The sequence below is a fragment of the Alteromonas sp. ABM1_013 genome (assembly GCF_056160505.1).
In genome coordinates, this window is sequence record NZ_JBSWXH010000003.1 from 749,731 (window position 1) to 807,401 (window position 57,671).

General features: G+C 43.2%; 45 protein-coding genes (2 of these 45 only partly in view). 38 read left to right on the forward strand and 7 right to left on the reverse strand.

Features of this window, described 5'->3' with window-relative positions; translation table 11 throughout:
- From prc to rmf, 16 genes are all read left to right on the forward strand, one after another.
- Positions 1-1,745: the 3' portion of a carboxy terminal-processing peptidase gene (prc, locus tag ACXAGK_RS11595; RefSeq protein WP_474825645.1), read on the forward strand. Its footprint begins 298 nt before the window's first position; only the last 1,745 of its 2,043 coding nucleotides appear in the window; its start codon lies beyond the left edge, outside the window; the stop codon is at positions 1,743-1,745.
- 86 nt (positions 1,746-1,831) lie between these two features.
- Complete coding sequence (locus tag ACXAGK_RS11600) at positions 1,832-3,166, forward strand: sodium-dependent transporter (protein ID WP_474856354.1); 1,335 nt, start codon at positions 1,832-1,834, stop codon at positions 3,164-3,166.
- Between the two features lie 73 nt (positions 3,167-3,239).
- Entirely contained in the window at positions 3,240-4,715 is a 1,476-nt protein-coding gene (gene nhaC / locus ACXAGK_RS11605; protein ID WP_474856355.1) for a Na+/H+ antiporter NhaC, read from the forward strand.
- 47 nt (positions 4,716-4,762) lie between these two features.
- Entirely contained in the window at positions 4,763-7,372 is a 2,610-nt protein-coding gene (gene pepN, locus ACXAGK_RS11610; protein ID WP_474856356.1) for an aminopeptidase N, read from the forward strand.
- On the forward strand, positions 7,359-7,601 hold the full coding sequence (locus tag ACXAGK_RS11615) for a DUF2835 family protein (RefSeq protein ID WP_474856357.1): 243 nt from the start codon (positions 7,359-7,361) through the stop codon (positions 7,599-7,601). The genes pepN and ACXAGK_RS11615 overlap by 14 nt, the downstream gene beginning before the upstream one ends.
- 342 nt (positions 7,602-7,943) lie before the next feature.
- Positions 7,944-10,004, forward strand: a complete 2,061-nt coding sequence (locus ACXAGK_RS11620) for a DUF1302 domain-containing protein (RefSeq protein ID WP_474856358.1) — start codon at positions 7,944-7,946, stop codon at positions 10,002-10,004.
- Between the two features lie 11 nt (positions 10,005-10,015).
- Positions 10,016-11,383 carry a DUF1329 domain-containing protein gene (locus ACXAGK_RS11625; protein ID WP_474825657.1) on the forward strand — a complete coding sequence of 456 codons (1,368 nt, stop codon included), beginning with the start codon at positions 10,016-10,018 and terminating at the stop codon, positions 11,381-11,383.
- A gap of 79 nt (positions 11,384-11,462) precedes the next feature.
- A complete protein-coding gene (locus ACXAGK_RS11630; protein WP_474856359.1) occupies positions 11,463-12,509 on the forward strand; it encodes a WD40/YVTN/BNR-like repeat-containing protein in 1,047 nt (348 codons plus the stop codon).
- Positions 12,510-12,524: 15 nt separating this feature from the next.
- The gene (locus tag ACXAGK_RS11635; protein WP_474856360.1) at positions 12,525-14,843 is read left to right on the forward strand and encodes an efflux RND transporter permease subunit; all 2,319 of its coding nucleotides are present in this window, start codon (positions 12,525-12,527) and stop codon (positions 14,841-14,843) included.
- Positions 14,844-15,039: 196 nt separating this feature from the next.
- A complete protein-coding gene (locus tag ACXAGK_RS11640; protein WP_474856361.1) occupies positions 15,040-19,878 on the forward strand; it encodes an NAD-glutamate dehydrogenase in 4,839 nt (1,612 codons plus the stop codon).
- 164 nt (positions 19,879-20,042) lie between these two features.
- Positions 20,043-21,050, forward strand: a complete 1,008-nt coding sequence (gene pyrD, locus ACXAGK_RS11645) for a quinone-dependent dihydroorotate dehydrogenase (RefSeq protein ID WP_474856362.1) — start codon at positions 20,043-20,045, stop codon at positions 21,048-21,050.
- Between the two features lie 84 nt (positions 21,051-21,134).
- A complete protein-coding gene (rlmKL, locus tag ACXAGK_RS11650) occupies positions 21,135-23,231 on the forward strand; it encodes a bifunctional 23S rRNA (guanine(2069)-N(7))-methyltransferase RlmK/23S rRNA (guanine(2445)-N(2))-methyltransferase RlmL (protein WP_474856363.1) in 2,097 nt (698 codons plus the stop codon).
- Positions 23,228-23,461, forward strand: coding sequence for a glutaredoxin family protein (locus tag ACXAGK_RS11655; RefSeq protein WP_474856364.1), 234 nt, complete (start codon positions 23,228-23,230; stop codon positions 23,459-23,461). The genes rlmKL and ACXAGK_RS11655 overlap by 4 nt, the downstream gene beginning before the upstream one ends.
- Positions 23,458-25,398 carry an ATP-binding cassette ATPase Uup gene (gene uup / locus ACXAGK_RS11660; protein WP_474856365.1) on the forward strand — a complete coding sequence of 647 codons (1,941 nt, stop codon included), beginning with the start codon at positions 23,458-23,460 and terminating at the stop codon, positions 25,396-25,398. The genes ACXAGK_RS11655 and uup overlap by 4 nt, the downstream gene beginning before the upstream one ends.
- A gap of 12 nt (positions 25,399-25,410) precedes the next feature.
- The gene (locus tag ACXAGK_RS11665) at positions 25,411-27,168 is read left to right on the forward strand and encodes a DUF3466 family protein (protein WP_474856366.1); all 1,758 of its coding nucleotides are present in this window, start codon (positions 25,411-25,413) and stop codon (positions 27,166-27,168) included.
- 303 nt (positions 27,169-27,471) lie between these two features.
- Complete coding sequence (rmf, locus tag ACXAGK_RS11670; RefSeq protein WP_039220169.1) at positions 27,472-27,648, forward strand: ribosome modulation factor; 177 nt, start codon at positions 27,472-27,474, stop codon at positions 27,646-27,648.
- A 99-nt stretch (positions 27,649-27,747) separates the two neighbouring features.
- On the opposite strand, the gene fabA is transcribed toward rmf, so the two are convergent.
- Positions 27,748-28,266 carry a bifunctional 3-hydroxydecanoyl-ACP dehydratase/trans-2-decenoyl-ACP isomerase gene (gene fabA, locus ACXAGK_RS11675; protein WP_025255307.1) on the reverse strand — a complete coding sequence of 173 codons (519 nt, stop codon included), beginning with the start codon at positions 28,264-28,266 and terminating at the stop codon, positions 27,748-27,750.
- Between the two features lie 207 nt (positions 28,267-28,473).
- Between fabA and ACXAGK_RS11680 the strand changes: the two genes are divergently transcribed.
- On the forward strand, positions 28,474-28,761 hold the full coding sequence (locus tag ACXAGK_RS11680; RefSeq protein WP_474806703.1) for a hypothetical protein: 288 nt from the start codon (positions 28,474-28,476) through the stop codon (positions 28,759-28,761).
- On the opposite strand, the gene ACXAGK_RS11685 is transcribed toward ACXAGK_RS11680, so the two are convergent.
- Positions 28,758-30,431: a cryptochrome/deoxyribodipyrimidine photo-lyase family protein gene (locus ACXAGK_RS11685; RefSeq protein WP_474856367.1), complete on the reverse strand. Its 1,674-nt coding sequence runs from the start codon at positions 30,429-30,431 to the stop codon at positions 28,758-28,760. The genes ACXAGK_RS11680 and ACXAGK_RS11685 overlap by 4 nt on opposite strands.
- A 12-nt stretch (positions 30,432-30,443) precedes the next feature.
- Positions 30,444-31,751, reverse strand: a complete 1,308-nt coding sequence (locus tag ACXAGK_RS11690) for a DASH family cryptochrome (RefSeq protein ID WP_474856368.1) — start codon at positions 31,749-31,751, stop codon at positions 30,444-30,446.
- 112 nt (positions 31,752-31,863) lie between these two features.
- Here ACXAGK_RS11690 and ACXAGK_RS11695 point away from each other — a divergent pair, with 112 nt between their 5' ends.
- From ACXAGK_RS11695 to ACXAGK_RS11720, 6 genes are all read left to right on the forward strand, one after another.
- Complete coding sequence (locus tag ACXAGK_RS11695; RefSeq protein WP_474856369.1) at positions 31,864-33,288, forward strand: cryptochrome/photolyase family protein; 1,425 nt, start codon at positions 31,864-31,866, stop codon at positions 33,286-33,288.
- Between the two features lie 3 nt (positions 33,289-33,291).
- The gene (locus ACXAGK_RS11700; protein ID WP_474856370.1) at positions 33,292-34,830 is read left to right on the forward strand and encodes a cryptochrome/photolyase family protein; all 1,539 of its coding nucleotides are present in this window, start codon (positions 33,292-33,294) and stop codon (positions 34,828-34,830) included.
- Positions 34,817-34,969, forward strand: coding sequence for a DUF2256 domain-containing protein (locus ACXAGK_RS11705; protein WP_474806695.1), 153 nt, complete (start codon positions 34,817-34,819; stop codon positions 34,967-34,969). The genes ACXAGK_RS11700 and ACXAGK_RS11705 overlap by 14 nt, the downstream gene beginning before the upstream one ends.
- A 427-nt stretch (positions 34,970-35,396) precedes the next feature.
- Positions 35,397-36,752: a DUF2254 domain-containing protein gene (locus ACXAGK_RS11710; protein ID WP_474856371.1), complete on the forward strand. Its 1,356-nt coding sequence runs from the start codon at positions 35,397-35,399 to the stop codon at positions 36,750-36,752.
- 1,866 nt (positions 36,753-38,618) lie between these two features.
- The gene (locus ACXAGK_RS11715; RefSeq protein ID WP_474856372.1) at positions 38,619-39,833 is read left to right on the forward strand and encodes a tyrosine-type recombinase/integrase; all 1,215 of its coding nucleotides are present in this window, start codon (positions 38,619-38,621) and stop codon (positions 39,831-39,833) included.
- Between the two features lie 222 nt (positions 39,834-40,055).
- Positions 40,056-40,406, forward strand: coding sequence for a hypothetical protein (locus tag ACXAGK_RS11720; protein ID WP_474856373.1), 351 nt, complete (start codon positions 40,056-40,058; stop codon positions 40,404-40,406).
- Between the two features lie 37 nt (positions 40,407-40,443).
- Here ACXAGK_RS11720 and ACXAGK_RS11725 read toward each other — a convergent pair whose 3' ends face one another.
- Positions 40,444-40,800 carry a diacylglycerol kinase gene (locus tag ACXAGK_RS11725; protein WP_474856374.1) on the reverse strand — a complete coding sequence of 119 codons (357 nt, stop codon included), beginning with the start codon at positions 40,798-40,800 and terminating at the stop codon, positions 40,444-40,446.
- Positions 40,801-40,922: 122 nt separating this feature from the next.
- Positions 40,923-41,345 carry a universal stress protein gene (locus tag ACXAGK_RS11730; RefSeq protein WP_269917048.1) on the reverse strand — a complete coding sequence of 141 codons (423 nt, stop codon included), beginning with the start codon at positions 41,343-41,345 and terminating at the stop codon, positions 40,923-40,925.
- Between the two features lie 183 nt (positions 41,346-41,528).
- On the opposite strand from ACXAGK_RS11730, the gene ACXAGK_RS11735 reads away from it, so the two are divergent.
- Entirely contained in the window at positions 41,529-42,002 is a 474-nt protein-coding gene (locus tag ACXAGK_RS11735; protein ID WP_474856375.1) for a c-type cytochrome, read from the forward strand.
- A 221-nt stretch (positions 42,003-42,223) separates the two neighbouring features.
- On the opposite strand, the gene ACXAGK_RS11740 is transcribed toward ACXAGK_RS11735, so the two are convergent.
- A complete protein-coding gene (locus tag ACXAGK_RS11740) occupies positions 42,224-43,855 on the reverse strand; it encodes an FMN-binding glutamate synthase family protein (RefSeq protein ID WP_474856376.1) in 1,632 nt (543 codons plus the stop codon).
- A gap of 331 nt (positions 43,856-44,186) precedes the next feature.
- Here ACXAGK_RS11740 and ACXAGK_RS11745 point away from each other — a divergent pair, with 331 nt between their 5' ends.
- The 3 genes from ACXAGK_RS11745 (at position 44,187) to bfr (ACXAGK_RS11755) (ending at position 46,836) form a co-directional block, all read left to right on the forward strand.
- Positions 44,187-45,758: a cation:proton antiporter domain-containing protein gene (locus ACXAGK_RS11745; RefSeq protein ID WP_474856377.1), complete on the forward strand. Its 1,572-nt coding sequence runs from the start codon at positions 44,187-44,189 to the stop codon at positions 45,756-45,758.
- 134 nt (positions 45,759-45,892) lie between these two features.
- Positions 45,893-46,369, forward strand: coding sequence for a bacterioferritin (bfr, locus tag ACXAGK_RS11750; protein ID WP_014949586.1), 477 nt, complete (start codon positions 45,893-45,895; stop codon positions 46,367-46,369).
- Entirely contained in the window at positions 46,369-46,836 is a 468-nt protein-coding gene (bfr, locus tag ACXAGK_RS11755) for a bacterioferritin (RefSeq protein WP_014979359.1), read from the forward strand. Before bfr (ACXAGK_RS11750) ends, bfr (ACXAGK_RS11755) begins: the two co-directional genes overlap by 1 nt.
- Positions 46,837-46,993: 157 nt before the next feature.
- Here bfr (ACXAGK_RS11755) and ACXAGK_RS11760 read toward each other — a convergent pair whose 3' ends face one another.
- Positions 46,994-47,473 carry a hypothetical protein gene (locus tag ACXAGK_RS11760; protein ID WP_474806676.1) on the reverse strand — a complete coding sequence of 160 codons (480 nt, stop codon included), beginning with the start codon at positions 47,471-47,473 and terminating at the stop codon, positions 46,994-46,996.
- Positions 47,474-47,702: 229 nt separating this feature from the next.
- On the opposite strand from ACXAGK_RS11760, the gene ccoN reads away from it, so the two are divergent.
- The 11 genes from ccoN to ttcA all read left to right on the forward strand — a co-directional run.
- On the forward strand, positions 47,703-49,136 hold the full coding sequence (gene ccoN / locus ACXAGK_RS11765) for a cytochrome-c oxidase, cbb3-type subunit I (RefSeq protein WP_014949589.1): 1,434 nt from the start codon (positions 47,703-47,705) through the stop codon (positions 49,134-49,136).
- Between the two features lie 15 nt (positions 49,137-49,151).
- The gene (gene ccoO, locus ACXAGK_RS11770) at positions 49,152-49,757 is read left to right on the forward strand and encodes a cytochrome-c oxidase, cbb3-type subunit II (RefSeq protein WP_014949590.1); all 606 of its coding nucleotides are present in this window, start codon (positions 49,152-49,154) and stop codon (positions 49,755-49,757) included.
- Between the two features lies 1 nt (position 49,758).
- Positions 49,759-49,920: a cbb3-type cytochrome oxidase subunit 3 gene (locus ACXAGK_RS11775; RefSeq protein WP_014949591.1), complete on the forward strand. Its 162-nt coding sequence runs from the start codon at positions 49,759-49,761 to the stop codon at positions 49,918-49,920.
- A 16-nt stretch (positions 49,921-49,936) separates the two neighbouring features.
- Positions 49,937-50,890, forward strand: a complete 954-nt coding sequence (ccoP, locus tag ACXAGK_RS11780) for a cytochrome-c oxidase, cbb3-type subunit III (protein WP_156078388.1) — start codon at positions 49,937-49,939, stop codon at positions 50,888-50,890.
- A gap of 230 nt (positions 50,891-51,120) precedes the next feature.
- Complete coding sequence (locus ACXAGK_RS11785; protein WP_474856378.1) at positions 51,121-51,600, forward strand: FixH family protein; 480 nt, start codon at positions 51,121-51,123, stop codon at positions 51,598-51,600.
- Positions 51,600-54,050 (forward strand): heavy metal translocating P-type ATPase, encoded by a 2,451-nt coding sequence (locus ACXAGK_RS11790; RefSeq protein ID WP_474856379.1) that lies wholly within the window; start codon positions 51,600-51,602, stop codon positions 54,048-54,050. Before ACXAGK_RS11785 ends, ACXAGK_RS11790 begins: the two co-directional genes overlap by 1 nt.
- Position 54,051: 1 nt before the next feature.
- On the forward strand, positions 54,052-54,282 hold the full coding sequence (ccoS, locus tag ACXAGK_RS11795) for a cbb3-type cytochrome oxidase assembly protein CcoS (RefSeq protein ID WP_474806666.1): 231 nt from the start codon (positions 54,052-54,054) through the stop codon (positions 54,280-54,282).
- Complete coding sequence (locus ACXAGK_RS11800; RefSeq protein WP_474856380.1) at positions 54,269-54,928, forward strand: sulfite exporter TauE/SafE family protein; 660 nt, start codon at positions 54,269-54,271, stop codon at positions 54,926-54,928. The genes ccoS and ACXAGK_RS11800 overlap by 14 nt, the downstream gene beginning before the upstream one ends.
- 45 nt (positions 54,929-54,973) lie before the next feature.
- Positions 54,974-55,714 (forward strand): fumarate/nitrate reduction transcriptional regulator Fnr, encoded by a 741-nt coding sequence (gene fnr, locus ACXAGK_RS11805; protein ID WP_474856381.1) that lies wholly within the window; start codon positions 54,974-54,976, stop codon positions 55,712-55,714.
- A 290-nt stretch (positions 55,715-56,004) separates the two neighbouring features.
- On the forward strand, positions 56,005-56,928 hold the full coding sequence (gene uspE / locus ACXAGK_RS11810) for a universal stress protein UspE (protein WP_474806660.1): 924 nt from the start codon (positions 56,005-56,007) through the stop codon (positions 56,926-56,928).
- 235 nt (positions 56,929-57,163) lie between these two features.
- Positions 57,164-57,671, forward strand: partial view of a tRNA 2-thiocytidine(32) synthetase TtcA gene (gene ttcA, locus ACXAGK_RS11815; protein ID WP_474806658.1) — the 5' portion only. 446 nt of this gene lie beyond the right edge of the window; the window shows 508 of its 954 coding nt (coding positions 1-508); its start codon is at positions 57,164-57,166; its stop codon lies beyond the right edge, outside the window.

The following is a 57,671-nucleotide window of genomic DNA, read 5'->3' on the forward strand; positions in this document are numbered from 1 at the left end:
TCGATGATGCGCTGAGTAAAGGTAACCTTTCAGTTGCCTATGATATGTATAACGTAAGTGCGAAGCGTCGCATTGAACGTTATGAGTTTGCATTATCATTGTTAGAAAAAGGGCCATTTGATTTCGAAAAAGAAGGCGATAAATTCTTTTACGATAGAGAAGACGCGGACTGGCCTGCAAATAAAGCTGAGCTTGATGAAATCTGGCGTCAACGCGTTAAATATGATGCGTTGAATTTGATACTTGCAGATAAAACGTGGGAAGAAGCAAAAGAGCTGCTTACCAAACGTTACACGCGAGCAATTAAGCGTACTAAACAGGCGAAAAGCGAAGACGTGTTCCAAACTGCGATGAATGCCTTTGCTCGCACTATAGAAGCTCACACTAGTTATTTGTCTCCGCGAAACGCTGAACGTTTCCAAATGGACATGAACTTGTCGTTTGAAGGTATCGGTGCGGTATTACAAAGCGAAGACGACTACACAGTTATAAAAAGTGTAGTGCCAGGCGGGCCAGCAGACGAATCGGGCGCAATAAAGCCTGAAGATAAGATTGTTGGCGTAGCGCAAGACGATGAAGAATTTGTAGACGTAATTGGATGGCGACTAGACGAGGTCGTTGAGCTTATCAAAGGCCCGAAAGGAAGTACTGTCCGATTACAAGTTGAAAAAGGCGCCTCTGAGTCTAAAACAACCTCGGTGGTTAGTCTTACTCGCGATAAAATAAAACTTGAAGATCGCGCCGCAAAGTCTGAAGTATATGTACCTGAAACAGGTCCTCACGCAGGTGAACCATTAGGTGTAATCACCATTCCAAGCTTTTACAACAACCTAAGTATGGATGTTGCAAAAGAAATAGAAAGCTTGAAAGCACAAAACGTGAAAGGCGTGATTGTTGATTTACGCGGTAACGGAGGTGGCTCACTTACTGAGGCCACATTGTTAACCGGTTTATTTATAGAAAAAGGCCCAGTAGTTCAAATTCGCTATGGTCAAAGCAAAGTAAGCGTAAATCGTGATACTGATGGTGAGGTCGCCTACGATGGCCCACTGACAGTATTAGTTGATCGTTATAGCGCATCAGCATCAGAAATTTTTGCAGCGGCTATGCAAGACTATAACCGCGCACTTATTGTTGGCGAACAAACTTTTGGTAAAGGTACAGTTCAACAACACCGCGGTTTAGGCAAGATTTATGACCTTTACGATAATCCACTTGGCAGTGTTCAGTTCACTATCGCTAAGTTCTATCGTATCGACGGTGGAAGTACTCAGCATAAGGGGGTTATTCCTGACATCCTTTATCCATCTGCTGTAGAGCCATCAGAGTGGGGCGAAGCGCAGGCAGAAAACGCCCTGCCATGGGATAGTATAAATCGTGCTAACTACACGACGTTTGCAGATGGCACTGCCGCTCTGGACGTATTAACAGCGAAACACAACAAACGCATTCTGCAAAACCCAGAGTTTTCTTATATTTATGACGATATTGAAGAATACAAAGAAAACAAAGATAAGAACTTTATCTCACTGGTGAAGTCTGTACGCGAAGCAGACAAAAAAGAGGCGGAAGAGAAATCTCTCGCACGTGCTAACGAACGTTTACAGCGAATGGGAATGGAAACTGTCACATCATTGGACGACTTACCGGAAGATATGGAAGAATTAGACCCATTCTTGGATGAAGCCGCCAACATCACGTTCGATATGATTGAAACAGGCCGTTACGCTATCACAAGAAACTAAGTGATTAGAAAAAAGGGCTGGTCTAGGGCCAGCCCTTTTTTTGTGTCTATAAATAAACTAATAAAACAATAATAAAGGGAAATAACATGGCTATCAGAGGCGAATTTTCCTCTCGAATAGGGTTCGTGCTAGCAGCGGCAGGCTCAGCAGTTGGACTCGGCAATATTTGGGGTTTCCCCACAAAAGTAGCGAGTAACGGAGGGGCTGCGTTTGTTCTTGTATACTTACTCCTTGCCTTCGTTCTCGCTTACCCGGTTCTCATGGCTGAACTCATCATTGGACGTAGTTCACGTTCGAATATGGTTGACGCTTTAGGTAAAATTTCAGGTAATTTTGCCGGAAGGCTAACCGGAATTTGGGGCTGTGTTACCGTTTCACTCATTCTTGCCTTCTACGCTATTGTTGGTGGATGGATGCTAGTTTATTTTGCCGATGCTGCCGTCAGTATGGTTGGATTGACCAGCGCAAGCGATTGGCTGCTCACCTCATCAGTTACGCGTAACGTTATATTTTGCTTTTTATTCATGGGCTTAACCGCATTTATTGTTGTAGGCGGTGTAAAGTCAGGTATTGAGAAGTGGTCAGTACGGCTTATGCCTACTTTAGTTATTCTCATTCTTGCATTGATAGTCTACGTGAGCCTTCAGCCTGGTGCCGTAGAAGGATGGTCAGCGTATTTAGTGCCTGACTTCTCCCGTGTTCTAGACCCGGAATTACTAATTAATGCAATGGGGCAAGCGTTTTTCTCAATGTCTTTAGGTGTAGGTACTATGCTGGTCTACGGCTCATACCTTAGTAAAAATGAGAACCTACCAAGCATTGGCGCTTCCGTTGCGCTAGTCGATATAGGTGTAGCCGTGATAGCTGGTATGCTTATTATTCCAGCTATGTACGTTGCGCTGAACAACGGCGTCGAAATCTTCACGCCAGAAGGCGCGTTAATCCAAGGTGACACGCTGATTTTTAAAGTACTGCCAGCACTGTTTGATACCATTGGTACTGTAGGGCTTTTCGTTGCCTTTACCTTTTTCGCGCTAATGGCGATTGCGGCAGTCACGTCTTCAATTTCAATGTTAGAAGTTCCCGTTGCGTTTATGGTAGAAAGCAAAGGTCTTAAACGCAAAAAGGCCGTGCTATTGATGGCATCGATCATCTTTGTTTTAAGCTGCATCATTATTTTGAATTTCGAAATCTTGTTTGGCCTTGTTATTGCTCTAACTACAGAGTATAGCCAGCCACTCCTTGGGCTAGCATTGTGTATTTTCGCTGGTTGGGTATGGCGTAGAGACGCCATACTGGAAGAACTCAAGCAAGGTGATGAGTTTGCTGAACACAGTATTTTCTGGAAAATCTGGCCTTGGTACGTTCGCTTTGTATGTCCGGTTATCATTGCGCTGATGTTTTATCGCTCTGTGTTCTAAAGCGCCATAAGTTGCAGCAAAAAGCACGTTTAACGCGTTATAAATACAATAAAAAAGGTTTTTAAAAACGACAATGACGAATAAAGAGATAAAGACGCCGTCACTACTCGATGCAATACTTCCTATTCTTGCGCTAGTGGTCATGATGGGAAGTGCGGTTTACCTGTTTGCGGATAATTCTTCATATGGTCCAAACCAAATTGCGTTACTTTTGGCAATGGGCTTAGCTGCTATTATCGGCATGAAAAACGGGTACAGCTGGAAAACCATTGAAAAGGGGATCGTTGATGGTATTTCCATGTCTCTGGGTGCCTGCCTCATATTGTTAGCCGTAGGCTCACTCATAGGTACATGGATGCTTGCCGGCACCGTGCCTACACTTATTTATTTTGGATTAGAGCTACTTAACCCTTCGTTTTTCTACGCCGCTGCATGTCTAATCTGTGCAGTAGTTGCTATGAGTATTGGTAGTTCTTGGACTACCGCAGCGACGGTAGGTGTGGCATTAATGGGCGTATCAGCGGGTATGGAAATGTCTGCTGCTATCACAGCTGGCGCTGTGGTGTCTGGTGCGTACTTTGGCGACAAAATTTCGCCATTATCTGAGACCACTAACCTGGCTCCCGCTGTTGCAGGCACTGATTTATTTGAGCACATTCGCTACATGCTTTGGACGACCATCCCTAGCTTTGTGATTGCCCTTGTATTATTCACTGTTCTTGGCTTTAACGAAGTAGGTGAAGCTAAAGCAGAGCGTATTGAGCAAATGCAGCTATTGCTTAATGACTCTTTTGACTTGGGGTGGCATTTGCTAATTCCTCTTGTGGTTCTACTTACTTTAGCAATTAAGAAGATGCCGGCTTTCCCTGCGGTTTTTATTGGCGCTTTGTTAGGGGGCGTTTGGGCAGTTGTGTTTCAGTGGGATGTGGTTACATCCATGGCAAGTAGCGATGACTCAGCAAACATTGGGGCGCTAAAAGTTGTGTGGACAGCGCTATTTGATGGCGTGAGCTTTTCTACGCCAGACGAAAATTTAAATAGCTTGCTGTCTCGCGGCGGCATGTCTTCTATGCTAAATACCATTTGGCTTATTATTTGTGCTATGTCGTTCGGAGCCGTACTTGAGCGTGTGGGTTTGTTAAAACGTGCCGTGTCTGCCATATTAATTGGCGCAAAGTCAGCCGGAGATATGGTAAGTCGAACCATTCTTACGTGTTTTGGAACTAACCTTGTAACGGCCGATCAGTATATTTCTATCGTTATGCCAGGGCGCATGTACAAAGAAGAATTTAAAAAGCGAGGGTTAGACCAACTTAACCTTTCTCGTAGTCTTGAAGACGGCGGTACACTTACATCTCCGCTCATTCCTTGGAACACTTGTGGTGCCTACATGCACAGTGTTTTATTGGTAAACCCATTTGATTACGTATTCTATGCATTCTTTAACGTAATCAACCCGATCCTTGCTGTTGTGTACGCGTATTTAGGTATTAAGATTCTACGTATTACACCACCACACGTTGAAGTTAACAGTAAAGAAACGGTTTAACCAAACGTTCCAAATAAACCCACGTAGGCTTTCTTTTAGGAGGATCTATGTCAGTTCAAGCTAAACGCCGGGCGGATTATCAGCCGCCCGCTTTTTCAATAGCGACAGTTGACCTACATATTACGCTACATCCAACGCAGACTCAGGTTGTCAGTACATTATCTGTCTCACGCAATGGCAATCATGATAGCCCTTTAATCCTTGATGGCGATAACTTATCGCTTAACGCTATTGCAATTAACGGTAATGCTTTATCTGGTGACGAATATTCGGTTTCGGATACGTCGTTAAGCGTTGCCACTCATCTCGATGAATTTGTCTTAGAAATTACTAACACCATTGCCCCTGAACAAAATAAAGCCCTTGAAGGCTTGTATTTATCGGGCGGTGCCTATTGCACGCAGTGTGAAGCGGAAGGGTTTCGCCGAATTACTTATTTCATGGACCGCCCGGACGTTTTATCCGTTTACACGGTTACCGTCGTTGCCGATAAATCAGTACCTATGTTACTTGCGAACGGTAACCCTGTAGACAAAGGGGATATCGATGAAAACACCCATTTCGTGAAATGGCATGACCCGCACCCTAAACCTTGTTACCTTTTTGCATTGGTGGCCGGTGATTTCGATTTACTAACCGATAGCTACACAACGACAAGCGGTAAAGACGTTGCGCTAGAGTTGTATGTCGATAAAGGCAAAAAGTCCCAGGGCGTCTTCGCTTTAGAATCCCTTAAACGAGCGATGAAATGGGACGAAGATGTTTTCGGGCTAGAGTACGATTTAGATATTTACATGATTGTTGCCGTCGACTTCTTCAACATGGGAGCGATGGAAAACAAAGGCTTAAACGTCTTTAACAGCAAGTTTGTTTTAGCTGATCAAAAAAGCGCTACCGATGATGACTTTTTCAATGTCGAATCTGTTATTGCACACGAATATTTCCACAATTGGACGGGCAACCGGGTTACTTGTCGAGATTGGTTCCAACTAAGCCTCAAAGAAGGGCTTACAGTATTCAGAGACCAACAGTTTAGTGCTGATATGACTTCGGCGCTAAGTAACCGTATAAAGCATGTTCGCGTAATGCGCGAGCATCAGTTTGCTGAAGATGCCAGCGCAATGAGTCACCCAATTCGCCCTGAAGAAGTGATTGAAATGAATAACTTCTACACGGTGACGGTTTATGACAAAGGTGCAGAAGTCATTCGCATGTTCCACACCTTGCTTGGTCCTGATGGATTCAGACGAGGCATGGATGAGTACTTCAGAAGGCACGATGGTCAAGCGGTCACGTGTGATGACTTTATTTCAGCCATGCAGTCAGCGACTGATTTAGATTTAACTCAGTTTACGCGCTGGTACAGTCAATCTGGTACGCCTGTGATTTCTGTTAAACACAGTACAGAAGCTACCGACAACGACACCGTCAAGCATACCTTTACTTTGACGCAGCACACACCCGCCACCTCAGACCAAAGTGAAAAGCTTCCCCTTTATATCCCAGTGAATATTGAGATCATCGATAAAGAGGGCAATACCTATACTGACAACGAATCGCTCATTGATGATGGTATGGTTATCTTAAAAGATGCCTCTTTGCGTTTAACCGTAACTGCTAAAAGTACTGATTTAACACCGGTAGTATTAGGTAACTTTTCGGCACCAGCGAAAGTAGAAAATCCGCTAGATACGGAATCATTACTTACTATTTTCAAACACGCAAAAGATCCGTTCAATCGGTGGGACGCAATGCAAGCATTGTATGACCGCTGTATAAAGCAGTTGGAGGAATCTCCAGGCTCTGCCATCAGTAACACTATTTGGAACGGCGTTAAACAAGCAATAGCTCAAGAGCAGAATAATCTGGAATTGCTTGGCGAATGCATAGTTATTCCTTCTTTTGAAACCTTGTGTCAAAGTCGTAGCAATATCACTGTCTCCGCGCTATCAAAAGCACGAAAGGCATTTTGTGAGCAGTTTTCCCGCGCGCTAGAGCAAGAATTATTAGCGGTGTTTAACAACATTGAACACAGCGCCTATAGCTACTCGCAAGATGCAATCAATCAGCGCCGTTGTAAAAATGTCGTGCTTGCGCATTTAGCACGCTTATCTCAATACGAAGACCTTGTCGTGTCGCAATTTGAAAATGCAGATAACATGACCGATACACTAGGGGCACTGAGAAGTGCGCAACACTGCAGTTCAACTACGTTCGATAGCTTGATGGCTAGTTTTGAACAAACGTGGAACCACGACCCTCTGGTTCTAGACAAATGGTTTGCGCTTCATGCAACGCAAAATCGCGAAGATATCTTTGCTACTATAACTATGCTGTGTGAGCACCCGCAGTTTGCAATGAGCAATCCAAACCGTGTCCGCTCTGTTATCGGTAGTTTTGCGTTCTATAATAGCGAAAGGTTCCATGCCGCAGATGGTAGTGGTTATAAGTTTGTAACTGACTATTTGCTAGAGCTTGATGCAGTCAACCCGCAAGTTGCCGCTCGTATTGTAACACCGTTAACCCAATGGCAAGGTTTCGCTAGTGAACACCAAGTTCATATGAAGCAGCAGCTTGGACGCTTACTTAACCATAAGGGCCTAAGTAAAGACTTGTTTGAAAAAGTAAGTAAAAGTCTTGCTTATGAAAAGCATTAACGCATCAGACTCCGTCTTTTATTTTTCAATAAACGCACCTTACAAACAATGTGAGGTGCTTTATGTCCCGTCTATGCCTGATGTGGTCATGTTGAGTGAATCTGGTCTTAGTGTTCAGGTACCCACCAATCGGCTTCGCCAATTTGTCACATCGGACGGTATCAAAGGCCGTTTCAGAATGGTCATTGACGCTAATAAAAAAATTAAATCTTTTGAAAGGCTCGGATAGGGCCTTTTTTTGTTTTTTCAAAGCTATAATTTACACAATCCTTCAATTACCTCCGCGTCTTTAGTTCACGGTCTTCAGTAGTGCGCCACTCGCTTAAAAATGCTACTTAACGGTAAATAAGATAAATCCTCTTAAAACTTGTACAATTTTCCTGCAAGTTTATAAATGCCTTTTATACTCACAATAAAGCAATAACTATTTGATACGACTAATGTTGTAAATTTTGTTAACTGGTAGGATTAGTTCTTGCGGTTATGGCAAAATGATGTAATGATTTTGTTAATCGTTATGGTTGGTCATGATGTCACGCATTAAGTCACATCGACTTGGGAGTATAAAAATATGAAAAATGGGCCTAGCGCTTTTAAGATATCACCGGTAGCAGCGGGAGTTCTCTCTCTGCTAGGTGCTGCTGCAGTACCAGCACATGCTGCAAACTGGCAAGTAGGTGATGTAAATATTTCTTTAGATTCAACATTTACATTAGCTACAAGTATTCGAACAGAGGCAAGAGATTACGACCTTATTGGTAACAGTAACCATCCTCAGTTTGACTGGAGCGGTTATCACGCAGCTTTTAATCCTTTATACCCAAGCGGCGATGTGTGGGGTTTAGCTGATGGTGCGTATTCAACGAATGGTGACCTCGGTAACCTAGCGCACGATCCGGGCGATGCATTCGCAACGCAAGTTTCAGGCTCACATGAATTAGATATTAACTTCGGCGACTATGGTTTCTTCGCTCGGGGATTCTGGTTCTATGATTTCGAGCAAATGGATGGTGACCGTCCTTACTCTAACCCAATAACCGGCAACCAATACGATCTTTGTCAAGACCCAGAGGCGGAAGACCTTCTATGTACAGATGTTCGTTTGTATGATGCTTTCTTCTATGGCGACTGGTGGATTGGAGACAAGCCACTAACTCTTCGTGTTGGCCGCCAAGTAATCAGTTGGGGTGAAAGTACGTTCATCCAGCATGGTATTAACACGACCAACCCTGTCGATGTAACGCGTGCTCGTGCACCAGGTGCCGAGCTAAAAGAAGTATTCCTACCGGTAGGTATGGTTTACGCGTCTTTAGGCTTAACCGATACGGTGAGCATTTCAGGTTACTATCAGTATGAGTGGCAACGCAGCTGGCTTCCTGTGTCAGGCAGCTACTTCGCCGGTAACGACTTTGCAGGTGAGGGCGGTCAACGTCAGAATATTCAGTTAGGCTTTAGTGGTAACCCTGATATTGACTTAGATCACTTATTAACTGCTTTAAATGGTTACGGTGATTTATTACGCTCAGGTGCTGATGCTGCAGATATCTCTCAAGCCTACCTTGCTTACCCGACAAAAGTTGCCATTCGTGGTTTCTCTGATGAGGCGCATAACGATGCAGACGACCAAGGCCAGTATGGCTTGCGCTTAACGTGGTTTGCTGAGAATTTGAATGAAACAGAATTTAGTTTCTATCACATTAACTATCACAGCCAGCGTCCGCTTATTTCTGGTAAAACATCAGACTTTACTGCCGAAGGTATTGGCGCAGACCTAGCGTTCCTAGCCACTAACACGGTTACTCGAGATAACATTACAGAGTTGGGTGCGTTCACGCAGTCTGAATTCTACTATCCAGAAGACATCAAACTTTACGGTATGAGCTTTAACACCAACATTGGTACTACGGCTCTTGCGGGTGAATTTGCTTATCGTGTAGATGAACCTCTTCAAATAGATGATGTTGAGTTGCTTTATATGGGTATGCCTGAGCAGTTAGCTAACGCAGGCTTACGTCCAGATCTTGAAGGAATCTCTCAGCTAAATAACATTGGCCGTGCTGTAGGTCCAGGTGAAACCGCAGAAGGTTTCCTTTTCTCTGATACATGGCAAATGCAATTTACCGCGTCACATGTATTCGGACCTAAATTTGGCTCTGATAACTTCGTACTTTTAGGTGAAGTAGGCTATGTAAACGTTGTTGATATGCCAGACCCAGACGTAATTCGTCTAAATGCACCAGGCACTGCTCGTACTCCGTCGCTTGAACCTCTTAACGGCAACACTCGTGAAGGTTTACATCAAGGCCTTTCAGACGGTCCAGAGACTAACCCGTTTGCTACTGACGATGCGTGGGGCTATCGCTTATTGGCGGTTGCTGACTACAACTCAATATTCGCTGGCATGAACCTTCGAGTTCGCGGTACTTTCTCGCATGACGTTGAGGGTACTACGCCAGATCCATTATTCCTTTTCACAGAAGATGTTAAGTCTGCTGCACTTTCTTTCACGTTCGACTATTTAAGTAAATGGTCTGCAACGGCGTCTTACAGTGCATTCTGGGGCGGCATTGGTACAACTAATGCGCTATCAGACAGAGACTTCATTTCATTTAACATCAAATACGCAATCTAAGAGTGGTTTTTATGATTAGAAAAGTAGGAATTATTGCAGCCGCCTTGTCACTGGCTTTATCTGGTGCAAGCGCTATGGCTAAAGTGTCTGATGCAGACGCAAACAAATTGGGTAATGAACTTACGCCACTTGGCGCAGAAAAAGCGGGTAACGCTGATGGCAGTATCCCTGCCTGGACTGGCGGTATTACGTCTGCACCAGCTGGGTACAGTGTGGGTGACCACCACCCAGACCCTTACCCAGAAGACAAGGTGTTGTTCGAGATAACAGCACAGAACTATAAAGAATACGCGGAATTCTTATCTGAAGGCCAGAAGAAGCTTTTCGAGGCTTACCCAGAAACTTTTCGTATGCCGGTTTATCCAACGCGACGTTCTGCGTCAAACCCACAGGCTGTTTACGATGCGACTAAGGTAAACGCTACCAGCGCTGAGCTTCTCGACGATGGTAATGGTCTTAAAGGTGCTGTTTTGGGTATCCCATTTCCAATACCTCAAAACGGGCTTGAAGCAATCTGGAACCACATTCTTCGCTACCGCGGAGCAGCGGTTCAGCGTAACGGTGGACAAGCAGCGGTTACTACCGGTGGTGATTACAACGTAATCGGCTTTGATGAGCAGTTGCTAATTAAATATGCTGAAGAAGGTGCTACTCCTGAAAAGCTAACAGATGAAAACATTCTGTTTATGTTTAAGCAAAAAGTAACTAAGCCAGCTCGTCTGGCAGGTACGGCGTTACTTGTTCACGAGACCGTAGATCAGGTTAAAGAACCGCGTAAAGCGTGGACGTATAACACCGGTCAGCGTCGTGTTCGCTTAGCACCTAACATTGCTTACGATACGCCGGGAACTGCTGCTGACGGCCTACGTACGACTGATGACTTCGATATGTTTAACGGTTCTCCAAACCGTTACGACTGGAAGCTTGTTGGTAAGCAGGAAATGTTTGTCGCATACAACAACTATGCACTTCATTCAGACAGTGCTTCGTATGATGATATCTTGAAGCCAAATCACGTTAATCCAGACCTAACACGTTGGGAAAAGCACCGTGTTTGGGTAGTTGAAGCTACGTTGAAAGAAGGCTTCCGTCATATTTATCAAAAACGCGTATTCTTCATTGATGAAGATAGCTGGCAAATTCAAGTCGCTGATATGTATGATAATCGTGGCGAACTGTACCGCGTTGGTGTAGCTTATGGTGTTAATTACTATGAAGTTCCTACGCAATGGTCGACGCTCGATGCGTACTACGACTTAAACTCTCGTCGTTATTTGGCCATTGGTCTAGATAACGAAGAGCAAATGTACGACTTCACCGTACGCCCTCGAGATGTGGAATTCACGCCTCAGGCGTTACGACGAGAAGGTAAGCGCTAATCACCTTACACAACAAACGGTTGGCAATTGCCAGCCGTTTTTGTATACAGACAATTATAAATAGGGGGAATGGTTAATTATGAAAAAAACCATTGCAGCGTGCATTGCCGCCACATTCGCAGCTAGTTACTCTCCAGCTGCACTTGCCGAAGAAGCATTCATGGCACCTTTGGTTGAGCAATCAGTTCTTTTGGACATAGACGCTGATTCATTTGTCGTTATTGTCGGTGAACGCGGTCACGTATTAGTGTCAGAAGATGGCAAAACTTTCAATCAAAAATCGGTTCCAACTCAATCAACGCTTACCGCAACCACGGTTGTAGGCGAAAAAATATGGGCAGTTGGTCACGACGCTGTCATTCTTCATTCTTCAGATAGGGGCGAAACATGGGAGATACAAAATTATCAACCCGAACTTCAACGCCCGTTCTTAGATGTATTATTTTTTGACGAACAACAAGGTATAGCCACCGGTGCCTATGGCCTGTTTTATCGAACGCTTGACGGTGGAAAGACGTGGTCTGCAGAACGCCACGCCAGTCTTCTTGACCCAATGGACCAAGAATACCTCGAAGAAATTCGCAAGGAAGACGAAGATTTTTATCAACAAGAGTTAGAGTCTATTTTACCTCACTTAAATCGTGTAACTCTTGACGGTGATACGCTGTACATGGCTGGTGAGGCAGGTTTGCTAGCAAAAAGTACTAACATGGGTGAATCTTGGGAACGTTATTACGTCGACTACACAGGGTCTTTCTTCGACATCAAGCCGCTGGATGAAAACACGGTACTTGCAGTAGGTCTTCGTGGGAATATTTTCGTAAACAGGGATCAAGGGGAATGGGAATACGTGCAAACTTGTTCAACTAGTACCCTTAATTCAATCCTAGTTGGATCAGAGTCAAAGGTTTACGCTTTAGGCAACAACGGCATGATGGTAAGTGCACAACGTCCGCTTCCTACCAGTATGCGTGACCCTTATGCTAACCCATCCAATTGTCAGAGTGATGACGGCATTGCCGTGTCACAAATAAAAGATAAAGCGGCGATTTTAAACGCCACCGAGTTTAACGGTACCAGCATTGCTGTTACTGCAAATGGCATAAAAACGTTGAATTTAAAATAGGGCAGTATAAAAACAATGACCCATTTTCTTGAAAAATTAGTGTTTGGTAACCGCAAAGTTGTGGTGGCACTGTTTGCCATTGCAACCGTTTTTCTTGGTTACCAAGCCTCACAAATGCGTCTAGACGCAGGTTTCGAAAAAAATATTCCGCTTAATCACGAGTACATGAAAACGTATATTGAGCACCGCCAAGATTTTGGTGGGGCCAACAACATCTTAGTTTCAGTATGTGATAAAAACGATAATATTTATAATCAAAATTTCTTCGATACGTTAAAGAACGTTCACGACCAGCTTTTCTTCATCAATGGCGTAAACCGTTCGTTAGTAATTTCACTTTTCTCTCCGTCTACACGCTTTACTGAAATCGTAGAAGGTGGTTTCGCAGGCGGACCGGTCATACCAGCAGACTTCGACTCATCAAGGCCAGAGGCTCTGGAGCTTGTGGCTGCGAACGTGGAAAAAGCGAACATCGTTGGTAGACAGGTTTCAAGTGACTACAGTTGCGCAATGGTAACTGCACAGTTGCTAGATATTGACCCACAAACAGGCGAGCCGCTTAATACACTCGCCCTGGCTGCAGAGTTAGAAGAGCAGCTTCGCGGTCAGTATGAAAACGAAAATACGTCTATCCATATTATCGGTTTTGCGAAGATGATTGGCGATGTAGCCGACGGAGCTAAAGATGTACTACTGTTTTTCGCTATTGCTATCGCCATTACTGCCGTTATGGTGTACTTCTTTTCACGAAGCCTTATGCTTACCGTATTGCCATTGGTTTGTTCAATTATTGCCGTTATTTGGCAGCTTGGGCTTTTGACCTCCATTGGTTTTGGCATGGATCCAATGTCAATTCTTGTACCTTTCCTAGTATTTGCTATCGGTGTAAGCCACGGCGTTCAAATGATTAACGCGGTAGAAAAGCAAGCAGTGACAGGTATTGGTGCGAAACGGGCTTCAATGGCGGCATTTAGAAACCTTTTAGTTCCAGGCGGAATCGCCTTGCTGTCTGATACTGTAGGTTTCATGACCTTACTGGTTATTGATATTGGTATTATTCGCGAGCTAGCAATAACAGCAAGTATGGGTGTTGCGGTTATTATACTTACCAATCTATTGTTACTTCCTGTTCTAATGAGCTTTTTAAAACTAGACCAGAAGTATGTAGAGAAATTTGCTGGTAAGGAAAACGCAAATTCTAAATTCTGGGAAGTAATTGCAGCGTGTTCACGTAAGAAGCCAGCCGCGTTTATTTTAATTGTCACCGCGATTTTGTTCGTGCTCGGTCATTTCCAAGCGCAGAACATGAAAATAGGGGACTTACACGCCGGTGCACCAGCGCTACATGAAACTTCTCGCTACAATGAAGACACCTTTTTGATCACTGACAAGTACGAAGTAACGGTGGATTATATCTCTATACTTGTAGAGACTACGCCAGAAGCTTGTACCTCGCATAGTGTGATGAAAGCCATGGATGACTTCCAGTGGAAAATGGAAAACGTACAAGGCGTGCAGTCTGCAGTGTCACTTGCGTCAGTAGCCAAAATCGTTAATGCCGGTTACAACGAAGGGAACGTAAAATGGCAAGTTCTTCCGCGTAATCAACAGACGCTAGTTCAGGCTATCTCTCGCGTACCTACCTCGTCTGGGCTGCTTAATGGCGATTGCTCAGTTATGCCTATTATCCTGTTTATGGAAGATCACAAGGCAGAAACCATCTCTCGTGTTGTTGATGCAGTAAAGTCGTATCGCGATGCGTACCAAACTGACGATATGAAGTTCAGCCTTGCTTCTGGCCCTGTCGGTGTGATGGCTGCAACTAATGAAGCAGTAAGCGCGGCGCAAGATCCAATGATGCTTTATGTATTTGGTGCTGTTATCGCGCTTTGCTTAATTAGCTTCCGATCAATTCGTGCTACGTTAGTCGTTGTAATACCGCTATATGTGGTGTCTGTATTGGCTCAAGCACTAATGACATACCTTCAAATTGGCCTCACCGTTTCTACATTACCAGTTATCGCACTTGGCGTGGGAATCGGAGTGGACTATGGTATTTATATTCTTTCTACCAAAAGCTTAATGCTGAAGAAAGGTGCTACCGTTCAAGAAGCTTATTTCGCTGCTTTAAAAGAACGCGGAAGTGCTGTGCTATTTACCGGTATAACGCTAGCTATAGGCGTAAGCACTTGGGTATTCTCTTCACTTAAGTTCCAAATGGATATGGGCATTTTGCTAACATTTATGTTCGTTGTGAACATGCTTGGGGCAATAATTGTACTGCCCGCCTTGGCTAGGTTCCTGTGGTGGAATAAGAACGACCCTGATGCATAAATTATTTTTGCATAGCTACGCATAAAAAAGGGCCTTTAGGCCCTTTTTTTTGGGTGTTTTCTGCATAGTTATCTATGCTGTTAATATAAGGTTAAAAATGGGCTTTCATTAGCGTCATTTATTAGAGAAAATAGTTAGGTACTCGGCACTTATACCAAGTTCAATTGGTATTTCGACATTCAAAAAAGGTTAACAAATGACAGTCACCTCACAGCGACACTCAGTACTGCTAGACAATGTATTTGCACTCATTGATAAAAAAGTAGATACCAAGCAGAAGTCTCTTGTGCAGCAATTCGGACGTCTGTTGTATAAAAACATATCAAGCGACGACCTAGAAAATCGCAACGACAGCGACCTGTATGGCGCAACACTTAGTTTATGGAATGGTTTGGCAAAATTTGAATACGCTTCACCTTACGTTCGTGTTTTCAACCCAGAAATAGCTAAACACGGTTGGCACTCAAGCCACACGATAGTAGAGATTATTGTGTCAGACATGCCGTTCTTAGTTGACTCTGTGCGTATGCTACTGAACCGGTTGAACATTACCGCGCATTTATTTCTTCATAGCCCTATCGGCGTTAAACGCGACAAATCGAACAAAGTCGAAACCTTTGCAGAACCAGGCCAAACTCTAGAAGGTGCTAAAAAAGAGACGGTCATTTTCATTGAAATCGACAGGCAGACGTCGAAAAAAGATATCGATGCTTTAACTAAAGAGCTTTACTCGGTAGTTGATGAAGTCTCTTTAGCTGTTGAAGACTGGCAGGGCATGACCAGTACTTTACAGGACGTTATCAAGAATAACGCGAAATACAATTGGCCTGTTTCCGCAGATGCAAAAAAACAGACTAAGGCATACCTTGAGTGGTTAGGTGACCATAACTTTACCATGATGGGATATCGCTATTATGAAGTTAAAGCAATTGAAGGCGATCATAGATGGATACCGAAAAACGACACCAGCTTAGGCCTTCTTAAAAACTCGATAAATGACCGCGAACGTCTGTTATCAAGACTGCCTGCATCAGCAAGAGCTGAAGCGTTAAGCAAAAACCCGTTGATACTGACCAAAACAAACTCTCGTGCTCGCGTGCATCGCCCAGCCTATATGGACTATGTAGGCGTGAAGGTATTTAACAAAGACGGGCAGGTAGTAGGTGAGCATCGCTTTCTAGGGCTTTATTCAGCATCGTTTTATAACAACAGCGTAACTCAGCTACCCATTTTACGGGAGAAGATTAAGCGTATTTGTGAATTATCTGGCTTTGAGCCAGGCACACACGCATACAAAGCTTTTGCGAACATTATAGAAACCTATCCTCGTGATGAATTACTGCAAACACCAGCAGAAGAACTCGCACAAATTGTGATGGGCATTTTTCAAATGCAAGAGCGCGGTATATCTCGCTTGTTTATTCGCAAAGATACATTTGGCCGCTTCTTCTCTTGCATGGTATTCGTACCAAGAGAGCGCTACAACACACAGTTGCGTAAAGAGACTCAAGAGCTACTTAAAGCGTCATTAGGCGCTACTGAAGAAGTTGAATTTACCACCTTCTTTTCAGAGTCTGTATATGCCCGTACGCATTACATTGCTAGAGTCAACGACAACAACGCGGAATTCGATGTGAAGGAAATAGAGCAAAACATTATTGAGTTGACCAAAACCTGGAACGACAGACTAGCGTCAGCAATTTCAGCGGCGCACGGCGAAGCGTCTGGCAAGGCGCTTGAGCGCAAATACAACAATGCGTTTTCTCGTAGTTACATGGAGCACAACCTGCCATCAGCAGCGCTGGTAGATATTGGCAAGCTAGAGATGCTTGACGATAATCACACCTTAGATATGTTGTTCTACCGCCCACAAGAAGAAGACGCTGAAAGCCAAGTCGTTAAGCTTAAGCTTTTCCACCGTGCAGAGCCCATTCACCTGTCTGACGTACTCCCCATGCTGGAGAATTTTGGGTTACGCGTAATTGACGAAAGCCCATATAAAATCACGTGTTCCCAAGGTGAGCGAAATTGGGTAATGGACTTCACTATGCTGCACAAAAGCGGCCAGCACTTTGATATGGAAACGGCGCAAACCCTTTTCCAGGACGCTTTTGCGAAGGTGTGGTATAAAACACTTGAAGATGACGCGTTTAATCGCCTTATTTTGGGCGCCAATATGACGGGTCGAAAGGTGACGGTTCTGCGTGCCTACGCTAAATATATGCGCCAAACTGGCAGCTCATTTAGCCGTGACTATATCGCCAATACCCTTTCTAACTACCCAGATATTGCCCGTTTATTGGTAGACTTCTTTGACCAACGTTTTGACCCCAAGAAAAAGCGTAATCAGAAGAAAGAAGACGCGATACTAGAGACCATCAAGGCACAGCTAGATAACGTAAGTAACCTTGATGACGACCGTATTATCCGCCGTTATTTGGATATGATGTCGGCAACGCTACGAACCAACTTCTATCAGCCAGACGATGCAGGCAACGAAAAGTCCTACGTGTCATTTAAGATGATGCCTGAGCTTATTCCAGAAATGCCACTTCCGCTGCCTAAGTATGAAATTTTTGTTTACAGCCCACGTGTGGAAGGTGTACACCTTCGCGGCGGTAAAGTTGCCCGTGGGGGCCTGCGCTGGTCTGACCGTCAAGAAGACTTCAGAACCGAAGTTTTAGGTCTGGTTAAAGCGCAGCAGGTTAAGAATACAGTTATTGTCCCTGTTGGTGCAAAAGGTGGCTTTGTTTGTAAAAACTTGCCAGTAGGTGAAGGCCGTGCGGCTATTCAAGCAGAAGGGCAAGCCTGTTACCGCACTTTCATTACAAGCTTGCTGGATATTACCGACAACATTGTTAATGGCGAAATAGTACCACCGAAAGATGTAGTACGCCTTGATGATGACGACCCGTATTTGGTTGTCGCTGCAGATAAAGGGACCGCAACTTTCTCTGATATAGCGAATGGTATAGCAGAAGAGTTTGGTTTCTGGCTAGGTGATGCATTCGCATCTGGCGGAAGCATTGGCTACGACCATAAGAAAATGGGAATTACTGCGCGCGGCGGCTGGGAGTCTGTGAAGCGTCATTTCAGAGAAATTGGTATCGATTGCCAGACTACCGATTTTACCGCTGTGGGTGTAGGCGATATGGCTGGCGACGTATTTGGTAACGGTATGTTGCTATCAAAGCACACGCGCTTAATTGCGGCATTCAACCACTTGCATATTTTCTTTGACCCAAGCCCAGATGCGGCTGCGAGCTACAAAGAGCGTCAACGTTTATTTGAAAACCCAAGCCTCAGCTGGGAAGACTACGACAGTAAGTTAATTTCTAAAGGTGGTGGTGTATTCAGCCGTGCATCTAAGTCAATCAAGCTGACACCTGAAATGAAAAAGTGGTTGGGTACGCGTCAATTAACGATGACGCCTAACGAGCTTATTCACAACATTCTTAAAATGCCAGTTGATTTACTTTGGAACGGCGGCATTGGTACCTATATCAAGAGTAAGAAGGAATCTCACTCAGAAGTGGGCGATCGTGCGAACGATGACTTGCGCGTTAACGGACGCGACGTTCAGGCTAAAATTGTGGGCGAGGGCGGCAACCTAGGTTTGACCCAATTAGGCCGTATCGAGTATGCCTCTAATGGCGGACGCGTTAACACCGACTTTATCGATAACGTCGGTGGCGTGGATTGTTCTGATAACGAAGTTAACATTAAGATTTTGCTTAACAGCCTGGTCAACGATGGTGAGCTAACGCTTAAGCAGCGTAATAAGCTTCTTTACGATATGACTGACGATGTCAGCACGATTGTATTGAAAGACTGTTACCGTCAAACCCAGTCAATCTCTATTACTGAGTTAGCGGGTGTGAAACAACTTAAGGAGCAACTTCGCTTTATTCACGGCCTAGAACGAGAAGGGCAATTAAATCGTGAGTTAGAGTTCATACCGAGCGATGACGAGATCTCCGATCGCGTAGCAACTGACCAAGGCCTAACTCGCCCTGAACTTAGCGTGTTAATTGCCTACGGTAAAATGGTGCTTAAAGATGCGCTTAATATTCCAGAAATCACTGACAATCCTTACCATGGTAAGCTGTTAGTTGAAGCTTTCCCGAAGGTACTTCGCGAAAAGTTTGCAGCACACATGCAGCAGCATCCGCTTAGAAGCGAAATTATCGCCACTAAATTAACCAATAATATGGTTAACGATATGGGCCTTAACTTCGTATTCAGAATGCAGGAAGAAACTGGTGCAAGCGTAGACGAAATTGCAGATGCTTACGCGATTGTGCACGGCATTTTCAACATGGATACGCTGTGGGAGCGCATTGAAGAACTAGACAACGTTATCCCAGCTAAGCTTCAACTTAAAATGTTGGATGAAGCACGCAGAATTATGCGTCGTGCCGCCCGTTGGTACATTCGCCATGGCAATAAAGCGCAGTCTATTGAAGAGGCCATTGCGAGCTATCGCGGCACGTTTGATATATTGTCGAAAAACTTACAGCATTATTTGGTTGAAAGTGAATATGCCCAGTTAGAAGCTGCAACGCAGAAATATATTGATGAGGGCGTGCCTCAGGATATTGCTTATCAGGTAGCGAGCTTCTCAAACATGTTCTCAAGCTTTGACTTGGCACAAATTGTAGAAGCCGATAAGCACGATACTGATGTTGTCGCCAAGCTTTACTACCAATTGGGATCACGTCTAGAACTTCACTGGTTCTTAGACCAAATTAACAATCAGGCGGTAAGCAACCACTGGCAGGCATTGGCTCGCGCTTCATATCGTGAAGAACTTGATTGGCAGCAGCGCTCAATCGCAGCAAACCTGCTAGCCTCTCGCGAAGATGTGAGCAACGCTGACCAAATTCTAGATGAGTGGATTGAGAGTAATCAGGCGCTTCTTAAACGTTGGTATCACATGATGTCAGAGTTTAAGACCAGCACAACGCACGAATTTGCGAAATTTTCTGTCGCTTTACGCGAATTGATGCTTTTAAGCGTGAAGTCTAACCATTAGAATACACGCACCTTAATGATTTAAGCCCTGTTTATCAGGGCTTTTTATTGGCCGATTGGTTATTATTAACTAGCTTTACAGCGTTTTTTGTTAGCAGATAATCTGTAAACGTGAGGCGTAGTAACGACCAACAGACCCTTAATAAGCGAGCGTTAAATACAACCATGCAATCTCTAGTGCAAAAACTCTTACTTCAGTGTGAACCTGAAAAAAGTCACGATTTCACCATTAACTGGTTAAACAAGACACAACATACACCGCTGAAATGGATGTACAGCACACCAACGCTTAAAAAGCCCGTCACTGTTGCCGGCATGACGTTTGATAATCCGGTAGGGTTAGCGGCAGGTCTCGATAAGAACGGTGATTGTATTGATGCGTTTTCAAGCATGGGCTTTGGCTTTGTAGAAATTGGTACAGTTACGCCGCGTCCGCAGCCGGGAAATCCTAAGCCTCGCTTGTTTAGAATCCCTGAAAAGCAAGCCATTATTAATCGCATGGGGTTCAATAACAAAGGTGTTGATCATCTTGTCGAGCAAGTAAAAAAAGCCCAGTTTAAAGGGCCCATAGGCATTAACATTGGCAAAAACAAAGACACCGAAGAAGCGAATGCACTCGACGATTATCTGATTTGCTTAAATAAGGTTTATCCTTACGCAAGCTATGTCACTATCAATATCTCATCACCTAACACACCAGGGCTTAGAAACCTGCAGTACGGTGAAGCGCTTGATAAATTGTTAGTAGGCTTAAAAGCCGCACAAGAAACACTCACGCAAACCCACGGAAAGTACGTGCCATTGTTCATTAAAATAGCGCCTGATTTAAGTGATGTTGAAATTGAAAGTATTGCTGCTTCGTTAATCAATAGCAAAATGGATGGCGTGATTGCTACCAATACCACGCTTTCACGAGATTCGGTTACTGGACTAGAGCACGCTGATGAAATGGGTGGCCTAAGCGGTTCTGTTATGACCGATATGAGTTTGGAAGTAACCCGTAAATTAAATAAGGCACTTGACCGCGCTATACCTATTATCGGCGTAGGGGGCATCGACTCTCCTGAAGCGGCGCAAGCGCGCTTAGATGCAGGCGCATCATTAGTGCAAGTCTACTCGGCCTTTATTTATCAAGGCCCATCTCTCGTTAAACGCATCGTAAACGCGTTATAATACAGTCGATATAAAGTACACCCGAAACCAATCTCTCGTGTACGCGCTTTACATTAAGCGCGTACATCAAAAACAGGTACATGAATGAATACTATCCTGGTTACGACCAGTCGCGGTCTTGACGAACTATTGAAACAAGAAGTACTAAGCCTTTGCCCTGATGCACAAATTAAACAGGGGCCTGGTACCATTCAGTTTGAAGGGTCAAAAGAAGACGCTTATAAACTTTGCCTATGGTCACGCTTGGCTAATCGCGTAATTTGGGTGCTAGCGTCCGGTAAAGCAGGCGATGCAGATGCGCTTTACAACACGGCGATGGGCATTGACTGGCAAATGCAGATGGATTCACGTCATACATTATCTGTACAGTTTATTGGAACTAACTTTGCTATCAAGAACACCCAGTTTGGCGCCGTTCGTGTTAAGGACGCCATAGTAGACTCATTCGTAGAACAAGGTTTACCTCGCCCGTCAGTAGAGCGAAAAAGCCCTGATATCTCTGTGTATGCCAGATTGCACCGCGACAATGTAATTTTGGGTATAGACCTAGCTGGAGCAAGTTTACACCAACGCGCATATCGGCAAGAAACCGGTGACGCACCGCTAAAAGAGCATATCGCCAGCGCAATGCTTATGCGCAGTGGTTGGGCAGAGAATACCGAAGCGCCTTTAGTAGATTTAATGTGTGGCTCAGGCACTATTGCAATAGAAGCTGCCTACATTGCTCGAAATATTGCGCCTGGTATAAAGCGTTCATACTGGGGCTTTACTAAATGGCTTGGCCATGAAGCTAAGGTTTGGGACGATTTGGTAGAGCATGCCATTTCTGTTCAAAAGCCAAGCTGTGGCGGTATTTATGCGGGCGACTTCAGTCGTAAAATGGTGGCGATTGCAAAAGCTAACGCTGATTTTGCTGGCGTGTTTAACGATATTTCGTTTTCTCAGCAAGATGCTACCAAGTCCTCGCCGCCAGTTAGTACTCCTGGCTACGTGGTTTCCAACCCGCCGTACGGAGAGCGTTTGGGTGAACTTACTTCGTTAATACCGCTATTTAGCGATTGGGGTAAGCGCTTTAAAGAAGCCTGGAAAGGCTGGCACGTGTCGCTTTTAAGTAGTAACCGTGACTTGCTACGTGTATTAAAGCTTCGCGCCACTAAAGACTACGCCATGAACAATGGTAAATTAGAGTGCCGTTTAGCTAACTACGTGCTTGATGAACAAAACACGGTTCAATTTAGTGAAGACGCCGGCAATCATGAGTTTGCTAATCGTTTGAAGAAAAACCTCAAGCGTATGAAAGGCTGGATCAAAAGTGCAAACACGAACTGCTACCGTATTTACGACGCTGATTTACCCGATTACAACGTAGCGGTAGATAGGTATGGCGATTGGCTGGTCGTTCAAGAGTACGCGCCACCAAAAACCGTGTCAGAAGATAAAGCCCGTAAACGCCTGCAAGAGGTATTGTTACACTTACCAGCAGTTACCGGAGTCTCACCTAAGCACATTGCGCTTAAAGTGCGTAGCCAGCAAAAAGGGACTAAGCAATACGAGAAAATTAATCAGTCTGGCGAAATGATGGAAGTGTTCGAAAACGACGCTCGCTTTTTGGTAAACCTGACAGATTACTTGGACACCGGTCTTTTCTTAGACCACCGTAATACCCGTCAAAAAGTAAAAACCTTGTCAAAAGACAAAGACGTGTTGAATTTGTTTTCTTACACGGGCAGCGTATCGGTATTTGCTGCTATGGGCGGCGCCAAGTCAGTTACCACGGTAGACATGTCGAATACCTATTTGGAATGGGCAAAGAAAAATATAGCGCTTAATAAATTAAGTGGTCCCCATGCCTTTATTCAAGCCGATTGCACCACATGGCTAGGTACGCACAAAGGTAAATATGACCTGATTTTTATCGACCCGCCGTCATTTTCAAATTCAAAGCGAATGCAGAACACGTGGGACGTTCAGCGCGATCATGTAAAAATGCTTACCGACGCCAAAGCCTGCTTAAAAGAGCAGGGGACCATCATTTTTTCTAACAATAAACGTGGTTTTAAGTTAGACGAGTCTGCCATCAGTGACCTTGGCTTGAACATTGAAAATATCACCCACGAAACCATACCCGAAGATTTTGCCCGTAAGGGCAAGATACACCAGTGCTGGATTCTACGTTCATGAAAATAATCTTCTACACGGGCCCGCAATGCAGCCTCTGTGATTTAGCCGATGTTGAACTGCAGCAAACGTCTATGTTTTCATCGCTTATTATTGAAAAAGTTAACATTCGTACAAGTAGCGAGCTTTATCACTTGTATGGCGCTCGTATTCCAGTGTTGAAGCGGGCCGATAATGAAAAAGAAATTGGATGGCCCTTTAGTGCCGCCGATTTAGAGGAGTTTCTTCAGTGAGCATTTTGCAGTTAAAAAACATCACTGTTATTTATGGAAATCCGCCGCTTTTAGACGGCGTTGAGCTGGTAGTTCAGCCTAAAGAACGCGTATGTTTAGTTGGGCGCAACGGAAGCGGTAAATCCACCCTTATGAAAGTTATCGCGGGCGATATTATTGCCGACGATGGCCAGCGTATCATTGAAAATAATACCGTAATTGCACGTTTAGAGCAGGACCCACCTCAAACGACAGACGTAACACTGTTCGATTACGTTGCCGAAGGCTTATCTGATGTGGGCGAAACGCTGAAAGCGTATTTTCATCAAACCCGTATTGTGGGTGAAGACCCTAGTGAAGCTAATTTAAATAAACTTCAACGACTACAAGAACAATTAGAGGCCAGAGACGCGTGGCAGTTCGAACAGCAGATTGAGCAAACGCTTACCATGCTTAAGCTTGACCCTGAGATATCGTTATCAACATTATCAGGGGGCTGGCGCAGAAAGGCCGCTTTAGCACGTGCGCTAGTGCGCCAACCAGATTTATTACTGTTAGACGAACCTACTAACCACCTTGATATTGAAATGATCCGCTGGCTTGAATCGAGCTTGAGCAATTATCAAGGCGCGATTGTGTTCGTAAGCCACGACCGTGCTTTCATTCGCGCCATGGCCACACGTATTATTGACCTAGATCGCGGTTCTGTTACCAGCTATCCCGGCAATTACGAAACCTATCTTGAGAAAAAACAGCACGATTTAGACGTTGAAGCGTCGCAAAACGCTGAATTCGATAAAAAGCTAGCGCAAGAAGAAGTGTGGATTCGACAGGGCATTAAAGCGCGTCGTACCCGTAATGAGGGCCGAGTAAGAGCACTCAAAAAGCTCCGCGAAGAGCGCAAAGCGCGCCGAGCGGTGCAGGGCAATGCCGTGGTTAACCGACACCAGGGCGCGCGCTCTGGAAAAATGGTGTTTGAGGTAAAAGACTTAAGCTATAGCATTGAAGGTAAGCCAATCGTGAAAGGCTTGAACCTAAATGTACTGCGCGGCGATAAACTAGCACTAATTGGGGCTAATGGGTGCGGTAAAAGTACACTTATTAAGTTGCTGTTAGGGCAATTACAGCCGGATACCGGTTATTGTAAGCAAGGTACGAATTTAGAAGTCGCCTATTTCGACCAGCATCGCCACGGTTTAGATTTAGAGCAAACTGTAATTGATGCCGTAGGCGATGGTAAGCGCGACCTTATGGTAAACGGACACCCGCGCCACGTGATAAGTTATTTGCAAGACTACTTATTTACGCCAGAGCGTGTAAATGCGCCGGTGAAGTCACTGTCAGGTGGTGAGAAAAACCGCCTGATGCTTGCCAAGCTCATGCTAAAACCAAGCAACGTTTTGGTTCTCGATGAGCCAACCAACGACTTAGACGTTGAAACCTTAGAAATGCTTGAAACCTTACTTAACGAGTATACTGGCACCGTGCTTTTAGTGAGCCACGACAGGGAATTCGTTGATAACGTTGCCAACAGTAGCGTAGTTTTTGAAGGTAACGGTCTGCTTCGCGAATTTATTGGGGGTTTCACTGACGTAGAAAACTGGTATAAAGAGCAACAGGAAAAACGTCAGCAAATCGAAAAGGAAGAGAAAGCCAAGGTAAAGAATGAAACTAATTCAGCTTCAGACAGTCCTAGTGCTAAGTCTTCTCCCCGTAAGACGAAAAAGCTATCATACAAAGACCAGCGTGAACTTGAGTCCTTACCGAAAGAACTAGAAACACTTGAGGAAGAACTTGAGGCTATGCAAGAAAAAGTCAACGACCCAGACTTTTTCAAACAAGACAGTGACGTTACTGCCAAGGCGTTAGCCGAACTGGCAGATAAAGAAGAATTACTTTCCCAGAAATATGCGCGCTGGGATGAACTAGAAAGTATGCTGGAAGATAATCAGCAGTAAATAGGATTTTAAATGAAACGAACTCAGCTTGCCGCCGCCGTTCTGTTGGCAACAGGAAGTGTTTCGGCATTTGCCGCGACCTATTCAGTGACGCCTCTTCCTTTACAGGATACCGCTAGAAACAATTTTGCTCGTTCAATTGATAATTCAGGCAAAATGCTGTCTGTAGTGCAACTTGAATATAACCCACCTGTAGATGTGGAGCAGTTAGAAGAAGATACCACTTTCTTCGATGTTAACGGTGAAGATTTAGAAAACGAAGATGATGCACGTCAAGGTGTATTCACTGATTCAGATTACACGACAATCGTTAACTATCTACTCTCGTCTAGTACTGCGACCACAGGTCAGAAATTAGCGCCTTACAGAACCTTCTTAACTGACACCCAAGATATTTCTTTGGTGCCAGGCTTAGACGAAGTCACTGAAAAATTTGATGATTACACCCGTTCGGTTGAAGCGATAGGCAGAGACAGCTTAAACGGCAACTTTGTAGTAGGTGATTCGTCAGGTTTAGTCGTTTTAGATCCATACGAAAATGAAGATGGCGATACCATCAACTACACTTATGCAGAATCGGCGCAGCAAGGTTTTATACAGGCGTCAGGTGAGTCTAAAGCACTACCAGCTGTAGACACCACAGCCGGCGGCTTCTCTTCGGCCCGTGCAATTAATGCAAATTTACAAGTAGCAGGCTTCAGTACGGTCAGTTTTCAAGACGAAGTAGATGAAGCTATTGAAACTTGTACTGACGACGAACTGCGTGGCGATCAGTCTGAAGGGCGTTGTCTTTTTACCATTTACAATGGTGACTTTGCAGTACCACGCATCTCTAGTTATTTCTTGAATACTTCTACGAACTATTTGCCTGGCTTCGTTTTATTGTCAGAAGTTAACGCCACCATATGGCAAGTTGACGTTAATGGAGACGTGATTAGCACTGACACTTACCCATTACTGTTCGAGCCGGATGAAGACGATACAGCACACTACTTTACCTACGCTTATGATATTAATGATCAAGGTATTGCGGTGGGTGAAGGCCTAACTGGCGATCGCGTTACGATCACCCGACCTAACCAATCTGGCTTAACTGAAAGTGAGCGCGTAGCAACTGTATTCAGAGATGGCGAGACTATTGAACTTCTTCCTCGCGAAGAAAACCTTATCAGCCAAGCAATTGCTATAAACGACGAAAACTGGGTAACTGGTGCTGTGCTTCGCTCACAAAGCGATATCGCTCGTTCTCGCCTTTTTGTTTACAACTTAGATACGCAAGAACAAAAATACCCTGATGGCTTTTTCGTAAGTGCCGGTGTTACTGCGAACGCGATTAACAATAACAATATCGTGGTGGGTAAGGCAGATGTCGATGCGACAAGCGACACGCTACGTGAAACCGCTGCATTTATGTATAACATTGATACTGAAGAGTTTTTGGATCTTAATGATTTGGTGTCGTGTGACAACACTTACGAATTAATCGAAGCGGTTGATATCAACGACGACAACGAAATTATTGCTAATGCGCGTATTAAAATAAACAGTAAATACGTAACCGGCGTCGACATCATAAACTCAAGCGGTGAAACAGACCTGGTTGATTCTGTCGTTGCGGTTAAGCTATCTCCGATAGCTAATGGTTCCATTGACGATTGTGAAGTACCAGAAGACGAACAACCGTTTGAGCGCAGTGGCGCATCTACTGGCTGGCTCGCGTTTTTTGGTTTGTTTGCCGCTGCTTTTGTGCGCAGACGTTTTAAAAAATAAATAACCTCGTCATGTAAATTTATAATGAGATTGAGAAAGCCACATTCATGTGGCTTTTTTTATGCCTAAAAAACGCAAAAATAGACATATTTATGCATAAAAAATGTAATATAAATTTCATCGAAACTTCATTTATTTAACGATTGTCAAGCGTTTTAATTTTATATTTTTCTTGAACCATTTTGTTAATTGCACTATCACAGTAATGTACGCAATCACTTTTCCGGCACTATCAACCGATATGATGTAGAGCGCTCGAGAAAATGATTTGTTGTACGTCCAACAAACAAAAGAGGCTAATCAATGAAAAGACAAAAAAGAGATAAAATGACTCGCGCTCATTCTAAAGGCTATCAAGCTGGTATTAGCGGTCGTTCAAAGGAAAATTGTCCATTTCAGCAAAACGATGCACGTTCACAGTGGTTAGGTGGATGGCGTGAGGCAGTAGAGGATAGACATTTAGGTTTAAGCGTTAAATAACACTTCTCTTTTATGAACTGATTATGCAAAAAGGAAAGCCCCTAGAAAGGGGCTTTTTTGTGTTTATCGATTTAGTATTTAGCGTCGATTAAACAGCGATTAAAAATTCGAAGTATCTTGGAACAAGCCCACTTTTAAATCTTTCGCGACATAAATTTCTCGCCCGTCCACTTCAACCGAACCATCAGCCATACCCATGAAAAGTTTACGTTTAATTACGCGCTTCATCGTAATTTTATAGGTAACTTTTTTTGCTGTTGGTAGAATTTGACCGGTAAACTTCACTTCACCAACACCTAGCGCACGCCCTTTACCAGGCCCGCCGCTCCAGCCAAGGAAAAAGCCAACAAGTTGCCACATTGCGTCAAGGCCAAGGCAGCCTGGCATGACTGGGTCACCTGGAAAGTGGCAGTCAAAAAACCATAAATCTGGGTTAATATCTAACTCAGCGATAATCTCGCCTTTGCCATGTTCACCGCCGTCTTCAGTAATAGAGACAACGCGGTCCATCATTAGCATATTTGGTGCAGGCAGTTGACTGTTACCCGGACCAAACATTTCACCACGGCTACACGCCAATAAATCTTCTTTGTTAAAGCTACTTTTCTTCTCTGACATTCCCAACTCATTGTTGTTATTTAAGTTACATTCTTAATTTAGCGAACACTTGTACGCTAAACAACTCTGAACAGTCATTTTTCTGAAGAAAAACGCGTGCTACTATACTAACTATAAATTTAATCCGTACAAATATCGCCCCATGCGTGCAATTTATAAACAGCGATTAAACTACGCTCCACAATATAGTATTTGTGTGTGAAAACTATGACAGAACAAACAACAAAAAAAACCAGTAGAAAAAGCCCTGCAGATAGAGCGAAAGCGAACGCTGATAAACAACGACGTTTTAGAGAAAGACAAAAGGACGCCGGCAAGAAGCTAGTGAGAGGGTACGTCAGCCCAGAAGCGAAAGCATGTTATGACGAAATTCGCGAAAAAACGGGTTGGACCGACAGCGAAGCCATGTCTAACGCTATGCGGCTAATGTATGCGGCTTATAAATGCGGTCAAATTAAGCTATTAAACGAGTGGCTTAGAAAGAACAACCGTTAGGCTGTTTTATTAATTTTCGCTTTAAGCCACGTTCTACTTGGACTATTTTGCATGGTATGGCGCCTGACAATACGTTGCGCTTCTTTTACCACATCATCTCGCTCGCGATAGTCCCATAAACGTTTCGCTGTTATACGGTTGTTCTCTGTAATATCGATAATGGGCAACACATAATCTTGTTTAACGTCAAAACCAAGCATTTGCGCTTCTAATGGCGGTAGGTCGTAGGGCGCATGAACGGCTTCATTAGGTAGTTTAGCTAGCTCTGGCACCCACTTCTTAATAAATACGCCATCAGGGTCTAACTTTTGTGACTGTGTTACCGGGTTGTACAGCCTTACGGTATGGATACCAGTCACACTTGCCTGCATTTGTATTTGGGGGTAGTGGATCCCCGGCTCAAAGTCTAAAAACTGTGTTGCAAGGTAATGTGCGGCTTTCAGCCAGTGCACGTTTAAATGGTGGCATAAAAAACTCGTTACCATTGCCCGCATCCGAAAGTTTATATATCCGGTCTGTCGTAGCGCTCGCATGCAGGCGTCTACCAAAGGGTAGCCTGTACGTCCAATGGTCCAGAAATAGAAACGTCGCTCAGCTTCCGGCCCGTCTATGAAAGGGAAGTGCTCATAAGCACGGTTCATTGGGCGCCACTCTATACTGGCCTCACTCTCAAATTTTTGAATAAAGTGGCAGTGCCAGTGCAGCCTCGATGTTAAAGCGGATAGGGCGCGACTCCACTGTTTGCGCTGTGATCTTGGCAAAGCTTTCTTAGCTTGTTTTTCCAACTGAACGCTTTGATACACCTGCTTGATAGAAATGTTGCCCCATGCGAGATAAGGGCTTAATCGTGAACATGCGCGTCGTGCATACTCAGGTTTTGAAATATGTTGGTGATAATACTGTCCACGAGAACTGAAAAAATCCTTCAAAACCTGCCAAGCACGCTTTTCACCGCCAGGTTGCATAGAAACTATATCGGGTGTGACTTCAATTTCACTCTGTTCAGCCTTTAATGCTTTATCATTAATACAATTCGTACACGCCATGGGCAAACTAAGCGGTGACGGTTTAAGTTCAGCTATCTCATCAATGGATTTCGACGCTTTTAAAATATCTGAAAACTCTCGCCAGTTAACCCATTTAGCTGTTTCTATATCAAAATCATAGGTCGCACTGGCAAAATGATGCTCCCAATTTTGCTGCCATCTAGCTCGGTGGGTCAACCCACGCATCACGGCTCCATACTGATACTCACTAAATGAAATAGCTTTACTTTTCAGATATCTATCAACCTCGAAATCTCGGTTATGCGTAACCGATAGACCTATTTCCTGGTAACTCCTAACCGCACCAATGTTGTAATTTTGAGCAATAAGTTCAAGTGCTTCTATTACTCCACAGTGCAAGGTCAAAACACGGGCATGAGCGGGCAATTGGCTGTTAATGTCATCGATACTTTGCTGCATAAATTGCCAATGGCGAATATCCATATGCGGGTCTGCAATAAGCGAGGGCTCCCAACAAAAAAGTGGGAGTATCTTTTCTCCTGCCTGAACCGCGCGATAAAAAGGCTCGTGGTCACGTAAGCGAAGGTCTCGCTTTAACCATATAACTGTGACTGTCTCTTTTGAGTTATTTGAGTTAGCTTTTTTTAAGTTATCTGACGCCATACAGTTAAATAACTACAGCCATTTATTACGAAATTCGCCTGCCGGATCGTAAATTTCAGTCTGTTTTTGAAGGTTAAATTGCCTATGTCCGCGAGGGTCGCTTCCCACGCCGGCAAGGTAAAGCCAATTTCCCCAGTTACTTCCCACATCATGATCAACTAACTGATGCTCAAACCACGCGGCACCGTAACGCCAGTCCTGCCGAAGTTCATGTACAAAGCAGCTTGCAACAAGCTGCCTACCGCGGTTCGACATATAGCCTGTCTTCGCAAGTTGTCGCATACACGCGTCTACAATAGGGTATCCGGTATTGCCTTCACACCACTTCGCAAAGGTCTCAGGGCAATGTGAAGTAGTAGGTGTTTTACCTTGAATGCCACTAAAGCGAAACCATTTAGCGCCATACTTACACTGCAGCCAGTGAAAAAATTCTCGCCACAAGAGTTCGAAATAAATCCAATAAGTGGAATCATTTTTTTCAACGGTCTCTTCAAAGTTATGTACTTGCCTCATCACTTCGCGCGCAGAAAGTGAACCATTCGCTAACCAGGCAGACAGTTTTGTACTGTCTTTCCATGTATCTAGTGCATTACGTGTTTCCTTATAGGATGCCGCAGCATGCCAGTCAAATAGATACCTGTTTAAATGCGAGAGCGCCGCAGTTTCACCACCGACAAAAGATAATTCAGACGGTTCCGGTAAATCGTGGGCGAGAGTTAATAGAAAAGATTCGTCTAGCGTTGGTTTAAAGGGCGGAGGTAAGCGCTCTGGGGTAGCGTGGACCGCTAGTGGTTTACAATGTTTCTCTACTTTCCTTCGAAACGGACTGAAAACGTCGGGCATCTCTTCTATGTCAAACGGTAGTGTTTGCTCATCAAATAAACCAAACGTCGAGCGCTCGACAATGGTTAGTGAGTCAAAGAAACGTTTTACTGTGTTTAGCGCTGCTGTTTCGTCATAACCACAGTACTGACTCACTCCAACGTGGGTGTACTGCCCCGACCTTAACAGCTCAACTAAACACTCTGCAGTGCTACCTTTTACAATAAGTAAATCGTGCCCAAGCTTTGCTAGCTGTTGCTTTAAATCTACTAATGTCTGCAGTAAGAAGGTGTGTCTGTGCTCGCCCATTGGATTAAGCCCAAACGCGTTGGGCGTAAAGTTCTTATCATCTAATATATAGACGAACGTAACTTGGTTGACCTTTTCGCACAACGCGGAAATAGCCGCATTATCGTGCAGCCGTAGGTCGTGCCTGAACCAGAATAGTCCTCTGTTATCACTAGATTGAGGTTTATCGTTGGAATGCTGATTTATCATACTAATTTTAAGCGTTATTTTTGATAATTTGACGGATCTTGAATCCGCTTTTCTACGTAAGACATTAGGTACGAATAATATTTAAATTTGGCGCAATGCCTGAGGAAAAAAAGTGACCGTTCCTGTTAGTATCATGTGGTTCAGACAAGACCTACGCGTAAAAGACAATCCGGCATTAAATGCAGCTTGTGATATGGGCAAAATAGTCCCCATCTATATTTATGATGATACAACCCCTGACGGAAGAGTCCCTGGGGGAGCCAGTAAATGGTGGCTTCATCATTCTTTGGCCTCTCTGAATCAGCGCCTTAATGGCCACCTACAAATTTTTAAAGGCAATCCAAAGGATATCATCCCGACGCTAATGAAATCCTTTGACGCAAAAGCTATCTTTTGGAACCGGTGCTATGAACCATGGCAGATAAACCGCGACAAAGAGATTAAGCAATTTCTCATTGATAGTGATTACGAAGCGCACAGCTGCAATGGAAGTCTTTTATGGGAGCCAATGAAAGTGCTCAAAAAGGACGGCACGCCTTATCGCGTATTTACTCCTTATTACAAGAAAGGTTGTTTACAAGTAGAAGAGCCGCGATATCCCAAAGCACCACCAGCACGGATAACTTATGCAGACGTAGAAAATGAGGGTATTGAACTAGCGTCGCTAAACTTACTGCCTACTATCAACTGGGACGAGACTATTTCGAAAGAATGGTCGCCAGGCGAAGACGGAGCTGCGGATAATCTTGCAGATTTTATTGAAAGTTCTGCGCGTAAATATAAAGACGGACGAGACATCCCTTCAGCTCGCGGCACATCGCGCTTATCACCCCACCTGCATTTTGGCGAGGTTTCACCCAACCAAGTGTGGTATGCGATAAAAGATAAATTTGGCAATAGTGAAGACAAAAGCATTGAAACCTATTTGAGCGAGTTAGGGTGGCGTGAATTTAGCTATTACTTGCTATTCCATTTTCCAACGCTTCCAAATAAAAACTTCAACGATAAATTTAATAAGTTTCCTTGGCGTTCTGATGCTAAAGCGCTTAAGGCTTGGCAAAAGGGAAAAACCGGCATCCCAATTGTCGATGCGGGTATGAGAGAACTATGGCAAACCGGATACATGCACAACCGTGTTCGCATGATTGTAGGTTCATTCCTGGTCAAAAACTTACTACTTACCTGGCATGAAGGTGAGCGGTGGTTTTGGGATACACTGTTAGATGCAGACCTTGCCAGTAACAGTGCCGGTTGGCAATGGGTTGCGGGTTCTGGTGCCGACGCTTCGCCATACTTTCGCATTTTTAACCCTATATTGCAGGGCGAAAAATTCGATAAAAAAGGCAGCTATGTTCGCAAGTATTGTCCAGAATTGAATAAGCTATCTAATAAGTACATACACAAGCCTTGGGAAGCACCTAGTGCAATACTAAAAGATGCAGGGATTGAACTTGGTAAAGAATATCCCAAGCCACTAGTTGATTTAAAAGCATCACGGCAGCGTGCTTTAGACGCATTCCAACAAATAAAAGAGTAGGGTATGGCAGCACTTATTTTAGTTTTAGGCGACCAGCTTACCGAAACCTTACCGGCTATTACCGATGCTGTAAAAAGCAAAGACACCATTTTAATGGCGGAGGTTCGTGAAGAAGCCACTTACGTAAAACATCATAAGAAAAAAATTGCGTTTCTATTTAGCGCTATGCGCCATTTTGCTAAACGTTTGCGTGATGAAAACTATAACGTTAACTACATTCACTATACCGATAGCGCTAACAAAGGCGACTTACTTGCCCAAGTTAAACACGCATTAAGCGAAAAGGATTTTGATGAAGTAAAAGTGACCATGCCTGGTGAGTACCGCTTGTTAAAGAGTATGGAACAATGGGAACACGTGCTTGGCATACCCGTTACTATCTACGATGACAATCGATTTCTATCCACGCCCCAAGAGTTTACTGACTGGGCGGAAGGTAAAAAACAGCTTCGAATGGAGTTTTTCTATCGTGAAATGCGCCGCAAGCATAACGTACTTATGGATGGGAAAAACCCTATAGGTGGTAAGTGGAATTACGATGCCCAAAATCGTGAATCTATGCCTGAAACTCACAAAGTGCCTAAGCATACCACATTCGACATTGACGACATTACATCAAATGTAATTGAACTAGTAAAAAACGAATTCAGCGATCATTTTGGCGATATTGATAACTTTCACTTCGCGGTCACGCGGGAAGACGCCCTTACCGTTTTGAATACCTTCATAGAAGAAAGGCTGCCAAATTTCGGTCAGTATCAAGACGCCATGGTCGAGGGAAAGCCTTGGCTTTACCATTCTCATATCGCGTTCTACCTAAACTGCGGGCTGTTAACCCCCAAAGAAGCCATTCAAGCCGCCGAGCAAGCGTACCATGCTGGCCAAGTACCTCTTAACTCTGCCGAAGGGTTCATTCGACAGATACTGGGCTGGCGTGAATATGTGAGAGGTTTTTATTGGCACTTCATGCCGAATTTGAAAACCGACAATTATTTCAATAACGCTCGCTCGTTGCCTTCGTTCTTTTGGGATGCGCAAACCAATATGAACTGTATGCGCCAATGTATAAAAGAGACCCAACAAAATGCCTATGCACACCACATACAGCGGCTAATGGTTATTGGCAACTTCAGCTTATTAACCGAGCTGAGCCCTGAAGAGGTGCAAGCGTGGTATTTGCTTGTTTACGCCGATGCTTATGAATGGGTTGAACTGCCCAATGTAGCGGGAATGATCTTGTACAGCGACGGCGGAAACTTAGCAAGTAAACCTTACGTCGCTAGCGGTAGCTATATCAATAAAATGAGTAACTACTGCAAAAATTGTGGCTACCAGGTTTCGAAGAAAACAGGACCAAAAGCTTGTCCCTTTAACTACCTATATTGGCATTTCATTGATAAGCACAAAGAAAAGTTAAGTAACAATCACCGTATGGCTATGATTTATAAAACCTATGGGCGGATGAAAGAAGAAAATATAGAAACCATGAAACAGGACGCCACGATATTTTTATCAAAGCTAACCAAAAATGAAGAAGTCTGACTTACCCACCAAGATGTGCCCGGTCTGTGATAGGCCGTTTACTTGGCGCAAGAAATGGGAGAAAAACTGGGAAAACGTGCGTTACTGCTCAAAGCGCTGTGCTTCAACCAAAAAGAAAGCCCAAACCAATTTGGGTTAACCTAACGGGAATAAACTGGCAAGCTAGAAATACTAGCGCTTCTTAATTTGCCATTGTAATCTCAGAGCACGAAATTATCCTCTACACCAGAAACCTAAGCGCAGCCGCATAGGTTTCAAGGCAATTATTCCAGCCGCCGCAGCTAATGCTCTTACTCGAAGGAGCATTAGCCGCCGATTTGGATAACAGGGCACTAATAGTTGAAGCAACTTACTTCTTAGTTTACGACCTTTCGGTAGTCGCCGCATTTTTTAGTAAAATGGGGTTAAAATGATAAATGTCATGGTAAACACGCAAATGACCTTTGTTTTTATATATGGTTTAAACATAGTTTTACGTACAGCTCCCATCTTATGAATGTAAGATAAATCAGAAATCTAATAACTTTCGTACTTATTAGTGAAAAGTTAACTAATAAGAGAGCAACGTGGAAGCCCCGATAACCGTAGATAGACTCAGATTCCTTATTTATAGCCTAAAAGAAAAGCTTTGGGTGAAACCTCTCGGGTTTTGCCTTCTTTCTATTTTTGCAGTGTTCCTCGCCAAATTGGCCGACGGCACTTCACTTGCCGAACATATCCCTGAAATTAAACCGGAATCTGTAGAAACACTGCTTTCAATAATGGCATCGAGCATGATGGTTATTGCCACATTCTCAGCAGGTACTATGGTTAATGCCTATGCATCAGCGAGTCGATCATCTACGCCTCGTTCATTAAGCCTTATTATCTCTGACGATGTATCGCAAAATGCATTATCCGTCTTTATTGGTGCATTTATTTATAGCGCCGTAGCACTTACTGCAATGACTCAGGCTTTCTTTAATGAAGCCGGACTTTTCATTTTATTTTGCTTAACGTGTCTGGCATTTGCGATAGTGATTTTAACTTTTATTCGATGGGTAGATAGCGTCGCTCGGTTAGGCCGTGTGGGATCTACACTTTTGAAAGTGGAAGCCGCTACTACACGGGCGATAAAAAATAGAATAGATAGCCCATGTTTGGGTGCTGTACCCCAAGAGCAAATAAAAGAGCAGGGGAGTTACGCTATTTTCACCGAAAAAGTAGGGTATATCCAGCTAATCGATATCGCAAAGCTTCAATCCCTTGCAAAAAGCGAAGACTGCTTTATCAATGTAACCTTACTCCCTGGTGAATTTGTTACGCCAGAGCGCCCGTTGGCGTATGCAAACAAAGATATCAAAAAAGATGAGATTGTCGGCGCTTTTACCATAGGCGAAGCGCGATCGTTTGAAGCTGACCCCAGATTTGGATTTATTGTTCTAGCTGAAATTGCATCTCGTGCATTGTCACCATCGGTTAATGACCACGGTACAGCGATAAATGCCATCAGTAGTATCACTAGGCTAATGTTACTGTGGCACACACCGGTGCAAAAGGAACATGGTGGTAAGAATAATAATGGCGAGCCTGGCGCTAACCATATTTCTCAGCAAGTTAGCAAAAACGACAATAAACAGAGCCATACTAAAAGCAACATCAAGTATGACCGGGTTTCTTTACCTAAAATAAGTGTGGACGATTTATTCGATGACGCTTATACAAGTATTGCTAGAGATGGTGCAGCTAATATTGAAGTAGCGATACGAATTCAAAAATCGCTTAACACTATAAAAGCCTGTTTCGATAACAGCGACTTAGAGCTGGATAAAGACTTCAAAAACGCAGCGAGTAAATTAGCTAAACAGAGTTATGAACGCGCGAAACTAGCATTAAATTACGGTGGAGATATTAAGCGAATTGAGCAAGCTTATAAGGAATGAGGCTAAACCCGCATTTAAGCTTGTAACTGAAAGCCAGTGCGGGTTTCTTTGAATTCATTATTGAGTATTACCTTTATTAAAACAACAAACTAGGTATTTGGAAAAGCACAGCAAAACGCTCAACCTTAAATGGAAATTGGTTTAAAGCTTGCTAATTACGTATTCATTTTATGTATTCAGAATTTCTATATTTGCAAACCTTGAGTAGAAACCAATTTAGCTCTCAATGTAATCATAATTGTTAAATTAATCGTAGTTCTTAGGCTAAATCGCTAAAAGTTTGAACGTAACGCTACGTGAATGAAATTATATTTTGCGAGGTGTAGTACATCAGATTTCACGTAGCGCACGATTTTATTTTACGACTCAATTTATCAGTCCCAAATCAAAGCATCTCTGTAAGTTCTAATTAAAAGCACCGAGATAAGTGCGATATTCACGAACAAGCCTAAAACCTAACACTGGGTCAACACAGCAGCCACGCAAAAAAGTCTGTAAGTAATCACAGCCAACAAAACGTCCGAATAGTACGACATCATCGCCCTAATCGTCCATATACCTAATTGCGCATAATGTATATTATGTTAAATACAATATTAAAATAGAAATAAGAAAGACGCTCGAAGCTTAACTCTGTCCCTGTGAGCTACCCTTTAACGAACAATCTATTTGTAACGTATTTAAGCAGAATAAATACTAGGCATTTTAACGATAGTAATCATCACATTTTTTAAAGGTATTAGTTTTAAAGGTGTTAGTTTTAAATGAGCGATTCTTTTATAAGTCTTATGAGACTGTCTTTTTAAATTTGCTTTCTTTTTATAAAACACCACCTTCACTATTTAACGCTGTTTAAAGCTATTCGCTTAACAGAACTCTTTCCAGATGATTAATATGCTCTATGCTTATTCAAACTCTTTACGGAAATACTAACGGTGATAATTAGTATCTGCGGTTTTTAAATAACTAGAGATTGCTGAGTCGCTGGAATACTTTTCCGTGCATTCATCGATATAGTTATTCGATAATTAAGGAGCTTATAAAAGTCGTTGCGAATAATAAAATTGGGCTAACCAAAGCGTATCTATTTAGGATTGTAACTAGTGTTATTTAATTAAAAATTCTAATTTAGTGGTTGCTGTTGCGTGCGACTGCAAATAACTTTCGTGGAGTTTCGATCTAATTAGTGCTTAAAATATAAAGCGCTTAGTTTAGCTGTCTCGTTTAACTTAAGCACAAAGGTAGAAGAACGACTTACAAAAACTATCGCCTATTCCTTTTCGAAAGAGTGAAAAATCAAATACCTTTGTTTTCACTAGTCGCCACCATCGTCCAGTACCACCACTTCGTCAGGCATAATTTCCCTGGGTGAAATATAGACTGGGAATACAGATTTAGAAGCTATATATTCAAGCGTTTTAGCGCTTAATATTTAGGCGATGCTACGTAAAATCTGAAGCAGAATTAGGGGGGTTGCCTTGCAGATTTCACGTAGCGCACGATTGATAAATGGGGATAAATCGAACAATATCGGCTTATAAATGCCGTTGAAGCCACTATAGCAACAGAGTTTTTTAGTTTTTGTGTTGCTTGCTTTTACATATTGCGGTTATAACTGTTCGTATATACAGTAGTGTGGTAGAGTGTCACACATTGATCGGCAAAGGTAGGGTTAAGCAAGTTATGCGTTTCAGTGAAATAGGCCCTTATGTTCACGCATGATAATTACAGTTATCATGCGTGAATTATTATAAATATCAGTACTTTACAGTCTTTCTTACAATCTAGCATAATACACACATATCGTGGCTATCGGGTTATTTAATGTCTTCTAAACCAAACAATTTGCACTTATCTGGGCGCAGAATGACCAAAGGCGTTACTAATAATTCTCCGATGAAAGTTAAAAGGAACACTGATAAAGCAAGTTATCCCTCAAACTCAACTGTAGTTGCTAATACTGGCGATAGTTATTTTACCGAGTCCGATCCTACCGTGCAGTTTTCAGCTAATGCTAATGAGACTCGAGAAACAACATCCCTTGAGGTAACGTCTAATGACAAGAGTTTTGAAAATTACTATCAGCAATATTATCAGGATATTTTTACCAAGCTTCCTTATAACACGCAGCGTGCTTATCTAAGTGACTATAATGAATTTGCAATTTTCTGCAGGCAGCACGGTTTCGATGGTTTCAAAAACGATTTTGAACACAATGAAACTTGTATAAAACATTATGTAGAAGAATTGTGTCGTTCTCCCCTAGCCTACAGAACCATCAAGCGTCGGCTATCCGCGCTTAGTAAATTTCTTGGCGTCGCCAAGTTGCCTAATCCCATTATTAGGTCAGCGTATTTAAGAGACTTTATTCGACTGTCGTTAATCGAAAATAGAAAGTTTAGGCTTTCACATAAACAAGCGGTTCCTCTCACTATCGATATGGTCGAAAAGATTAACAATGCAATTATTCCAGATTCATTATTGGAACTACGCGACCTCGCTATTATTAATTTGATGTTTGATGCCTTACTACGTGCCGATGAGCTAGTGCGAGTTTGTGTTGAGGATATATCTGCTCGAAATAACACGCTCCTCGTTGTTTCATCAAAAAGTGATCAAACTGGCCAGGGCCAATATCGTTACGTTTCTTCTAGTACTATTTCAATGGTGCAAGAATATATCAATGAAGCAAACATAGACCCAAAATCTAAAACACAAAGACTTCCTTCTGATTTACGCGGATTGCACAAAGGCATATTGTTTAGGCGACTAACGAACCATAAAACTGCACTTTTACCTTTTGACGAAAACATACCAAGCCATAAGGCTAACGTACTAAACTACTCGAGCGTATACAGAATTTGGCAACGCATCGCTCATCGTGCAGGTATAAGCGAAAACATTACACCACATAGTGGTCGTGTCGGTGGTGCAGTTTCTCTTGCGGAAGATGGTGCTTCTTTGCCTGAACTTCAATTAGCTGGCGGCTGGCAATCACCTGAAATGCCCGGCCATTATACAAAACAAGCCAACGTAAAACGTGGTGGAATGGCAAAGCTGTCAGCTAAAAGAAAAAGATAAACCATTGTAAAACAAAGCGATACATTCACCTAGGGTTACGTGTAACCTTATAGAGCTTTTGCACTCTCACTCACCTACTCTCTTTATCATTATACCAATCTGAATTTCCATACCGTGCGTATTAATAATGTACGGTCAAATTGTTTTTAAAGTTTGTAGTACTACTTGAACAAATAAATACTCGCAAAAAGTAGTAAAACGAACTAAATAAAGGAGTTATATATGAGTAGTGGTATTGATACTAAGCATGGAAAATTACTCGCGGAGTTGGTTGTCCCTTCTTCCTCATGGAAAGTCCAGCCGGAGAAACAAGACCCCTTTAAATCGCAAGAGGCTGCAATTGATTATTTAAAATCTAACAACGAGCCGTTATACCTTCATGTGCCCCTCGCACAGTCAGACGATTATGTACGTATTTGTGTTACTTCTCGCGATGATGATGTGGTATTTACAATCAAAGATATCAACAAAGGCGGCGAAACTTCACTGCACTATTCCCATATTAAGAATTTAGATAGCACCATTCGCACCTTAGTTTTGGAGTGTTGTGACCAAAAAATTAAAGCCCTTTAGAAGGGCTTTTTTCTTTGCCAATCGACAAGAATACGTGCTAGAAAAGAATACTTAGCCAAGTGAACACTGCCAATATAAGACTGATGAATACGGCTGCCGAGCCAATATCTTTGGCACGTCCTATTAATAAATGAATGTCAGTGCTCACATGATCACATAGTTTTTCAATAGCCGTGTTGAGTAGCTCTGTGATCAAAACAATGAGTAAAGACATGACCAGCAAAATCCTCTCAATACTGGTTACATCTACACAAAATGCTATGGGGATAAGGATTACAAGTACTAAAACCTCTTGCCTAAAGGCTGCTTCACTCAAAAAAGCTGCGCGAAGCCCTTTCATAGAAAAATAAGTGGCATAAACTACACGTAAGATTCCAGTACGCTTTGTTATCATATTAATTAATTACAAAATGACTTACTGCATGCTAGAACGCTAAACGAATTTCATTACATCTAAATGACGCCATGTATTTTGATTATTAAAGGGTTTCAAAGGTAACCAACCTTATTATTAATTTACACTTTTACGGCTAGTACGTCGGTTTTCACGCCATGTAAAACCGCATTAGCTGTGGAGCCTAGCAGCAACCTTAGTCCGCTTTGGCCATGGGTTCCTACAACAATAAGGTCTGCATTAATTTTCTCAGCCATGTGATGAATTTCATCTGCTGGCGAGCCTATTTCAACGTTTATGTGGCTGTAAGGAATATCGTGTTTAGCAGCGACATCCTTTAATTGCCTTTGTGCTTGCTCTCTTACTTCTTCGGAAAAATCTCGTTCCAAAAACAAACCATAAGGTTCTACATTAGTTTGTGGATAAGCCACATATAACAAATGAATTTTATGACTGTTACCGGCTATAGCAATCGCTTTTTCCACTACAAGTTCGTAATCAGAATATATATCAATGGGTACTAGTATGGTTTCATAGCTTTGCACTTTCACTCTCCTCAGCCTTGTATTATGAAGATCATCGCGGCATCTATCGTTTAGTGCTTCATATAATAGGGACTTACAAATTTATATTCTTTGCGCTAGGTCAATGTTTAGATGGCAAATTCGTTCATACTTATCTCAATGCACATAGCTTTTTTGAAACGTTAAACGTGTGAGGGGAACGATATGAAAACAACAATAACAGTTTTAGCAACGCTTTTACTTTTTGCTTGCGACCAAGGGCCAAAGTCGCCTCGCGGCTTTAGCCTACCTGAAGGTGACATGAAACAAGGTTATCAGGTATTTAAAAAGTATCAGTGCCAAGACTGCCATAGAATAGCTGGGGAAAAAGAACCAGAAGACGCGCAATATTTAGTGGCAAAGCCCATTCCACTAGGTGGAAGTAGCGGTCGAATTAAGACATATGCAGAGTTAGTTACCAGCATCATCAACCCTTCACACAAGCTTACACCTCGTCAACCTGCCAGCTTTACCAGTGAAGATGGGGTTTCATTAATGCGGGTTGTAAATGACGAGCTGACGGTATCTGAACTTATCGATTTGGTTGCATACCTTCAGCCTAAATATAAAGTAACGCCTTACAGAACAAGTGACTACCGCTTATACCAATTGCGTATTCCCGAAAAGTCCAACGAGTAGCAGTACCATAACTAGTTGGTAACAACCACTAAGCCAGGCTTACAAATTGCTATTGAGTTGTAAACCTGGCTTAGTGGAATTTTTTGTTGCGTGTTTTATGTTGCCCGGTTCACGTAGCGCTGTCTTATTGATTCACCAACAAGGTTACTAGCTTAGCAAAAAATTCCGAGCACAGGACTTCTATCCTGCAAACCGGTCATGTCCTTACACACAAGTAAACACTAAGACACGTCCTTCGTCTCTTTTTCTATTTCAGCTAACAGACTACACGGCATAAAGCTTTGAGCGTTTGCTTCTTTTAAATGAAGTTTAAACCTATCGGGTACATCGTCAGTGAGAAAGCTTCCGGTTTTAACCAGCGGGAAAATTTCGTCATAACGGGCAACATTGCATTGATCAACCCGTCTAAAAATATGGGTACGATTTAGTTCACTGGTTTTAATATGGCCGGTTGACGATAAGATATCCATCAACGCATGAATAGTCTTTTTATGAAAACGGTACACGCGTTCATACTTATCTTCAACGTTTAAACCTTTTGCTAACTTAGGGTCCTGAGTAGCCACACCGGTGGGGCATTTATTTGTATTGCAGGATAACGATTGTACACAACCCAGTGCCAGCATCATCCCCCTGGCGCTGTTACAGATGTCTGCTCCCAAGCTCAAATTTTTGGCTAACTGAAAGGCGGTAATGATCTTGCCTGAAGCAATTATTTTTATTTTGTCACGTAGACCAAAACCTGTAAGACAATCGTCTACAAAAGCGAGTGCTTCACGAAGTGGAAAGCCAATAGAATTGGTATATTCAAGGGGTGCAGCTCCCGTTCCGCCTTCGCCGCCATCAACCGTAATAAAGTCCGGTGTAACACCTTTTTCTACCATGGCCTTGCACATAGCGATGAACTCGCTTTTCCTGCCAAGGGCGAGTTTAATTCCCACCGGTTTGTACCCACTTAACTCTCTAAGCTGGCTAATAAAATCAACCATTTCTAACGGCGTCGAGAAAGCTTTGTGTCTAGGTGGAGAATCGACTTGAGTACCAGGTTCAACGCCTCTGATCTCGGCTATTTCTGGGGTATTTTTATATGCAGGAAGAATACCGCCATGCCCAGGCTTAGCGCCTTGGCTCAGCTTTATTTCTATCATTTTTACGTTTTCAAGATTGGCTTTTTCTTTGAATAAATCAGGTTCGAAACCGCCGTCCTTAGTTCGGCAGCCAAAGTAGCCCGTACCGATTTGCCAAACAATATCGCCCCCGTTTTCAAGATGATACGGGGTCAACCCGCCCTCGCCCGTGTTATGGTAGAACTTACCTTTCGCAGCACCTTTATTGAGCGCCAAAATAGCATTTTTCGATAAACTACCAAAGCTCATGGCGCTGATATTGAGCACACTAGCGCGATATGGTTTCTTACAATGGGGGCCTCCTACCAAAACGCGAGGGTCTTCATCCATATCCTCTACTTCTCTAGCAGATAGAGAGTGACCAATCCATTCATAACCATCTTTATAAGTATCTAGTTGAGTGCCGAAAGGTACCGTTTCTCTACTATTTTTTGCTCGTTGATAGACAATAGAGCGAAACATGCGGGAAATAGGCGTACCGCCAGTATCTGTCTCTATGATGTATTGCTGGATGTAAGGTCTTAAACCTTCTACTGTCCACCGTACTCTGCCTATGAGTGGGAAGTTTTTCAAAATGGCATGTTGTGTTTGGAAGGCGTCGTAAAGACCAAAAATTAATAAGGTGACAGATAGAAGTAAAAACCACCACACCGGCGCCCATAACAAGCCAATAATCACATTAAAGGCGACCAGTAAGGTGAGTATGGTTAAAATAGTTAAACGCATTAAGAGTCCTTCTTTAATTCGGCCATATTCAAGCTAGATAATATGCCTATAACCCTTTTCAATACACCTCAAACCAAAAACTAGATTCAATTTAAAGCTAAATGATTGATTTAAAGTTTTTATTTATACAACCAGTTCTAAAATAAGATAGGTTACGCGTTACCTTTTTATTACTATACGATCGTTTTTTAGCTGCGAAAACAAGTCATTACATGCTAGTCTACAAGCATCAATTTAGTGAGTTTACCTACTATCTGTAAATAGTGGGTTATAGATAATGTGACCTGTTAAGGGTAACGGATTTTACGTTCAACATTTCGAAAGGTAATTCATGGAGTATGCATTTCTTCTTTTCGCATTTATATGTGGCTTATCGGTAAAACTAATTGGCATTCCTCCTCTTGTCGGCTATTTGGTAGCAGGTTTTCTATTAAACTTTGCAGGTTATACACTCACTGAAGATTTAACCCAAATAGCCAATTTGGGTATTACTATTATGCTATTTACTATCGGCTTGAAACTTAATATCCGTGACTTGAGCCGTCGTGAAGTTTGGGCAGGTAGCATTTCCCATACGCTAATATGGGTAGGTGTAATAACTTGTTGCGTTTATGTCATTGGCGCAGTTGCCGCCAATTTCGTTGACGGTCTTACTTGGAAAAGCGCAGCGCTTATCGCATTTGCACTTAGCTTTAGCAGTACGGTCTGTGTTGTTAAAGTCTTAGAAGAAAGTGGCGAAAGTAAAACCCGCCACGGCCGTCTAGCCATAGGCATTTTAGTTATGCAGGACGTTTTCGCTGTCACCTTTCTTGTAGCAGCTACAGGAAAGCTTCCTTCGGTTTGGGCACTGGCGCTACTTGCGTTGTTCCCTGCAATGCCTATTATCAATAAAATGATTAATAAATCCGGGCACGGTGAATTGCTCCCGCTTACCGGTTTTATTCTCGCGCTCGGTGGCTATCACTTATTTGAACTGGTGAATATCAAAGGCGATTTAGGCGCACTTATCTTTGGTATTATGCTGGCGCAACACGAGAAAGCGTCTGAACTTGCTAAGTCACTACTTAGCTTTAAAGATCTTTTCCTAATTGGTTTCTTCCTTACTATCGGTCTTACCGCCCTTCCAGACCTTAGTATGATTGTACTTTCGCTCGTGTTCTGTCTGTTTATACCGTTAAAAGCTGCACTGTTTTTTGGCTTATTTACTTCCCTGCGCCTTCGGGGGCGAACTGCGTATTTAAGCAGTTTAGTGCTTTCAAATTATAGCGAGTTTGGGCTTATTGTCGGTGCACTGGCAGTTTCCCTAGGGCTGTTAGAAAACACCTGGCTAGTGGTTATTGCTTTGGCCGTTTCCATCTCATTTGTGATTACCAGCGTGCTTTATCGTAATTCACATTCTCGATATCACAAGCATAAGCACACCATTAAACGTTTCGAGAAAGAAGAACGTTTAAAAGAAGATATTTATCCGACACTTCATAATGCAGAATTCTTAGTGTTAGGCATGGGACGTGTTGGACGCGGTGCTTTTAATGCACTATCCAAATTAACCGGTGTTAACGTGTGGGGAATGGATGCCGATCGCGTAAAAGTAAAAGAAATGGCAGATGAAGGCTTTAATGTAATTTGCGGCGACGGTGAAGACGTAGATTTATGGGATAATCTAGATATCAAGCAAGTAGAGCTTGTCCTTCTTGCTTTACCTTCTATTCAAGATTCAATCAACATTACGCGACAACTCAAAAACGCAGGTTACACTGGCAAAGTTGCCGCTATAGCCCGCTATGAAGATGAAGTTTCTCATCTTTTAGAGAACGGCGTTGATAAAGTGTTTAACTTCTTTACTGAAGCAGGGCTTGGTTTCGCGGAAGAAAGTCTTGCTTACGCCCACGCGCAACGGTAATGCTGTTCTAAATGCGAACAATGGATAAATTGAGAAACGTTATCGTTTGTAAACAACTGTTTTAAAAAGACTTTTTTGACAAACTCACTCATCTAGACTAAACTTCACGCAAATACGTTAATAGGGTTTACACAATGCAAGGTGATAAACAAGTTGTTGCGAAATTGAACGAAGTACTGACAAGTGAACTTACTTCGATAAATCAATACTTTCTGCACGCTCGTATGTTCAAAAACTGGGGTTTTTCTGAACTTAACGAAAAGAATTATAAGAAGTCTATCAAAGACATGAAACAAGCGGACGATCTCATCGAGCGCATTTTATTTCTTGAAGGCCTTCCTAACCTCCAAGCATTAGGCAAGCTATATATCGGTGAAGATACCGTTGAAATGCTGTCATGTGATGCGCGTTTTCAAAAAGAACAGCTTCCACTACTTCGTGAAGCTATCGCGCTATGCGAAGAGAAACAAGATTATGTTTCTCGTGACCTCCTTGAAGATCTTCTTGAATATGAAGAAGAGCACCTGGATTGGATTGAAACGCAAGAATACCAAATTGATGCGATGGGTATAGAAAACTACCTACAAGCGCAAGTAATGGGAGATGACTAATGAAGGGTAACCAAGCAATAATCAATGGCTTAAACGAACTACTCTCTTATGAGTTAGCGGCCATGGATCAGTATTTCATTCACTCTCAGATGTATCTTGATTGGGGGTTGAACAAGCTATATGAACGTATCGATCATGAATTTGACGATGAACGCGGTCACGCCACTAAGCTAATTGAACGCATGCTGTTTCTAGAGGGTACGCCTGACATGACAAAGCGTACTGGCTTTAAAGTAGGTAAAGACGTACCTGAAATGCTCGAGAGCGATTTGCGTGTGGAATATGAAGTTGACGCAAAATTGCGTGAAGTTATCGCGCTTTGTGAAACTGAAAAGGACTATGTGACCCGTGATATGCTTATTGTGCTGTTAGACGATACAGAGATGGATCACGCACACTGGTTAGAACAGCAGCTAGGTCTTATTAAACGCCTAGGACTTCAAAACTATTTGCAGTCGCAGATGTAAGGTATATGCCTAACGCTTCGGCGTTCAGTTACTATTTAATAAATAGGCCGCCTAATCTTCGAATTAGGCGGCCTTTTTTACATATGTCTTGTAACACGCTATTAGCTTCACAGCTTTGGTTGCAGACTTTCGGTTTATATAAGTGACAATTTTTTAATTACTGTTGGGTGACAAAATACAGATAGCTAGGGCTATCCATACCTTCTACATTCAGTCGCAACTGCCACTTCATCACGGGTTCACTACAACTACCCAACATAAACCAGCCTGACCACTTTCCTTCACCGTCAGTATCTAACAGCACGGGAATTTTGCCCATATACATATTTACGCCTTCAATCCACGCGCTCTCAATATTCTTCCCTTCGGGAATTATCAGTTTAACTGTAACCGATTCTTCGGGTTCTGGCATGGTTGAAAAGGATGCTATCGCAAGCTTTTCATCAATTAAGAATTCGCAAGTTTCATTGACAAAGTTGCAGCTATTTCCTATTCCATTAACAACGCTCGTGTCTTTTAGCGCCGATGACTGGAATTTATGTGCAAGGTATACACACACAGCTACAACAATAATAGCCACTAACGGAAGCTGTGAATGTAAAATTTTTGATCGTTTATTGTTATCGTTATTTAGCATTTCTTAAATTTTGTGTATTTCTTCATTGATGGAGATCAAGCTTACGTAGTTTATGGTATCTTTTTGTAATTAAAAACCTTATCATCCGCGTACCAACTGGCTTGGAGACAATAATTATTACTCTTTCCGAGCTCGGTGTGAAGCGTTATTCCTTAGCTGATACACGTCTCGACCGTACTATTCCGGCAGTTGGAGACCATAGTTCATTTGAAGTGGAAGATTCATTAAAATGAGTGAAATAAGCCAAGCACAACCTGACTACAATTATAAAGTAGTTAGGCAATTTACCATCATGACCATAGTCTGGGGTATCATTGGTATGGGCCTAGGGGTATTTATTGCCGCGCAATTATTTGCACCTATGCTTAACTTTGACACACCATGGCTAACATTCTCACGTTTGCGTCCGTTGCACACTAATGCCGTTATTTTTGCCTTCGGCGGCTGTGCGCTATTTGCAACGTCGTACTACATCGTTCAGCGTACCTGCCAGGTAAGACTGTTCAGTGACAAACTTGCCGCATTTACCTTTTGGGGTTGGCAAGCCGTTATCGTTTTAGCTGTTATCACCCTGCCTATGGGTTTAACAAGCTCAAAAGAATACGCTGAACTAGAATGGCCAATTGATATCCTTTTGGCACTGGTTTGGGTCGCTTATATCATTAACTTCTTCGGAACCCTAGTAATCCGTAAAGTTTCGCACATTTATGTTGCAAACTGGTTCTTAGGCGCGTTCATGTTAACTGTTGCAATTCTTCATATTGGTAACAGCATGGCTATTCCGGTATCTTTCACTAAATCGTATTCATTGTATGCAGGCGCAGTCGACGCTATGATGCAGTGGTGGTACGGCCATAACGCGGTAGGCTTTTTCCTAACTGCGGGCTTCCTTGGTATGATGTACTACTTCGTACCTAAGCAAGCTGGTCGCCCGGTTTATTCATACAGACTTTCAATTGTTCACTTCTGGGCACTTATCTCTCTGTATATCTGGGCTGGTCCTCACCACCTTCACTACACTGCCCTACCAGACTGGACTCAGTCACTAGGTATGGTGATGTCTATTATCCTATTCGTTCCATCTTGGGGTGGTATGATTAACGGTATTATGACGCTATCTGGCGCGTGGCATAAACTTCGCACCGACCCAGTATTGCGTTTCCTTATTGTTTCATTGTCTTTCTACGGTATGTCTACCTTCGAAGGCCCAATGATGGCAATCAAGACCGTTAACGCACTTTCTCACTACACTGACTGGACAATTGGTCACGTACATTCTGGTGCTCTAGGTTGGGTTGCAATGGTTTCAATTGGTTCAATTTACCACTTAATTCCAGTGCTATTCGGTCAGCGCGCTATGTATAGCACTAAGCTAGTTAACGTACACTTCTGGTTCGCAACTATCGGTGTTGTTCTATACATCGTAGCAATGTGGATGTCTGGTGTATTACAGGGTCTAATGTGGCGTGCAGTAAATGCTGACGGTACGTTAACCTATAGCTTTGTTGAGTCATTAGAAGCGTCTAAACCTTTCTATGTGGTTCGTTTCATTGGTGGTTGTTTCGTGGTAGCAGGTATGCTTGTTATGGCATACAACACATGGAAAACCGTTCGTGCACCTAAAGGCAGTATCGCTGCAGATCCAGCGACTCAGCCAGCGTAGTAAAGGAGACGAATAATGAAAAACGCACATGAGTTAATTGAAAAAAACGTCGGTCTGTTAACGGTATTAATCCTTATCGCTATCAGCTTCGGTGCCATGGTTCAAATTACGCCGTTGATGTTTCAACAGCAAACCATGGAACCTGTAACAGGTCTACGTCCGTATACCGCGCTTGAGCTTGAAGGCCGTGATATCTACATCCGTGAAGGTTGTGTAGGTTGTCACAGCCAGATGATCCGTCCATTCCGCGCTGAAACAGAGCGTTATGGTCACTATAGCGTTGCTGGCGAATCAGTATGGGAGCACCCTTTCCTTTGGGGCTCTAAGCGTACTGGTCCTGACCTAGCACGAGTTGGTGGTCGTTACAGCGACGAATGGCACCGAGTTCACCTGCTTAATCCTCGTAACGTGGTACCAGAGTCGAATATGCCAGGTTTCCCTTGGCTTGCGGAAAACACGCTTAATGGCGAGTTAACAGCTGAAAAAATGGAAGTATTCCGTGGATTTGGCGTTCCGTATACCGACGAAGATATTGCGGGTGCGAAAGCGGCAGTACAGGGCAAAACGGAAATGCAGGCCCTTATTGCTTATCTACAATCTCTTGGCACACATTTGAAATAATATGGACCAGGGAATTGTAGGCAGCATTTTTACTGTCATCGTCTTTGTAAGCTTCATCGGTGTTGTGTGGTGGGCGTTTAGCAGCCGCAACAAGAAAAAATTCGATGAAGCTGCAAACCTAGTGTTTGCAGACGAAGAAAAAGAAAAATCAAAAGAAGATTAGCAGGAGTCTCGAACTCATGAGTATGTTTTGGACAATTTGGATTTCAGTGATAACCCTAGGGTTAATCATTGGTTGCTACTTCCTTCTTCGCTGGTGCCTTTCTAACAAGACTGGCGTAGCTGAAGGTGAGTCAATGGGCCACGAATTTGATGGTATTGAGGAGTTGAATAACCAACTTCCTCGCTGGTGGACAATTATGTTCTACATGACCATCGTTTGGGGCTTTTTATACCTAGCGCTTTATCCTGGCCTAGGTGCGTATGAAGGTATTTTGGGCTGGAAGAGCTCTAACCAAAATATTCAATCGCTAGAAGAGTCAGCTCAGGCGCGTATTGACGCTAAAGAGCAAGGCTACCTAGTAGAATATGACCGTGAACTAGATTTCGCTGCCGAGAAGTTCGATCCGATCTTTGAAGCGTATGCAAAAGTTCCTGTTGAAGAACTGGCTAAAGACCCAGAAGCAAATAAAGTAGGTCAGCGTTTATTCCTACAAAATTGTTCTCAGTGTCACGGTTCTGATGCACGTGGTCAAAATGGCGGCTTCCCTAACCTAACGGACAACGACTGGTTGTACGGTGGTTCAGGTGCGAAAATCGTTGAAACTCTTACGCTTGGTCGTAAAGCAGCAATGCCAGCATGGCTTGACGCTATGGGTGAAGACGGTATCGAGGAAGTCGTTAATTACGTACTTAGCCTAAGCGGTCGCGATGTTGACCCTCAGCTTGCAGAAGCAGGTAAAGCACGTTTCGCAGCGTGTGCGGCTTGTCACGGTATGGACGGTAAAGGTAACCAAGCACTTGGTGCACCAAACCTTACCGACAACATCTGGCTTTACGGCGGCAGCCACAGAGCAGTAACAGAAACGCTTACTTACGGTCGTAACGGTGTAATGCCTTCATTCAAGAAAACCTTGGGTGATGACAAAATTCACGTTGTTGCAGCGTATGTATACAGCCTTTCAAATGATTAATGATTTAAATCATTAAATATCTTAAAAAGCCTCGTTACTACGGGGCTTTTTTTATGAGAAAATACAGCAATATAGACAGTGTCATTACGTACAAATTTACAGCGCTGTCGATGCAAATTACCTACACTATATTTATTGTTATTATGCAGTTCGAATATATTTGTTCACGAGTAATAATAGATATGTTGTTAGCGACCTTGCTAGTGAAGTAAATACGAGAAAAGATTTCGATGAATAGACCCTGGTATAAAGAATTCTGGCCCTGGTTTTTAATTGCGGTTCCTATTATTACCCTGATCATGGGTGGCGTGTTGTTAAACCTTGCTATTTCTACCGAAGATAGCCTTGTGGTAGACGATTACTACAAAGAAGGTAAAGCAATTAATGCACGTCTAGACAAAGAGGCAATCGCCCGCCGTTTAAATATTACTACCGATTTAACCATTGAAGATGGCAGCATAGCGCTGCAATTTCACTCGGGCATTCCTCAAGAAGGTAATGCTGTTAAATTGAGCTTTTATCACGTAACGCTTGAAGAGCGTGATGTCAGCGTTTTACTAAGTCGAGATGCCAACGGTATTTATCGCGGTTTTATTGAAGAAAACCTAGACGGTAAATGGCGCTTATCGCTCACTCCTATTGATGATAGCTGGAAAATTCAAAACACCGTCTATCTACCCCATTCTGGAAAAATGAAGTTCAATCCATAATGGCCAATCACGATTGTTACCATTGTGGGCTTCCTGTGGCAGCCGCAGACGATGGGAAGTTCACTACTGTCATATTGGGGCAACAACGCGACATGTGTTGCCCTGGCTGCTTAGCCGTTGCAGAAGCTATTGTTAATAATGGTTTAGAAGACTATTACCAGTTTAGAACAGAACCTGCGCAAAAGTCTGACGATGGGATTTTGGAAACCTTAGATAAACTCAAGGTGTACGACGACCCTTCCCTTCAGGAAGAGTTCGTGTTTGAAGAAGGGCAAGATAAGCAAATTCAGCTAACCCTTGAGGGTATTACATGCGCTGCCTGTGGCTGGCTTATTGAAAAGCAATTATCGAAAGTTGAAGGCATCAAGCAAGTAGCTGTAAATGTTCAAGAGCGTCGGGCTTTAGTTACTTGGTCACCGTTTCAAATTAAACTTAGCCAAATTCTTTCTACGCTAAAACGTATTGGTTATGTTGGGTCGCCATTTCATCCTGATGAGCACGAAGCCAGTTATAAACGCGAGCAAAAAACTTTCCTCAAGAAGTTAGGGCTAGCAGGTATTATGACCATGCAGGTTATGATGCTGATGACGGGGCTGTATTTTGATTGGTTTGGCGCCATTGAGTTAGAGACCCGCCAATATTTTTATTGGGTCGCCCTTACACTCACTACCCCGGTTGTACTGTATTCTGGTAGCACCTTCTATGTCGGAGCCGCTAAAGCGCTAAGCGCTAAAACAGTTAATATGGATGTACCTGTTACGCTTGCCATATTCGGTACCTATATTGCCGGTATTCGTTCTACCGTATTAGAGCAAGGCGAAGTGTATTTCGAATCCATTTGTATGTTTATTTTTCTGCTGTTACTCAGCCGATTCTTAGAACATCGCAGTCGTCATCGCGCCGCACAGATCTCTGCCAATATGATGCAGTATGTTCCTGTGTCAGCGACTAAATTAATGCCAGATGGCAGCGTTACTGAATGTCTAGCAAAGCAGCTAAAGGTACACGATGTAGTGCTGGTTAAGCCTGGTGAAACCATCCCCATTGATGGGCTGGTTACAGAGGGTAACGCTGCGGTTGACGAATCTATGCTAACGGGTGAATTTAACCCAGTACGAAAGTCAGATAACAGCACTGTATATGGCGGTACCGTATGTCAGGACGGTAGCCTTACCATTACGGTTACGCAAACACTTAAAAATGCGCTGGTAAATCAAATTGTAAGGCTTCAAGCAAGTGCGATGGCGAGCAAGCCCAAGGCTGCACAGATAGCCGATAATTTCTCTAGATACTTTGTGACCGCTGTATTATTGATTTCAGCGTTAACTTACACCTTTTGGGCTTATAACGGCAGTGATGATGCGTTTTGGATCACCATTTCCGTGTTGGTAGCAACCTGTCCTTGCGCCCTAGGGTTAGCCACGCCATCAGCGCTCACTTGCGCTATGGCGAAATTAAACAGACAAGGTATTTTGCTAAAGCGTGCCGATGCTCTTGAGCAAATCACTGGCATTGACACTATCGCACTCGACAAAACCGGTACGCTGACACAAGGTAAGTTCACTATATCAAACGCCTGGTATGCTGACGGCGTAGACAGCCAAAGCGCGCTATCAATCGCCCGCGCCCTAGAATCTCGCTCTGAACACCCTATTGCTAAAGCCTTTAGCGACAAAAAAGCCTTTAGCGGTAATAAGGACTTTAGCGGTGATAAAACGTCAAGCGGCAACACCGTACACAAAGTGACAAATTTCACGGTCACGCCAGGTGGCGGAATTAGCGGTGAAATTAATGACACGCTTTTCTCCATGGGCTCAGCAGCGTTCAGTGTTCACGAATCACAGCAATCGTTTATCGAGCGCTATCCCTCGGCTAACGTATTTCTTACTGTCAAAGGCCGTATTATGGCGGCTTTTGAAGTTCGTGACTCACTGCGTGACGATACCCAAGAAACCCTCGATATATTGGCAAAAAGTCATACCCTCGCTGTACTAAGCGGCGATACACAGCAAAACGTTGATTCCCTCACCAAACCTTTACCAATTTCTACCGCTAAAGGGGGCCTTACCCCAGAGCATAAATATGAAGCGGTTCAAGCTATGCAGCAATCTGGCTCAAAGGTTATGATGATGGGCGATGGTATTAATGACGCCCCTGTTCTTGCAAGTGCTGATGTAGCGATAGCGGTAGGTAATGCTACAGATGTTGCGAAAACTGCAGCCGACGTGATTTTGCTTGGCGATCAGCTGCTTTCTGTGCCAGAACTCATTCGAACTGCGCATCAAGTGAAGCAAAAAATAAGACAAAATATTGGTTGGTCGGTAGGTTACAACGTTTTGATCTTACCTTTCGCCGTATCTGGCCTACTTTCGCCGTGGATGGCGGTTGTTGGCATGTCATTAAGCAGTATCATAGTAGTGACAAACTCTACGCGACTTCTGGGCAAATAGTATGAGCATTATTTACGTTTTAATTCCAATCGCCATCATTATAGTAGCCGTCGCTATCGTAATATTCTTTTGGGCGGTTAAAACTAATCAGTTTGAAGATTTAGACCGTCAAGGTTACAGCATACTGTTTGACGATGATCTTCCGCCCGAAGAAAAAAAGCTCGCTGAACAACGCAAGCAACTTCAGAATACTAAAGTAGAGAAAAACCAAGGGCAGCATGGAGGGGATTAATTACTTCTCAGCTTTTCTTATCGGCTTAGCGGGCGGTGTTCACTGCGTGGGCATGTGCGGCGGTATAGTGGCAGCGCTAAGAATGGTGTCACCAAAAGGTGCTTCAGCAGTGCCTTACGCCCTAGCCTATAACATGGGGCGCATAGCTAGCTACACCATTGCTGGCGCACTGACCGGCGCACTTGGCAAAATTGCAGCAGACTATATTCCTCTGGCCAATTATGCCCTGTCTTTACTCAGCGGTATTATGTTGCTGTTGTTGGCCTGTTATTTAGGCAAATGGTGGACAGGGTTAACGGTGTTAGAAAACGCAGGCAAAGGTTTATTTTCTAAACTGCAGCCGTTATCTAAGCGTTTTTTACCTTTCAAAACCCCTTTTAGTGCTATTCCTTATGGGTTTATTTGGGGCTGGTTGCCTTGTGGATTAGTGTATTCAACACTTACTTGGTCTTTAGCGGCGGGGAATGCATTGCAGGGCGCTGCCATCATGTTTTTCTTCGGTTTAGGTACTTTGCCAACGCTACTCGCAGCAAGTGCAGGCAGTCAGTATATTGTTAGCAGTTTTCAAAACAATAACGTTAGACAAATAATTGCCGTAATAATGGCCATTTATGCGGCTTATCTTATTCATGGCGCAATCGTTTAAAAATGGGTGTATCATTATTGGGTAATCTTCAAAAGAGCATGTATTATGAGCAAAGGAAGCCAATTTTCTATTCACTGTCAAAACTGTAGCTTCAGTCACTTGTGTTTACCGGTGGCGCTGAACAAAACAGAAATCGAGTCTCTTGACGATATAATTGAGCGCAAAAAGCCGCTTCACAAAGGTGATACGCTCATTCAAACTGGCGATAAATTTCGTTCGCTTTTCGCCGTTAGAACTGGCTCTTTCAAATCATTTGTAACCAACCAAGAAGGTGAAGAGCAAATCACCGGCTTCCACTTCCCTGGTGATATTATTGGTTTCGATGCCCTGCGGGAGAATAAACATCAAAGCTACACTTCTGCGCTAGAAACCGCCATGGTGTGTGAGTTGCCTTATGACACACTAGATGAGATGTCTGTGCAATTTCCCAAGCTTCGCCATCAGATCATGAGCTTTATGAGCGCAGAAATTAAACAAGATCACGACATGATCATGCTTTTAAACAAGCGTACGGCGGAAGAGCGTTTATTGTATTTCATCTCACACTTATCTCAGCGCTTTGAAGAGCGTGGCTTCTCGCACAGAGAATTTCACCTAACTATGACCCGAAACGAAATCGGCAACTACTTAGGCTTAACGATAGAAACCATTAGTCGCCTATTAAGCCGTTTTCAGAAAGAAAACATTATCAAAGTAGACGGTAAATTGATCTCTATTTTGGATTTTGATCGGTTAAATACCAAGTTGGAGGCGTTAAATGGCCCTAGCGTAGTCTGTAACGGTTAATTTATTCTTCTGTTATCTTTAGCGCGCTACATGCGCGCTTTTTAGTTTTAATCTTTAAAATTTCACTGTATTCCCTCACTGAGTAACACGATATCCATCCATTGGGCGTTAAAGCTCCCGTAACATTCGAATTGGCCCTTTTTTTATCAACGAATTATTTACGCCTTGATCCAAAACAACTCACGTTTTTCCAAATGTCGTTTATAGTTAATGTAAATGGTTTATATAAACTGTTTTGAAACAATATCGATGTCGACAGCCATACAAAGCTTTGTAGTTGAGGAGACGTTATGATTGAGTGTAAACGAATTCTTGCCGTGGTGGACGCGGAACGCGACAACCAGCCTGCCCTAAGCCGTGCCTATGAACTTGCGTCAAAAACCGGCGCCACGGTTACCGCTATGATGGTGGTATATGATTTGTCTTACGATATGACAACCATGCTTAGCCCCGACGAACGTGAATCAATGCGCGATGCCGTTACAAAAGAGCACGCCAAATGGTTATCTGCCCAGCTAAAAGAACAAGGCTTTTCAGAGACCGATATTGTGGTTGAGTGGAACAACCGTGCTTATGAGTCGATTATTTATTACGCCCTTAATAACCAAATCGACTTGGTGGTAAAAGCCACTAAAAAACATGACGACCTTGCCTCAGTAATCTTTACCCCTACAGACTGGCATCTAATGCGCAAGTGCCCACGCCCTGTACTGCTCGTTAAAGAACACGACTGGCCAGAAGGCGGTGAAATTATAGCTGCAGTAAACGTAGGCAGTGAAGATGATGAGCATGCTGCACTAAACGACAAGCTTACGATAATCGCTAACGATTATGCCTCTTTGCTAAAAGGTAACGTTAATTTAGTGAATAGCTACCCTACAACTCCACTTAACATTGCCATTGAAGTGCCAGAGTTTGACCCTGATACGTATCACGATGCGGTAAAAAATCATCATATGAAAGAAATGCGTAGTCACGCGCTGAAATATGGTATTCCAGAAAATAAATGTGTGGTGAAAGAAGGCTTGCCTGAAAAAGTTATCCCGCAAGTGGCTAAAACACTCGATGCCGAGTTAGTTGTAATAGGCACCGTGGGACGGGTTGGTATTTCGGCGGCGCTTATTGGCAATACTGCCGAGCACGTTATTGATGAACTAAATTGTGACGTACTTGCGATTAAGCCAGATGGGTTTGAATCACCGATAACCGTGTAGTTAACGACTTAATTTCGTTTAAATACCAAGTCACTTGGTGGCGACAAATGGCGAATCGGCGATGGGCGTTTTTCATGAAAAAAAACTGCGCATTTAGCAGTTAATGCTGAAAGTTGATCATACACGCTTAAATCAATACTTAACGCTTCTCGATAAATTTAACAACACAGCCATAGTCTCGAAAAGGCGCTTTAATGTATAATGGCGCCTTTATCACAAACCAAGCTAGTTAATTATGAGTTTAGGCACAAGCAGTGCTGATGCGCCGACGTTAAACGCCGCGCAAAGTAAGCAAAAGTACAACTTCAACAAACTTCAGAAACGACTTCGTCGCAACGTGGGTAAGGCCATTGGCGATTTCGGTATGATTGAAAACAACGACAAGGTTATGGTGTGTTTATCGGGAGGTAAAGACAGCTATACCATGCTTGATATTTTATTGTTTTTAAAGAAGATTGCGCCTATTCATTTTGATATTATTGCGGTAAATCTTGACCAGAAGCAACCTGGTTTTCCTGAACATATCTTGCCCGAGTATTTAGACAGCATAGGCGTCGATTACAAGATTGTAGAAGAAGACACCTACTCTATTGTTAAAGACAAGATTCCTGAAGGGAAAACGACTTGTTCGCTTTGCTCTCGTTTGCGCCGTGGTATTTTATACCGCACAGCGAAAGAACTAGGCGCGACGAAAATTGCATTAGGTCACCACCGTGACGACATGCTAGAAACGTTTTTCCTGA

What these genes read in the sequence shown, in the direction of transcription:
- ACXAGK_RS11600 (WP_474856354.1), top strand. Translation starts at nt 1,832, where the DNA reads ATGGCTATCAGAGGCGAATTTTCCTCTCGAATAGGGTTCGTGCTAGCA.
- nhaC (WP_474856355.1), top strand. Translation starts at nt 3,240, where the DNA reads ATGACGAATAAAGAGATAAAGACGCCGTCACTACTCGATGCAATACTT.
- pepN (WP_474856356.1), top strand. Translation starts at nt 4,763, where the DNA reads ATGTCAGTTCAAGCTAAACGCCGGGCGGATTATCAGCCGCCCGCTTTT.
- ACXAGK_RS11615 (WP_474856357.1), top strand. Translation starts at nt 7,359, where the DNA reads ATGAAAAGCATTAACGCATCAGACTCCGTCTTTTATTTTTCAATAAAC.
- ACXAGK_RS11620 (WP_474856358.1), top strand. Translation starts at nt 7,944, where the DNA reads ATGAAAAATGGGCCTAGCGCTTTTAAGATATCACCGGTAGCAGCGGGA.
- ACXAGK_RS11625 (WP_474825657.1), top strand. Translation starts at nt 10,016, where the DNA reads ATGATTAGAAAAGTAGGAATTATTGCAGCCGCCTTGTCACTGGCTTTA.
- ACXAGK_RS11630 (WP_474856359.1), top strand. Translation starts at nt 11,463, where the DNA reads ATGAAAAAAACCATTGCAGCGTGCATTGCCGCCACATTCGCAGCTAGT.
- ACXAGK_RS11635 (WP_474856360.1), top strand. Translation starts at nt 12,525, where the DNA reads ATGACCCATTTTCTTGAAAAATTAGTGTTTGGTAACCGCAAAGTTGTG.
- ACXAGK_RS11640 (WP_474856361.1), top strand. Translation starts at nt 15,040, where the DNA reads ATGACAGTCACCTCACAGCGACACTCAGTACTGCTAGACAATGTATTT.
- pyrD (WP_474856362.1), top strand. Translation starts at nt 20,043, where the DNA reads ATGCAATCTCTAGTGCAAAAACTCTTACTTCAGTGTGAACCTGAAAAA.
- rlmKL (WP_474856363.1), top strand. Translation starts at nt 21,135, where the DNA reads ATGAATACTATCCTGGTTACGACCAGTCGCGGTCTTGACGAACTATTG.
- ACXAGK_RS11655 (WP_474856364.1), top strand. Translation starts at nt 23,228, where the DNA reads ATGAAAATAATCTTCTACACGGGCCCGCAATGCAGCCTCTGTGATTTA.
- ACXAGK_RS11665 (WP_474856366.1), top strand. Translation starts at nt 25,411, where the DNA reads ATGAAACGAACTCAGCTTGCCGCCGCCGTTCTGTTGGCAACAGGAAGT.
- rmf (WP_039220169.1), top strand. Translation starts at nt 27,472, where the DNA reads ATGAAAAGACAAAAAAGAGATAAAATGACTCGCGCTCATTCTAAAGGC.
- fabA (WP_025255307.1), bottom strand. Translation starts at nt 28,266, where the DNA reads ATGTCAGAGAAGAAAAGTAGCTTTAACAAAGAAGATTTATTGGCGTGT.
- ACXAGK_RS11680 (WP_474806703.1), top strand. Translation starts at nt 28,474, where the DNA reads ATGACAGAACAAACAACAAAAAAAACCAGTAGAAAAAGCCCTGCAGAT.
- ACXAGK_RS11685 (WP_474856367.1), bottom strand. Translation starts at nt 30,431, where the DNA reads ATGGCGTCAGATAACTTAAAAAAAGCTAACTCAAATAACTCAAAAGAG.
- ACXAGK_RS11690 (WP_474856368.1), bottom strand. Translation starts at nt 31,751, where the DNA reads ATGATAAATCAGCATTCCAACGATAAACCTCAATCTAGTGATAACAGA.
- ACXAGK_RS11700 (WP_474856370.1), top strand. Translation starts at nt 33,292, where the DNA reads ATGGCAGCACTTATTTTAGTTTTAGGCGACCAGCTTACCGAAACCTTA.
- ACXAGK_RS11705 (WP_474806695.1), top strand. Translation starts at nt 34,817, where the DNA reads ATGAAGAAGTCTGACTTACCCACCAAGATGTGCCCGGTCTGTGATAGG.
- ACXAGK_RS11715 (WP_474856372.1), top strand. Translation starts at nt 38,619, where the DNA reads ATGACCAAAGGCGTTACTAATAATTCTCCGATGAAAGTTAAAAGGAAC.
- ACXAGK_RS11720 (WP_474856373.1), top strand. Translation starts at nt 40,056, where the DNA reads ATGAGTAGTGGTATTGATACTAAGCATGGAAAATTACTCGCGGAGTTG.
- ACXAGK_RS11725 (WP_474856374.1), bottom strand. Translation starts at nt 40,800, where the DNA reads ATGATAACAAAGCGTACTGGAATCTTACGTGTAGTTTATGCCACTTAT.
- ACXAGK_RS11735 (WP_474856375.1), top strand. Translation starts at nt 41,529, where the DNA reads ATGAAAACAACAATAACAGTTTTAGCAACGCTTTTACTTTTTGCTTGC.
- ACXAGK_RS11740 (WP_474856376.1), bottom strand. Translation starts at nt 43,855, where the DNA reads ATGCGTTTAACTATTTTAACCATACTCACCTTACTGGTCGCCTTTAAT.
- ACXAGK_RS11745 (WP_474856377.1), top strand. Translation starts at nt 44,187, where the DNA reads ATGGAGTATGCATTTCTTCTTTTCGCATTTATATGTGGCTTATCGGTA.
- bfr (WP_014949586.1), top strand. Translation starts at nt 45,893, where the DNA reads ATGCAAGGTGATAAACAAGTTGTTGCGAAATTGAACGAAGTACTGACA.
- bfr (WP_014979359.1), top strand. Translation starts at nt 46,369, where the DNA reads ATGAAGGGTAACCAAGCAATAATCAATGGCTTAAACGAACTACTCTCT.
- ACXAGK_RS11760 (WP_474806676.1), bottom strand. Translation starts at nt 47,473, where the DNA reads ATGCTAAATAACGATAACAATAAACGATCAAAAATTTTACATTCACAG.
- ccoN (WP_014949589.1), top strand. Translation starts at nt 47,703, where the DNA reads ATGAGTGAAATAAGCCAAGCACAACCTGACTACAATTATAAAGTAGTT.
- ccoO (WP_014949590.1), top strand. Translation starts at nt 49,152, where the DNA reads ATGAAAAACGCACATGAGTTAATTGAAAAAAACGTCGGTCTGTTAACG.
- ACXAGK_RS11775 (WP_014949591.1), top strand. Translation starts at nt 49,759, where the DNA reads ATGGACCAGGGAATTGTAGGCAGCATTTTTACTGTCATCGTCTTTGTA.
- ccoP (WP_156078388.1), top strand. Translation starts at nt 49,937, where the DNA reads ATGAGTATGTTTTGGACAATTTGGATTTCAGTGATAACCCTAGGGTTA.
- ACXAGK_RS11785 (WP_474856378.1), top strand. Translation starts at nt 51,121, where the DNA reads ATGAATAGACCCTGGTATAAAGAATTCTGGCCCTGGTTTTTAATTGCG.
- ACXAGK_RS11790 (WP_474856379.1), top strand. Translation starts at nt 51,600, where the DNA reads ATGGCCAATCACGATTGTTACCATTGTGGGCTTCCTGTGGCAGCCGCA.
- ccoS (WP_474806666.1), top strand. Translation starts at nt 54,052, where the DNA reads ATGAGCATTATTTACGTTTTAATTCCAATCGCCATCATTATAGTAGCC.
- ACXAGK_RS11800 (WP_474856380.1), top strand. Translation starts at nt 54,269, where the DNA reads ATGGAGGGGATTAATTACTTCTCAGCTTTTCTTATCGGCTTAGCGGGC.
- fnr (WP_474856381.1), top strand. Translation starts at nt 54,974, where the DNA reads ATGAGCAAAGGAAGCCAATTTTCTATTCACTGTCAAAACTGTAGCTTC.
- uspE (WP_474806660.1), top strand. Translation starts at nt 56,005, where the DNA reads ATGATTGAGTGTAAACGAATTCTTGCCGTGGTGGACGCGGAACGCGAC.